53 protein-coding genes and 1 pseudogene (1 of these 54 running past the window's edge) are annotated in these 55,634 nt (G+C 70.3%); 18 read left to right on the forward strand and 36 right to left on the reverse strand.

The features are described 5' to 3' along the window. Window positions 1-112: 112 nt before the first annotated feature. From ACGF2Y_RS28600 to ACGF2Y_RS28610, 3 genes and pseudogenes are all read right to left on the reverse strand, one after another. The gene (locus tag ACGF2Y_RS28600; RefSeq protein WP_392953212.1) at window positions 113-778 is read right to left on the reverse strand and encodes a response regulator; all 666 of its coding nucleotides are present in this window, start codon (window positions 776-778) and stop codon (window positions 113-115) included. Continuing rightward, window positions 775-2,091 (reverse strand): sensor histidine kinase, encoded by a 1,317-nt coding sequence (locus ACGF2Y_RS28605; protein ID WP_392953215.1) that lies wholly within the window; start codon window positions 2,089-2,091, stop codon window positions 775-777. Before ACGF2Y_RS28605 ends, ACGF2Y_RS28600 begins: the two co-directional genes overlap by 4 nt. Before the next feature lie 128 nt (window positions 2,092-2,219). Then, window positions 2,220-2,324, reverse strand: a pseudogene (locus tag ACGF2Y_RS28610) (ABC transporter ATP-binding protein); the annotation flags it as partial. A 175-nt stretch (window positions 2,325-2,499) separates the two neighbouring features. Between ACGF2Y_RS28610 and ACGF2Y_RS28615 the strand changes: the two are divergent. Beyond that, window positions 2,500-3,060 (forward strand): GNAT family N-acetyltransferase, encoded by a 561-nt coding sequence (locus ACGF2Y_RS28615; RefSeq protein WP_392953218.1) that lies wholly within the window; start codon window positions 2,500-2,502, stop codon window positions 3,058-3,060. A gap of 100 nt (window positions 3,061-3,160) precedes the next feature. Beyond that, window positions 3,161-3,895, forward strand: coding sequence for a MerR family transcriptional regulator (locus ACGF2Y_RS28620; RefSeq protein ID WP_392953220.1), 735 nt, complete (start codon window positions 3,161-3,163; stop codon window positions 3,893-3,895). A gap of 158 nt (window positions 3,896-4,053) precedes the next feature. Here ACGF2Y_RS28620 and ACGF2Y_RS28625 read toward each other — a convergent pair whose 3' ends face one another. From ACGF2Y_RS28625 to ACGF2Y_RS28655, 7 genes are all read right to left on the reverse strand, one after another. After that, entirely contained in the window at window positions 4,054-5,682 is a 1,629-nt protein-coding gene (locus tag ACGF2Y_RS28625; protein ID WP_392953223.1) for a type IV secretory system conjugative DNA transfer family protein, read from the reverse strand. Between the two features lies 1 nt (window position 5,683). Further along, window positions 5,684-7,102 (reverse strand): ATP-binding protein, encoded by a 1,419-nt coding sequence (locus ACGF2Y_RS28630; protein ID WP_392953226.1) that lies wholly within the window; start codon window positions 7,100-7,102, stop codon window positions 5,684-5,686. 95 nt (window positions 7,103-7,197) lie between these two features. After that, window positions 7,198-8,748, reverse strand: a complete 1,551-nt coding sequence (locus ACGF2Y_RS28635; RefSeq protein WP_392953229.1) for an SCO6880 family protein — start codon at window positions 8,746-8,748, stop codon at window positions 7,198-7,200. Continuing rightward, window positions 8,745-10,118, reverse strand: coding sequence for a hypothetical protein (locus ACGF2Y_RS28640; RefSeq protein ID WP_392953231.1), 1,374 nt, complete (start codon window positions 10,116-10,118; stop codon window positions 8,745-8,747). The genes ACGF2Y_RS28635 and ACGF2Y_RS28640 overlap by 4 nt, the downstream gene beginning before the upstream one ends. Next, a complete protein-coding gene (locus ACGF2Y_RS28645; RefSeq protein ID WP_392953233.1) occupies window positions 10,108-10,974 on the reverse strand; it encodes a hypothetical protein in 867 nt (288 codons plus the stop codon). Before ACGF2Y_RS28645 ends, ACGF2Y_RS28640 begins: the two co-directional genes overlap by 11 nt. Window positions 10,975-11,169: 195 nt before the next feature. Next, complete coding sequence (locus ACGF2Y_RS28650; RefSeq protein ID WP_003968086.1) at window positions 11,170-11,478, reverse strand: hypothetical protein; 309 nt, start codon at window positions 11,476-11,478, stop codon at window positions 11,170-11,172. A 198-nt stretch (window positions 11,479-11,676) separates the two neighbouring features. Next, on the reverse strand, window positions 11,677-12,318 hold the full coding sequence (locus ACGF2Y_RS28655) for a hypothetical protein (RefSeq protein WP_392953235.1): 642 nt from the start codon (window positions 12,316-12,318) through the stop codon (window positions 11,677-11,679). A gap of 341 nt (window positions 12,319-12,659) precedes the next feature. On the opposite strand from ACGF2Y_RS28655, the gene ACGF2Y_RS28660 reads away from it, so the two are divergent. The 5 genes from ACGF2Y_RS28660 to ACGF2Y_RS28680 all read left to right on the forward strand — a co-directional run bounded on the left by ACGF2Y_RS28660 (window position 12,660) and on the right by ACGF2Y_RS28680 (window position 17,956). Then, window positions 12,660-13,085: a hypothetical protein gene (locus ACGF2Y_RS28660; protein ID WP_392953237.1), complete on the forward strand. Its 426-nt coding sequence runs from the start codon at window positions 12,660-12,662 to the stop codon at window positions 13,083-13,085. After that, complete coding sequence (locus ACGF2Y_RS28665; RefSeq protein WP_392953239.1) at window positions 13,082-14,914, forward strand: alpha/beta hydrolase; 1,833 nt, start codon at window positions 13,082-13,084, stop codon at window positions 14,912-14,914. The genes ACGF2Y_RS28660 and ACGF2Y_RS28665 overlap by 4 nt, the downstream gene beginning before the upstream one ends. A gap of 80 nt (window positions 14,915-14,994) precedes the next feature. Then, on the forward strand, window positions 14,995-15,471 hold the full coding sequence (locus ACGF2Y_RS28670; RefSeq protein WP_392953431.1) for a hypothetical protein: 477 nt from the start codon (window positions 14,995-14,997) through the stop codon (window positions 15,469-15,471). Window positions 15,472-15,816: 345 nt separating this feature from the next. Next, window positions 15,817-16,812, forward strand: coding sequence for an NlpC/P60 family protein (locus tag ACGF2Y_RS28675; protein WP_392953432.1), 996 nt, complete (start codon window positions 15,817-15,819; stop codon window positions 16,810-16,812). A 412-nt stretch (window positions 16,813-17,224) separates the two neighbouring features. Beyond that, entirely contained in the window at window positions 17,225-17,956 is a 732-nt protein-coding gene (locus tag ACGF2Y_RS28680) for a phosphatase PAP2 family protein (protein ID WP_392953241.1), read from the forward strand. A gap of 129 nt (window positions 17,957-18,085) precedes the next feature. Here the strand turns inward: ACGF2Y_RS28680 and ACGF2Y_RS28685 are convergent, their stop codons facing one another. Next, window positions 18,086-18,304, reverse strand: coding sequence for a hypothetical protein (locus ACGF2Y_RS28685; RefSeq protein WP_392953242.1), 219 nt, complete (start codon window positions 18,302-18,304; stop codon window positions 18,086-18,088). A gap of 343 nt (window positions 18,305-18,647) precedes the next feature. On the opposite strand from ACGF2Y_RS28685, the gene ACGF2Y_RS28690 reads away from it, so the two are divergent. Further along, a complete protein-coding gene (locus ACGF2Y_RS28690) occupies window positions 18,648-19,523 on the forward strand; it encodes a hypothetical protein (RefSeq protein ID WP_392953244.1) in 876 nt (291 codons plus the stop codon). Between the two features lie 333 nt (window positions 19,524-19,856). After that, window positions 19,857-20,087 carry a hypothetical protein gene (locus ACGF2Y_RS28695; RefSeq protein WP_392953247.1) on the forward strand — a complete coding sequence of 77 codons (231 nt, stop codon included), beginning with the start codon at window positions 19,857-19,859 and terminating at the stop codon, window positions 20,085-20,087. Between the two features lie 42 nt (window positions 20,088-20,129). Here ACGF2Y_RS28695 and ACGF2Y_RS28700 read toward each other — a convergent pair whose 3' ends face one another. Beyond that, window positions 20,130-20,513 carry a metal-sensitive transcriptional regulator gene (locus ACGF2Y_RS28700; protein WP_392953249.1) on the reverse strand — a complete coding sequence of 128 codons (384 nt, stop codon included), beginning with the start codon at window positions 20,511-20,513 and terminating at the stop codon, window positions 20,130-20,132. A 221-nt stretch (window positions 20,514-20,734) separates the two neighbouring features. Here ACGF2Y_RS28700 and ACGF2Y_RS28705 point away from each other — a divergent pair, with 221 nt between their 5' ends. Together ACGF2Y_RS28705 and ACGF2Y_RS28710 are read left to right on the forward strand one after the other, a co-directional pair. Next, entirely contained in the window at window positions 20,735-21,355 is a 621-nt protein-coding gene (locus ACGF2Y_RS28705; RefSeq protein ID WP_007449359.1) for a DUF47 domain-containing protein, read from the forward strand. Between the two features lie 5 nt (window positions 21,356-21,360). Beyond that, window positions 21,361-22,359: an inorganic phosphate transporter gene (locus tag ACGF2Y_RS28710; RefSeq protein ID WP_103535032.1), complete on the forward strand. Its 999-nt coding sequence runs from the start codon at window positions 21,361-21,363 to the stop codon at window positions 22,357-22,359. Between the two features lie 283 nt (window positions 22,360-22,642). On the opposite strand, the gene pstB is transcribed toward ACGF2Y_RS28710, so the two are convergent. The 11 genes from pstB to mshD form a co-directional block, all read right to left on the reverse strand. Continuing rightward, on the reverse strand, window positions 22,643-23,419 hold the full coding sequence (pstB, locus tag ACGF2Y_RS28715) for a phosphate ABC transporter ATP-binding protein PstB (protein ID WP_103512613.1): 777 nt from the start codon (window positions 23,417-23,419) through the stop codon (window positions 22,643-22,645). A gap of 25 nt (window positions 23,420-23,444) precedes the next feature. Continuing rightward, entirely contained in the window at window positions 23,445-24,518 is a 1,074-nt protein-coding gene (gene pstA / locus ACGF2Y_RS28720) for a phosphate ABC transporter permease PstA (protein WP_392953253.1), read from the reverse strand. Beyond that, window positions 24,515-25,507 (reverse strand): phosphate ABC transporter permease subunit PstC, encoded by a 993-nt coding sequence (gene pstC / locus ACGF2Y_RS28725; RefSeq protein ID WP_392953255.1) that lies wholly within the window; start codon window positions 25,505-25,507, stop codon window positions 24,515-24,517. The genes pstA and pstC overlap by 4 nt, the downstream gene beginning before the upstream one ends. Window positions 25,508-25,600: 93 nt before the next feature. Further along, complete coding sequence (gene pstS / locus ACGF2Y_RS28730; RefSeq protein WP_392953258.1) at window positions 25,601-26,743, reverse strand: phosphate ABC transporter substrate-binding protein PstS; 1,143 nt, start codon at window positions 26,741-26,743, stop codon at window positions 25,601-25,603. A 386-nt stretch (window positions 26,744-27,129) separates the two neighbouring features. Then, window positions 27,130-27,543, reverse strand: a complete 414-nt coding sequence (locus tag ACGF2Y_RS28735) for an NUDIX hydrolase (RefSeq protein WP_392953260.1) — start codon at window positions 27,541-27,543, stop codon at window positions 27,130-27,132. A 173-nt stretch (window positions 27,544-27,716) separates the two neighbouring features. Then, the gene (locus ACGF2Y_RS28740) at window positions 27,717-29,048 is read right to left on the reverse strand and encodes a CHAD domain-containing protein (RefSeq protein ID WP_392953262.1); all 1,332 of its coding nucleotides are present in this window, start codon (window positions 29,046-29,048) and stop codon (window positions 27,717-27,719) included. After that, entirely contained in the window at window positions 29,035-31,284 is a 2,250-nt protein-coding gene (locus ACGF2Y_RS28745; RefSeq protein ID WP_392953265.1) for an RNA degradosome polyphosphate kinase, read from the reverse strand. The genes ACGF2Y_RS28740 and ACGF2Y_RS28745 overlap by 14 nt, the downstream gene beginning before the upstream one ends. 562 nt (window positions 31,285-31,846) lie before the next feature. Next, the gene (locus ACGF2Y_RS28750; protein WP_392953268.1) at window positions 31,847-32,869 is read right to left on the reverse strand and encodes a hypothetical protein; all 1,023 of its coding nucleotides are present in this window, start codon (window positions 32,867-32,869) and stop codon (window positions 31,847-31,849) included. Further along, on the reverse strand, window positions 32,866-33,783 hold the full coding sequence (locus tag ACGF2Y_RS28755; protein ID WP_392953271.1) for an ABC transporter ATP-binding protein: 918 nt from the start codon (window positions 33,781-33,783) through the stop codon (window positions 32,866-32,868). Before ACGF2Y_RS28755 ends, ACGF2Y_RS28750 begins: the two co-directional genes overlap by 4 nt. Next, window positions 33,780-34,196: a GntR family transcriptional regulator gene (locus ACGF2Y_RS28760; protein WP_392953273.1), complete on the reverse strand. Its 417-nt coding sequence runs from the start codon at window positions 34,194-34,196 to the stop codon at window positions 33,780-33,782. Before ACGF2Y_RS28760 ends, ACGF2Y_RS28755 begins: the two co-directional genes overlap by 4 nt. 94 nt (window positions 34,197-34,290) lie before the next feature. After that, window positions 34,291-35,214 (reverse strand): mycothiol synthase, encoded by a 924-nt coding sequence (gene mshD / locus ACGF2Y_RS28765; RefSeq protein WP_392953275.1) that lies wholly within the window; start codon window positions 35,212-35,214, stop codon window positions 34,291-34,293. Window positions 35,215-35,712: 498 nt separating this feature from the next. Between mshD and ACGF2Y_RS28770 the strand changes: the two genes are divergently transcribed. Continuing rightward, window positions 35,713-37,554, forward strand: a complete 1,842-nt coding sequence (locus ACGF2Y_RS28770; RefSeq protein ID WP_392953277.1) for a bifunctional metallophosphatase/5'-nucleotidase — start codon at window positions 35,713-35,715, stop codon at window positions 37,552-37,554. A 230-nt stretch (window positions 37,555-37,784) separates the two neighbouring features. Next, window positions 37,785-38,468 carry a hypothetical protein gene (locus tag ACGF2Y_RS28775; protein ID WP_392953280.1) on the forward strand — a complete coding sequence of 228 codons (684 nt, stop codon included), beginning with the start codon at window positions 37,785-37,787 and terminating at the stop codon, window positions 38,466-38,468. 119 nt (window positions 38,469-38,587) lie between these two features. Here ACGF2Y_RS28775 and ACGF2Y_RS28780 read toward each other — a convergent pair whose 3' ends face one another. From ACGF2Y_RS28780 to ACGF2Y_RS28820, 9 genes are all read right to left on the reverse strand, one after another. After that, window positions 38,588-39,667: a hypothetical protein gene (locus ACGF2Y_RS28780; RefSeq protein WP_392953281.1), complete on the reverse strand. Its 1,080-nt coding sequence runs from the start codon at window positions 39,665-39,667 to the stop codon at window positions 38,588-38,590. Between the two features lie 477 nt (window positions 39,668-40,144). Continuing rightward, window positions 40,145-40,897 carry a hypothetical protein gene (locus ACGF2Y_RS28785; RefSeq protein ID WP_392953284.1) on the reverse strand — a complete coding sequence of 251 codons (753 nt, stop codon included), beginning with the start codon at window positions 40,895-40,897 and terminating at the stop codon, window positions 40,145-40,147. 285 nt (window positions 40,898-41,182) lie between these two features. Further along, window positions 41,183-41,779, reverse strand: coding sequence for a hypothetical protein (locus ACGF2Y_RS28790; RefSeq protein WP_392953287.1), 597 nt, complete (start codon window positions 41,777-41,779; stop codon window positions 41,183-41,185). 108 nt (window positions 41,780-41,887) lie between these two features. After that, entirely contained in the window at window positions 41,888-42,415 is a 528-nt protein-coding gene (locus ACGF2Y_RS28795) for a hypothetical protein (RefSeq protein ID WP_392953289.1), read from the reverse strand. A gap of 250 nt (window positions 42,416-42,665) precedes the next feature. Beyond that, window positions 42,666-43,262 carry a hypothetical protein gene (locus tag ACGF2Y_RS28800; protein WP_392953292.1) on the reverse strand — a complete coding sequence of 199 codons (597 nt, stop codon included), beginning with the start codon at window positions 43,260-43,262 and terminating at the stop codon, window positions 42,666-42,668. Next, a complete protein-coding gene (locus ACGF2Y_RS28805; RefSeq protein ID WP_392953294.1) occupies window positions 43,255-43,773 on the reverse strand; it encodes a SigE family RNA polymerase sigma factor in 519 nt (172 codons plus the stop codon). Before ACGF2Y_RS28805 ends, ACGF2Y_RS28800 begins: the two co-directional genes overlap by 8 nt. A gap of 213 nt (window positions 43,774-43,986) precedes the next feature. Beyond that, complete coding sequence (locus ACGF2Y_RS28810; RefSeq protein ID WP_392953297.1) at window positions 43,987-45,114, reverse strand: hypothetical protein; 1,128 nt, start codon at window positions 45,112-45,114, stop codon at window positions 43,987-43,989. A 287-nt stretch (window positions 45,115-45,401) separates the two neighbouring features. Beyond that, window positions 45,402-46,163, reverse strand: coding sequence for an isochorismatase family protein (locus tag ACGF2Y_RS28815; RefSeq protein ID WP_392953299.1), 762 nt, complete (start codon window positions 46,161-46,163; stop codon window positions 45,402-45,404). Further along, entirely contained in the window at window positions 46,160-46,747 is a 588-nt protein-coding gene (locus ACGF2Y_RS28820; RefSeq protein WP_392953302.1) for an isochorismatase family protein, read from the reverse strand. The genes ACGF2Y_RS28815 and ACGF2Y_RS28820 overlap by 4 nt, the downstream gene beginning before the upstream one ends. A gap of 290 nt (window positions 46,748-47,037) precedes the next feature. On the opposite strand from ACGF2Y_RS28820, the gene ACGF2Y_RS28825 reads away from it, so the two are divergent. After that, window positions 47,038-48,033 carry a GlxA family transcriptional regulator gene (locus tag ACGF2Y_RS28825; protein ID WP_392953305.1) on the forward strand — a complete coding sequence of 332 codons (996 nt, stop codon included), beginning with the start codon at window positions 47,038-47,040 and terminating at the stop codon, window positions 48,031-48,033. 92 nt (window positions 48,034-48,125) lie between these two features. On the opposite strand, the gene ACGF2Y_RS28830 is transcribed toward ACGF2Y_RS28825, so the two are convergent. Beyond that, window positions 48,126-49,454 (reverse strand): LAETG motif-containing sortase-dependent surface protein, encoded by a 1,329-nt coding sequence (locus ACGF2Y_RS28830; RefSeq protein WP_392953308.1) that lies wholly within the window; start codon window positions 49,452-49,454, stop codon window positions 48,126-48,128. A gap of 361 nt (window positions 49,455-49,815) precedes the next feature. Here ACGF2Y_RS28830 and ACGF2Y_RS28835 point away from each other — a divergent pair, with 361 nt between their 5' ends. Continuing rightward, window positions 49,816-50,019, forward strand: a complete 204-nt coding sequence (locus tag ACGF2Y_RS28835) for a hypothetical protein (protein WP_392953311.1) — start codon at window positions 49,816-49,818, stop codon at window positions 50,017-50,019. 11 nt (window positions 50,020-50,030) lie between these two features. Here the strand turns inward: ACGF2Y_RS28835 and ACGF2Y_RS28840 are convergent, their stop codons facing one another. Then, window positions 50,031-50,483: an ATP-binding protein gene (locus tag ACGF2Y_RS28840; protein WP_392953314.1), complete on the reverse strand. Its 453-nt coding sequence runs from the start codon at window positions 50,481-50,483 to the stop codon at window positions 50,031-50,033. Between the two features lie 250 nt (window positions 50,484-50,733). Here ACGF2Y_RS28840 and ACGF2Y_RS28845 point away from each other — a divergent pair, with 250 nt between their 5' ends. The 3 genes from ACGF2Y_RS28845 to ACGF2Y_RS28855 all read left to right on the forward strand — a co-directional run bounded on the left by ACGF2Y_RS28845 (window position 50,734) and on the right by ACGF2Y_RS28855 (window position 52,521). Next, window positions 50,734-51,585 carry a DUF5753 domain-containing protein gene (locus tag ACGF2Y_RS28845; protein WP_392953317.1) on the forward strand — a complete coding sequence of 284 codons (852 nt, stop codon included), beginning with the start codon at window positions 50,734-50,736 and terminating at the stop codon, window positions 51,583-51,585. Window positions 51,586-51,598: 13 nt separating this feature from the next. Next, on the forward strand, window positions 51,599-51,793 hold the full coding sequence (locus ACGF2Y_RS28850) for a DUF397 domain-containing protein (RefSeq protein ID WP_018959870.1): 195 nt from the start codon (window positions 51,599-51,601) through the stop codon (window positions 51,791-51,793). Between the two features lie 287 nt (window positions 51,794-52,080). Further along, a complete protein-coding gene (locus ACGF2Y_RS28855) occupies window positions 52,081-52,521 on the forward strand; it encodes a hypothetical protein (protein WP_392953321.1) in 441 nt (146 codons plus the stop codon). A gap of 217 nt (window positions 52,522-52,738) precedes the next feature. Here the strand turns inward: ACGF2Y_RS28855 and ACGF2Y_RS28860 are convergent, their stop codons facing one another. Then, window positions 52,739-54,613 carry a choice-of-anchor A family protein gene (locus ACGF2Y_RS28860; RefSeq protein ID WP_392953323.1) on the reverse strand — a complete coding sequence of 625 codons (1,875 nt, stop codon included), beginning with the start codon at window positions 54,611-54,613 and terminating at the stop codon, window positions 52,739-52,741. Between the two features lie 407 nt (window positions 54,614-55,020). After that, window positions 55,021-55,634, reverse strand: the 3' portion of a protein-coding gene (locus tag ACGF2Y_RS28865) for a hypothetical protein (protein WP_392953435.1). Its footprint extends 82 nt past the window's final position; 614 of the gene's 696 nt are visible here — the last part of the coding sequence; its start codon lies off the right edge, out of view; it ends in the stop codon at window positions 55,021-55,023.

Below are 55,634 nucleotides of genomic sequence, written 5' to 3' on the forward strand. Positions count from 1 at the left end.
GGGACCCTGTGGGAGAGTAGGACGCCGCCGAACAATTTTTCCGGGAAAGCCCCGCACCTTTTGGTGCGGGGCTTTTCTGCGTTCCCGGGCCCTTTCCTGTACGGTCCGGGACCTACACCGGGGTGACCAGACGGGTGTCGTAGGCGAGGATGACCGCCTGGACGCGGTCTCGCGCGCCTGTTTTGGCGAGGATGCGGGTCACGTGCGTCTTCACCGTGGATTCGGCGAGGTGAAGGCGGGCGGCGATCTCCGTGTTGGACCAGCCCTGGCCGATCACGGTGAGGATCTCCCGTTCCCGTTCCGTCAGCGCGGTGATGCGCGGGTCCGACGCGGCCGGCGCGCCGGGTATGACCGGGAGGTGGTGGACGTAGGCGTCGAGAAGACGGCGCGTCAGGGCCGGGGCGACCACCGCGTCGCCTGCGGCCACCGCGCGGATGCCGGCGAGGAGTTCCTCGGGCAGGGCGTCCTTGACCAGGAAGCCGCTGGCTCCGGCGCGCAGGCCGTCGTAGGCGTACTGGTCGAGGTCGAACGTCGTGACGATCAGGACGCGGGTACGGGCGCCCGAGGCGATGATGCGCCGGGTCGCCTCGATGCCGTCCAGGCCCGGCATACGGATGTCCATCAGGACGACGTCCGGGTGGTGGCGGGCGACCAGATGGACGGCTTCGGTGCCGTTGCCCGCCTCGCCGAGGACCGTCATGTCGTCCTGGCTCTCCAGCAGCATGCGGAAGCCGAAGCGCTGCATCGGCTGGTCGTCCGCGATGAGTACGGTCGTCACGGGCGCGTGTCCTCCAGGGGAAGGCGGAGCCGTATCTGCCACCCGCCGTGGTTCGGCAGCGGGCCCGCTTCGAGGGTGCCGTCGTACAGCGTGGCGCGTTCCCGCATGCCCATGATGCCCTGGGCGGGCAGCGGTGTTTCCTCCGCGCGGGCGCTCGGGCCGGCTCCGGTGCCCGTATCGGTGATGCGGGCGTCCAGGTGTGTGCGTGTATAGGTGAGGGTGACCGTCGCGGAGAGAGGTGCGCGGTCCGCCCGGGGTGCGGTGGCGTGCTTGAGGGTGTTGGTCAGGGCCTCCTGGACCACCCGGTACACGGTGAGCTGGAGGCCCGGGGTGAGCGCCGGTGGCGGGGGTTCGCCGTGGAGTTCGAGGCGGACGGGGAGCCCTGCCCGGCGTACGCGTTCGATGAGGGGGGCCAGTTCGTCGAGCGTGGGCTGGGGCGCGCGCTCGGCGTCGGGGTGGTCGTCGCGCAGGACTCCCAGGAGCCGGCGGAGTTCGGACAGTGCCTGCCTGCTGGTGGTGCCGATGGCTTCGAGCGCCTGGCCCGCGCGTTCCGGGTCCTTCCGGGCCGCGTAAGCGCCGCCGTCCGCGAGGCCCGTGATGACGGACAGGTTGTGGCCGATGATGTCGTGCATCTCCCGTGCGATGCGGGTGCGTTCGGCGGCCGCGGCGAGCCGGGCCTGCTGGTCGCGTTCGTGTTCCAGCCGGTGGGCGCGCTCCACCAGGGCCTCGGTGTACTCGCGACGCGTGCGTACCGCGATCCCCAGGAGCACCACGGAGAGCAGGCCCCAGACGTACGAGACCACTTCCTGGCCCCAGCTGGAGGGGATGCGGACGCCGCCGGCCAGGACCGGGGTGACGAACAGCAGAGCCGCGGCCCCGACCGTACGGAAGGACGAGCGCAGAACGATCTGGAAGACCGGGATCAGCTGGAGGAGGGCGGCCTGCACCACGGCCCCCGTCCAGATGTTGACGATCGCCGCCGGTGTCATCAGCAGGAGTACGGCCAGGGGGTGGGTGCGGCGCCACAGCAGCGGCAAGGTGAACCAGAGGCTCATCAGAAGTACCAGCGGCTCGGGCGCTGTCACATCGCGTGCGACGGTCCGCCAGCCGCCGGAGGTGTAGTCGAGCACCGCCGCGACGGCCCAGAACGCGGTCAGCGCCGCGTCCCAGACCCGTGGCCGACGTCGGTCGAAGGCGCGCAGACGGTCCAGGGCGGCGCGGATGAGCTGGGTGAGGGGGGCCGCTGTGCCACCGGTGCCGGCGGGCGGGGCCGGGCTCGGGGTCGTGCCGGTGCCCCGGGGGTGGTTCGTCACCTGGTCGCTCTCCTCGTGGGTCGGACGTCGCGGCGGTTGGGCGCCGGCACTGCGATGGCCAGTGGTGGCCAGTGTTGGCCGGTGTTGGCCGGTGGTGTGTCCGCCCGCAGGGACGGGGCGAGCAGGGCGGGGCCGGGGAAGCCGGTGACGGTGCCGGGGCGGACGGTGAGGCCGAGGTCCTGGGCGACGGTTCTGTCGCCGTACCGTCCGGTGAGCCCCTGTGCCGTGATCATGTCGTCGACGCTACGGAGCCGGCCGGGGGCGGTCGTCCGACCGGGGGCTGGACCTCGGCGCGGGCGTAGTACCGGGGTACGACGGGGTGCGGGCGCGGTGCGGTAGGTCCGTCGGTGGTGGCCGCGGTGGGGTTAGTCGGTTGAACGTGGGGCGGGCGGGGGCGAGGATCGGGGCATGGACTACGTGATGCGTGCTGTGCGGGCCGACGAATGGCCGCAGGTCAGGCAGCTGCGGCTGGATGCCCTGAAGGATCCGGCGGCTCCTGTCGCGTTCCTGGAGTCGTACGAGGAGGCGGTGGTGAAGCCGGACGCCTTCTGGCAGGAGCGTGCTGCTGCCGCCGCCGAGGACGGGGGCGGGCGGGTCCGTCAGTTCGTCGCGGAGTCGCCCGAGGGGGTGTGGGCGGGGACGGTCACCGTGCTCGTCGAGAGCCCGGAGGACGATGTGTGCTTCGGGGAGGCTGTCGAGCTGTACCAGGCACACCTGGTGGGTGTGTTCGTCCGTCCCGAGGCGCGGGGGACCGGGGTCACGGACGCGCTGTTCCGGGAGGCCGTCGCGTGGGCCTGGTCGCTGTCCTCGCCCCGGATGGAGCGGGTCCGCCTCTATGTGCACGAGAAGAACCCGCGGGCCGCCGCGTTCTACCGGCGCTTCGGGTTCGTCCCCTCCGGTGAGCGGATTCCGGCCCCGGGCGGCCGGGGCGAGCTGGAGCTGGAGTACGTCCTCGGGCGGGAGGGGTAGGGGGCGGCCCTGGGGGCTTTCGCAGGGGGCGGCTCTGGGCGTTTTGGCCGGGGACGGCTCTGGGCTTTCGCCTGGATGAGTGAGTCCAAGAGTGGGGGACATGGACGTTACGACCCTCTACTCGATCGGGGAGCTTTCCCGGCGGACCGGCTTGTCTGTGAGGACCATCCGGTTCTCCTCCGATTCGGGGGTGGTAGCGCCGACCACCCGTAGTCCCGCCGGGTATCGGCTCTACGACCTCGACGCGCTGCTTCGTCTGGAACTCCTCCGCACACTGCGCGAGCTGGGCATGGACCTGGCCACGATTCAACGGGTTCTGGACCGCGAGCTCTCGGTGGCGGAAGTCGCCACGGCGCACGCCGACGCCATGGACGTCCAGATCCGGACGCTGCAACTGCGTCGGAGCGTTCTGCGAGTCGTCGCCGGAAGCGGGTCCAGTCCCGAGGAGACCACATTCATGCACAGGCTCACGCAGTTGTCCGGCGAGGAACGCCGACGTCTGATCGACGATTTCGTGGAGGGCACCTTCGGCACAGTGGATGCCGACCCGGCCACGGTGGCCATGGTTCGCGCTGCCACTCCCGACCTCCCCGATGACCCGGCCAGGGGCGCGCCCGTCATCGACGACCTCGTGCACCGCTTCGCCGAGGTGCTCGCGCGCACCCCTGACACGGAATTCCGGGACTGGATGGCCCAGCAGTTCGAAGAGGCGCACGATCCCCGGGTAGACCGGTGGCGGCTGGTTTGGATCGTCAACGGCTGGCAGGTAGTGCCGAATCTGATCCCGGTGTGCTCCTGGCTCATCCAGGCCCTGCGCCATGGCCGTGACGTGTAGTCACCGCAGCGGGCATGCCCTGGATCCCTGAATGAGTCCAGGGGATCCAGGTATCCAGGGCGTGCACGGTATCGCCTGCGGACATGCCTGGACAGCCCATCGAGCGATCACTCACGGCCTACGGTCGCGGACCGTAACCGACGGCCCCGGGACGGCTCTTATCGGACGCCCGGGGCCGGGGCGTGCAGGTGTTCCTGCCAGCGGGCCCGGCCCTGTTCCCGGGAGCGGAGCAGCACCAGGGCGGGCATGCCACGGTTCTGGCCGGTCGCCAGGAGCTCCGGGAGCTGGGGCAGGGGCGCCACGGCCGCGACGTCGTCGAGGACGAGTGTCATTGGTGGGTCGAGCCGACCGTCGGATGACCGTGCGGCCATGCGGCGGCCGTGCTCGACCACGTCTGCGGCGAGCGCGGTGAGGAGGGGCATCGCGCCGGGGTGGGAGCGGGGATCCTCGATGGGTTCGCCCACCAGATAGAGCGTTCCCCCTTCGTCCGCAAAAGATTCCAGCGCGAGGGAATCCGCTCGGTTCGCCGTGCAGGCCTCGCGGATGTGCACCGTGGAGAGCGCGGCGAACGCCCGTACCGTCAGCTCCTGGGCCACTTCGCGCCGTTCCGGATAGGCGGTGAGCGCGGACTCCAGCAGCCCGGCGCGTCCGGACGCGGCCTTGGGGTGCGTACGGAGGAGGCGTACCGGTTCGTGGGCGCCGGCCCCGGAGGCCCAGCGCAGGACCTGGCGGAAGGGGCGGCCGTCCACCGCGGCGGCGTGCAGCCAGCACTGGAGGAGCGTCTGTGCCGTGTCGGCGACCGCCGCGTCGATCCGGGCCTGTGGGCGTACGGGGGCGAGCAGGGCGGCGGCGCGGGCGGCCGCGACGTCGGGGAGCTCGCAGCCCGCGGTGGGCGACCAGTGGAGGCGGGCCGGGGTGTCGCAGAGGTGGCCCGGGTCGTAGACGAGGACCGGGCCGAGCTTGCCGCGGGCGTCTTTCGTCTCGGCCCAGACGGTGGGGTCCGAGGTGACGACGAGGGCGGGGCCTTCGGCGTCACGGATGGCCTGGACGACGGTGGGGCGGCGGGCGGGGGCGGGGGCGTAGACGAGGAGGGGGGTGCGGGGGGAGGGGAGGAGGGCCGAGGGGAGGACCGCTGAGGGGGCGGTCTCGGGGGTGAGGAGCACGTCTGGCCCGGGTGTGCTTTCGGTTGCGCTCTCGGCCGTGGTGGCGCTTGCGGGGTTGCTTGCGGTGGGGTGCTCGGGTGCCGTCGCTGATGTCGCCGATGTCGCTGATGTTGCGGCTGGGGGTGGTGCCGGTGATTCTGCCGGTGCTTGTGTCGCGGGCCCTGGTGTCGGTTCTTCTGCGGGGAGCTGCTGCTTCTCATGCGCTCCGAAGGACCGTTCCTCGCGGCGTCGTTCCCGTACGGCACGACCGCGGGCCACGACCCCGAGCGTGAACACCGTGAGGACCGCCAGCACCATCAGCTCGCCGATGAACAGGCCCCAGAACAGCCCGTACCCGGAGAGCTGGGCCGGGGGCGTCCCGGGCCAGGCGGCGGGGAGATCCTGGGGGGCCGTGGCCAGTTCGCGCAGGGCGAGCGGGGACCGGGTGAACGTCACGCCGTCCGGCCATGCCCCGTGGGCGAGGAGCCCGGCCAGGCCGGTGGCCGTCCAGGCGACCAGGGTGGCCGCGAGGAGGAGGCCCAGAAGACCGATCAGCAGGCCGTCCGGGACACCGCCGCCGCCCTGGGGCCGGTCGTGTCCGTCGTGATGGGCCGGGCCCCGGCCGTGTGCTGTCTGGCGTGCCATGTCATGCCACCGTTGACTCTGACGACTCGTTCATCCGTTGCTGGTGCTCGATCCGGGCCGCCCGTTGCTCCGCCTCCAGTTCGGCGGCGCGGATGTCCTCGGGGAGGAGGTGGTCCGTCGAGCCCTCGGTCATGGCGCGGTCGGTGAAGACCAGGGGGCGTTCGGCTTCGGTGATCAGGTGTTTGACGACCTGGACGTTGCCGTTGACGTCCCAGACGGCGATACCGGGGGTGAGGGTCGGGATGATCTCGACGGCCCAGCGGGGCAGGCCGATGACCCGGCCGGTCGCTCTGGCCTCGTCCGACTTCTGGGCGTAGATCGTGCGGGTGGAGGCCATTTTGAGGATGGCCGCCGCTTCCTTCGCCGCTGCTCCGTCGACCACGTCGCTGAGATGGTGGACGACGGCGACGAAGGAGAGCCCGAGCCGGCGTCCGAACTTCAGGAGGCGCTGGAAGAGCTGGGCGACGAAGGGGGAGTTGATGATGTGCCACGCCTCCTCGACCAGGAAGATGCGCTTCTTGCGGTCGGGCCTGATCCAGGTGTGCTCCAGCCAGACGCCGACGATCGCCATCAGGATCGGCATCGCGATCGAGTTGCGGTCGATGTGCGAGAGGTCGAAGACGATGAGGGGCGCGTCGAGGTCGATGCCGGCGGTCGTGGGCCCGTCGAACATGCCGCGCAGGTCGCCGTCGACGAGCCGGTCCAGGACGAGGGCGACGTCCAGGCCCCAGGCCCGTACATCGTCTATGTCGACGTTCATCGCCTCGGCGGACTCGGGCTCGGGGTGGCGCAGTTGTTCCACGATGTCCATCAGGACCGGCTGACGGTCGGTGATGGTCGCGGTGACGTAGGCGTGGGCGACCTTCAGTGCGAAGCCGGACCGTTCGTCGAGGCCGTGGCCCATCGCGACTTCGATGATCGTACGGAGCAGGGCGAGCTGGCCGGTGGTGGTGATGGAGGGGTCGAGGGGGTTGAGCCGGATGCCGCCGTTGAGCGCTGCGGTGGGGTCCAGACGGATGGGGGTTATGCCCAGCTCCTGGGCGATGAGGTTCCATTCGCCGACGCCGTCCTCGCCCTGGGCGTCCAGGACGACGACCTGGCGGTCGCGGAAGCGGAGCTGGCGCAGGACGTAGGTCTTCTCCAGCGCGGACTTGCCGTTTCCGGACTCGCCGAGGACGAGCCAGTGGGGGGCCGGGAGCTGTTGCCCGTACAGCTGGAAGGGGTCGTAGATGTAGCCCTTGCCGCTGTAGACCTCGCGGCCGATGATCACGCCGGAGTCGCCGAGGCCGGGGGCGGCGGTGGGGAGGTAGACGGCCTGGGCCTGGCCCGTCGACGTACGGACGGGGAGGCGGGTCGTCTCCACCTTGCCGAAGAGGAAGGAGGTGAAGGCATCCGACAATGCGGACAGGGGGTCTCGCATGGTGGGGGTGCCCTCTCTTGTTGCGGTTCTTCCTGCGGGGGTGGAGGTGGGTCTGGAGCTGGAGCTGCGGTTGATGCGTCCGGGGCGATGGGCCGTCAGCGGCGGATGCCGGTGGCGAAGGGGAGGGTGTTCACGAAGGCCCGGTGGTGCTCGCGGTCGCACCACTCCAGCTTGAGGTAGGACTTGCCGGCCGAGGCGCGGATCGTGCGTTTGTCGCGGGCGAGGGCCTCGGGTGAACGGGACGACACCGTGATGTACCCCACCAGGTTCACTCCGGCCGCGCCGCTGGCGAGATCTTCACCCCGCTGGTCGAGCCGGCCGTGGGCGGCGATGTCGCGGGGGTCGACGGTGCGGTTCATCTTGGCCTGGCGGCTGGCCTCGGCGTCGTCGTTGGTCTTCTCGGTCAGCATGCGCTCGATGGCGATCTCGGTGGGTTCGAGGTCCATGCAGACGGCGACCGTACGGATGACGTCGGGGGTGTGGACGAGGAGCGGGGCGAGGAAGTTGACGCCGACGGGGGTCATCGGCCATTCCTTGACCCAGGCCGTGGAGTGGCACCAGGGGGCACGGGTGGTGGACTCGCGGGTCTTGGCCTGGAGGAACGTCGGCTCGACCGCGTCCAGTTCGGCGGGCCAGGCGTTGCGCTTGGTCATGGCCTGGATGTGGTCGATGGGGTGGTCGGGGTCGTACATGGAGTGCACGAGGGAGGCCAGCCGGCTCTGGCCGAGCGGCTGGCGTACCCGGATGTCGGCCTCGGCGAGGCGGGCGCAGATGTCGGTGAGCTCGCGGGCCATGACGACGGCGAGGCCGGCGTCGCGGTCGAGCTTGCGGCCGCCGTGGGGGCGGGCGGCGCGGGCCATGGCGTTGGCCTCGGCGGCCAGTTCGCGGCTGTAGTGCATGCAGGCGACGAGGTAGGCGCGGTGCTGCTCGCTGGAGGTGGAGACCATGGACTGGAGCTGGTCGTAGGACTCCTGGAGCCAGCCCGGGGACGCCTTGTCGCCGCGCTGGGCGACGTCCTTGGCGTGGGCGTCGGGGTCGGCGGGGAGGGTGCGGGCGAGCATCTGGATGCGGGTGACGAAGCCGTCGCCGTTGGCCACGTGCTTGAGGAGGGTGCCGAAGCGGTCGACGAGGGCTTCCTGGTCCTCGCTGTCGCGGAGGCCGACGCCGGGGCCTTCGATCTCGATGGCGGCGGTGACGGTGCGCCGGTCGGCGTGGAGGAGTACGGCGATCTCGTCGGGGCCGAAGGGGGCGGCGAGCCAGCTGATCCGGCCGATGCCGGGGGGCGGGCCGATCTCGACCTCACGGCCGTCGGCGCTGACGCCCGCTTCCATGGCGCTGGAGCGGTAGGCGGTGCCGCGGCGCAGGGAGCGTTTGAAGCTGCGGTTGATCTCGAACCACTTGTAGAAGGTCCGCCCCCTGTACGGGACGTACACGATGGCGAGCGCCAGCATGGGGAAGCCCACGAGGCAGACGATGCGCAGGGAGAGGACCGGGACGAGGAGTCCGCTCATCATGCCGAGGAACGCGCCGGCGATGATCAGGGCGATCTCGCCGGTCTCGCGGTTCTTGCCGACGATCGCGTTCGGCCGGGCGCGGCCGATGAGATACGTGCGGCGGGGCGTCATCGTGTGGGACTGGGTCGTCAACGCCCGCCACCTCCTGTGCTCGAGTTGCCTGTGGTGCCGAAGCCGCCTCCGCCCCGGGAGGAGCGGCTGCTGTGGGGGGTGCCGGAGGTGGGTGCGGACCCGCTGCGGGGCGAGGGTGCGGCGGAGGGGGCAGACCCGCCGCCGGCCCCGGTGGTGCGGGAGCTGTGGGCGGCGACGCCTCCGCTGGCCGGGTTGGCGGGGCGGGCGCCTCCGCCTCCGCCGCTGTTCTGGTCGTTGCGGCCGCTGTGGGTCTTGATGCCCTGGGAGACGAGGGCGGCCGGGGAGCTGATCAGGGCGGCGGCCTGGGCGCCGTCGGTGGCCTGCTTGCGGTTGGTGCGGGCGCCCTGGATCTCGTCGCCGAAGCCGGGGACGAAGCGGTAGATCATGGCGGAGGCGAAGATGGCCAGCAGGATGATGGAGAGGCCGGAGACGACTGCGGAGAAGGCGTCGGGGCCGTCGCCCGCGGAGAGCGCTCCGGCAAGGCCGAGGACGATGACGATGACCGGCTTGACCATGATCACCGCGATCATGATGCCGGCCCAGCGGCGGACGTGGCCCCACATGTTCTTGTCGACGAGGCCGGCGTAGACGACGATGCCGAGGAGCGCGCCGACGTAGAGCAGGGCGGCGCGGATGACGAGCTCCAGCCACAGGATGCCGGCGGCGAGGATGGAGACGAGCGAGACGACGATCAGCATGATCGGTCCGCCGCCGATGTCCTCGCCCTTCTTGAGGGCTTCGGCGAACGAGCCGAAGAAGACGTCGGTCTGGCCGCCGGTGGCGGAGGAGATGACCTCGGTGACGCCGTCGGTGGCGGAGACGATCGTGTAGAGGATCAGCGGGGTGAAGGCCGAGGCGAGGACGGTGAGCCAGAGGAAGCCGACGGCCTCGGAGATCGCGGTGGTGAGGGGGACGCCGCGGATGGCGCGCTTGGCCACGGCGAGGAGCCAGAGGACGAGGGTGAGGACGGTGGAGGCCGCGAAGATGACGGCGTACTGCTGGAGGAACTTGGGGTTGGTGAAGTCGACGTTGGCCGTGGACTCGACGGCCTCGCTGAGCTTGCCGACGATCCAGGAGGCGGCGTCGGCGCAGCCTCGGGCGAGGGAGGAGAGGGGGTCGACGGGGTTGTCGATGTCGGTCGGAGCGAGTGAACCGCTGCGGGCGTTCTCGCCGTCCTCGCAGTAGTCCCGGGCGAGTCCGACGATGAGGTCGCAGGGGTTGTCGCTCTCGCTGGGGGACGGTGTCGGTGTCGGTGTCGGGGTCGGCGTGGGGGCTGCGGAGGCATGCGGTGCCATGACGACCAGCGCGGCAGGGATGAGACCGGCGGCGCCGACCAGCGGGGAGAGGCGGAATCGGCGGCTATCGGGCATAGGTGAAGCCTCCGTACGCATCAACCGCTGCGGCCATCTCGTCGGCCGTGGAGGCACGGTTGTCACCGTTGACCGGTGTCGGTCCCTCCGTCTGGCTCGACGATGAGATCTTCCAGTCGCCGCCGACCCACTTGAGCTCCTGCGAGATGGTGAACCAGGTTTCGGTGACGGGCTTGGTGGAGCCCTGCCCGGACAGCCCGACGAGACCCGTGCACCAGACTTCCACCGTGGCGGCATCGGTCTCCATCTTGACGGCCTTCGTACCGACCGGGACGGTCCGTGAGACGAAAGTCAGCCCGGTGGGCGTGCTGCCGTCGTCGTTGAGGCCGACGTTCTTGTAGAACGTCGGCGAATAGGCTGTGTCCAGGCTGTCCTGGAGGCCAGGGGCCACTGCAGGATCATGCGTCGCCTCAATGATGCTGCGGCGGGACTCCGCGACGAACATCTCCGCAGACCCCAGCGCCACCGCATAGTTCGCCGCCGCGCTCTGCGCCCCCTGCTCGTCGTGGGCGAAGCCGGAGGCGATCGTGCCGTTCTTGCCCTGGACGGGCTTGGTGCCGGTGGCCGCGGTGGCGCTTCCTGCAGTTCCCGGGCTCTTGGCGCCCGGGGCGGCGGCGTCGTCGCTGCCACTGCCCCGGTTGGCGAAGGCGATGGCAGCGATGAGAAGGACCACGACGCCGGTGATCGTCACGAGCGAGCGGGAGTTGCGGGCAGGGCGGCGCGCGTGGGGATGGCCCGCGTCGCCGTCGGGGAGACGGGTGCGGGTCTGACGGGTGCCGCCGAGGGTGCTGTACGGGTCGTCCGGGTGGCTCCCCTGGTCCTTGCCGCGGTAGTCGTGCTCGTCACCGGGACTCATGCCGCGTACGCTCCCTCGGTCGTGTGCGGATCCGCGCAGGGCGACGGTAGCTGTGCTGGTTGCCGCTTGAGCGCGGTGTGGTGACTCGACATCAGGAAACGCAACCTCAGCCGGTGGGCGCGACGGGCGGATGGTGGGGAGCGGGCTGGGACGGCCGGGACGGGGACGGCCCGGACGTGTGTGGCCGACGGTGGGTCAGACGGCCATTCCGTACACGATGGTGAACAGGGTTCCCAGGGAGCCGATGATGAAGACCCCTGTCAGTCCTGCCACGATCAGGCCCTTGCCCTGCTCCGCGCTGAACGTGTCGCGCAGTGCCGTCGCTCCGATGCGCTGCTTCGCCGCGCCCCAGATCGCGATGCCGAGGCAGAGCAGGATGGCGATGGCCATCACCACCTCGATCATGATGCGCGCCTCGTTGCCCAGCGTCCCGAACGGCCCCCAGTCCGGAGCGATTCCGCCGATGATGGTGGTGATGTCGCCCTTCTCTGCTGCCAGGATCATGTAAGTCACCGCCCCTGTTGGGTAGTTCGCTGCCTGTGCCGTCCGGCACGGGTCGCCTTCTATCTTCGCTGATGAAACCGCGCTCGCACGACGCCTTACCGGGTCTCTTTACCCGGATCTCGCACGTTTGACCGGGGCGGTCGCCCTGACCTGCGGCTCGTCCCGGCTCCTCACGCATATGCCTGGTTACTCTGTGTATCACGGTGTGTGACCAGGAGCAACGACGGTGGCCATGGGTTCTGATGCGGTTGCAGCGTTCGCGGGGCATGCCGTGTTCGTATGCGCCGTTCGAGAGCCGCCGGTGCGCCGGTAGTAGGAGACGGTCACGGCCCCGAGGAGCGGTCCCCAGAGGACGAGCGGCTGATAGATGACGCCGACCAGGAGGCGGCCGGCGGGGGTCATGTCCGTGTGGGGGTAGGTCCACCACAGCGGCATGGCGGCCCAGATCACCGTCAGCGCGAGGGCCCCGGCTGCGGCCGGCACGACGGCGGCCAGGGGGCGAACGGGGCGGCCGCCGACGACGGGTATCCAGCGGGGAATCGTTTCGCCCCAGGGCCGTACCAGGCCGAGGGACAGCAGGGCGAGCAGCTCGCAGGAGACGCTCAGCATCAGCATCCACAGCTTGGCGCCCGGGGTGTCGAACGGTACGAAGCCTGCTGCGGTGTACCCGGACGGGAACCCGCACACCATCGCCAGCCGCCACAGTCCGGTCGGCAGCACGATCAACGTGATCAGCTGCGCGGCCCGGACCGCCCACCGGGGTGCGGGCCGAGAGGGAGAGGGGTGTGCGGGGGCGGCGTCGGTGGGGCGTTCCTGCCGGGTTCGCATCATGCGTTCCATCGTGGTCCGAGGGGCGTGGCGTGGCGTCAGCTTCCGATCCGGAGTGCGCTGTTCTGCGGTACGAGGTCGGGGGTGGGGGGCTCCGCCGTGCGGCGGAGAGCGTCTCGACCCTGGGCTGCGTGTGCGTTGAGTGAGCGACTGCGGGGTGTCTGTCCCTGCGCGTGCGCCCGTCCCCCTTCGTTCGGGTGAACCGCGCGGCTCCACGGGAACGACGCCCTCGCTTCGCCCGGCCGGGAACCACGGGACCGGGTGCGTACGGAGCCGGGGTCCGGGGTGTTGACGGGCGGCATGTCGTACACCGCGGATTTGGCACAGTGCCGCTCCACGATCAAGAGAACGGGGTGAGTGGTGTGGGCGGAGCAACCGTGGTCGGGCAGCCGAGCGACGGCTCGGAGCGGCTGGGGGCACCGGCCGGATCGGCGGGGGCGGCCGGGGCGGCGGGGGGCGAGGACCTTCGGCACAGCGGCGGTCCGTGGCTGCGGGCCGCCGGTGGAGCCGACCAGCTGGTCACCCATCTCGGCCCGGTGAAGGGTGAGCTGGAGAGGGCGCACCAGGGCTTGACCGCCGGGGCCGGAGCGCTGTCCGCGCCGGCCGAACTGAGCGCGGTGCGGGTCTCGTGGGAGCGCCGGATCGAGCAGGCGCGCGGTGAGTGCGGGAGCCTCGCCGGGAAGCTGCGGGCAGTCGTCCAAAGCCAGGTGCAGGTCAACGAGGCGGTGAAGAGCGGCTTCGACGGGGTGAAGACGTCGAGCGGTGGTGGCGCACGGTGAGCGGTGGAAGCGGTGGAAGTGGCCGGAGCGGCGGGGCGGGTCCCGCCCTGACCTGGTCCGCGTTACGTGAGGTGAAGTGCGCGGAGCTGGAGGAGGCCGCGGACGGCTGGGGCCGGGTGAGCAACCGCGCCGACGCGGCCCGGGACCGTATCGAGGGCCAGTTCCTGCCCGGTCTGCGCGATACGCAGAAAGGCGAGGCGGTGGGTGCGGCCGTGGGGCGGCTGCGCCGGCTGGGGACGAACTTCCAGTACATCTATACCGAGTGCGGGCTGCTGCGGACCACGCTGAACAGCCTGGCTCATGAGATCAGGGCCCAGCAGCGGGTGTTGCAGGGAGCGCTGGACGATGCGGCGGCGCTGAAGTTCACGGTGCACGCGGATGGCTCGGTGACGTATCCGGCGGCGGGCGAGGGCCTGGCCGACGGGAAGCCGTTGGCGGGCGGGACGGCGTCCGGGGTTCCGAACCCGGGCATGGTCACCCCTTCGGGGCTCGTCGCACCCAACCCGAACGCCGGCAAGGCCCAGGACATCGCGGACCGCGTGGCGCAGGCCGTACGGACGGCGGCCGATGCGGACTGGCGGTACGCCAGGATCCTGCGGTCGCTGAAGGCTCAGGAAGGCCTGGGCGTTCCGGCGGCGACGTGGACGGACGCCGCGGCCGATGCGGCGGCGGTGCGGCAGGCGGCGCGCAGCTACCTGGAGAACGCGATCCCGCACGACGCGAGCCCGGCTGAGCGCAAGGAGTGGTGGGCCGGGCTGACGGACGAGCAGCGCGAGGAGTACCTCGCGGTGTACCCGGACCGGATCGGCAACCTGGACGGGATCCCGGCCCTGGTACGGGACGCGGCGAACCGGGACAACCTCCAGCTGCTGATCGGGAAGCTGGAGGGGCGGGACGACGACGAATCGGCGACCAGGCTTGCGGCGCTGCGGGAGATCGACCGGCAGTTGCGGGCGGTGCCGAAGACGGGGGAGCCGCCCATGTACCTCCTCGGGATCGGCGATCAGGGCAATGGCCGGGCGATCGTCTCGTACGGTAATCCGGATACGGCGCGGAATGTGGCGGCTTATGTACCGGGGCTGAACACGTCGTTGGATGAGGAATTTGCTGTTGGTGATTTGAAGCGGGCGCGTGACACGGCTGCGGCAGTCAGGGAAATCGACCAGTCGAGCGCAGCGATCACATGGCTGGGATACGATGCGCCGCAAAGCCCGGATGGTCTGAGTAGCCTGGCCGTTGCAGGAACTGCACGGGCGGAGACCGGCGGTCGCGCGTTCAACGGCTTCATGGCCGGATTGATGGCCTCGAACGATCACGATGATCCTCACCTGACGGCTATTGGACACTCTTATGGGTCCCGAACCGTCGGAGCGGCAGCCCAACAGGGCGATGGCATCCCCGGCGTGACAGACATTGTCCTGGTTGGCAGCCCGGGCCTTGGCGTGGACCGGGCAGAGGACCTGGGGGTGGGGAGCGACCACGTTTACGTGGGCGCAGCCGAGAACGACGTGGTCACCAAGCTCCCGTCGAAGGAGCGTGCGGTGATCTCGGGGATCGGGCACGCGCTCGGGCCAGCAGGTTCGCTGGTAGTGGATATGGTGAACAGGGGCGACGACGGCCTGTGGTTCGGAAGAGACCCTGCGAGTGAAGAGTTCGGCGGGCGACGCTTTGGTGTGGGCGCGGGGCCGCCGCTGATCGGCCCAGGCGGCCTTTCCTCCGATGCGCATTCACAATACTTCGATCCGGAGCTGGACTCCTCCTCCGCTGGCAGTATCGCGCTGGTTGCCGCAGGGCGGGGACATATGGTCAAACAGGAGCAAGCGCGGTGACGCTGTTTATGCGAACTCTAATTTCACTGGCCATCGTCGGCCTGGCGTCGGCCGGGTGTGCCTCTCGGAAAGGTGAGGATATGGATATGCAAGCTGCTGCGGTGCGATCTGACGAGATTCTTGACGCGGTACTTCAGAATATTCGCCCAGAGCTGCGATGGACTCACGGATTCACATCGGTAGGAATGTGCGATGTGACGCGAAGGCGTGTCGTCATGACCGATATCTCTGTCGGGCGAAGGGGTAACTTCCTTGGGGTCGTCGACCGGTTCTGGCGTAAGAGTGGATACCGCATGACCGTGGTGAATAATAATGTGGAGTTTCCTGCCATCTATGCCCGTACCGGCGACGGGTTCAGTGTGAGTCTGCGTATCGGTGGCAAAGGCCAGGCGTTCTTCCAAGTGGATACCCCCTGTGTGCGGGAGTCCGAAGTGGCGGACTCCACCAGCAAGGCGACAGCACCCCTGTACGAAGGCATGGAGCTCATCCCCCGCCCCAACATCCACTCCGACTTCTGGTCGGCAGGTGCCACTGCGGCGGCGGCAAGCGGGTCGTGAAGGGGGGTGGGGAACCGGCATACGAAGAAGCGTCGTTCCTGCTGGCGTCGGTGGAGGTGCTGCTGCCGTAGCGGGTTCGGGCGGGCGGTTGACGCCCCAGCCCCAGCCCCTGCCCCAGCCCCTGCCCCGGCCCCTGCCCCAGCCCCTTGTCCGTTCCGGCTTCTGGCCGGGTGAAGGGGACCGAGGGCGGCTGAGGTCGCGTCAGTCCTGTGAGTGGTGAGCCGTTGACGCCCCCGTGTGCTTCGGGTGCGCCGGTGGTGTGCCGCGGATGACTCGTACACACCGTCGAAAACACCTCTGAAGCGCGCCCCGATGGGGGATGGTTGAGGCGTGCGGAAATTCTGGGTGTTCGGTGGCATCGGCGTCGGCATGGTCATGTGCTTCCTGGCGCTGCTCGTCGTCGGTACGTACTCGGCCGCCGCCGGGCTCGGCGGGGCGGGGGGCGGCGGTGCCGTCGCGCTGGCCAAGGGGGCGGTCCCGGCGCGGTTCCAGCCGTTGGTGCAGAAGTGGGGCGACCTCTGCCCCGCCATCAACCCGGCTCTGCTGGCCGCGCAGTTGTACCAGGAGAGCGGCTGGAACCCGAAGGCGCAGAGCCATGCCGCCGCGCAGGGCATCGCTCAGTTCATCCCCGGTACGTGGGCCACCCACGGGATCGACGGCAACGGCGACGGCAAGCGGGACGTGTGGGATCCCGCCGACGCGATCCCCTCGGCCGCCTCGTACGACTGTGAGCTCGCCGGGTACGTGAAGAAGGTGCCGGGCGACCCGACGAGCAACATGCTCGCCGCGTACAACGCCGGCGCCTACGCGGTGATCAAGTACGGCGGCGTCCCCCCGTACAAGGAGACGCAGAACTACGTCAAGGTCATCCGCTCGCTGGAGAAGAGCTTCGCCCGGCCCGTCGGCCGCGTCGCGCCCTCCCGGCAGGCCGCCGGGGCCATCTACTTCGCACAGAAGAAGCTCGGCACGCCGTATCTGTGGGGCGGCAACGGGACGCCGGAGCAGCAGGGCCGCTTCGACTGTTCGGGGCTGACCCAGGCGGCGTACCGGACCGTCGGCATCGAGCTGCCGCGGGTCGCCAATGATCAGTACAACGCGGGTCCGCACCCCTCACGGGACGAGTTGCTCCCGGGGGATCTGGTGTTCTTCTCCGACGACCTGACCAACTCGCGCGCGATTCGGCACGTCGGGCTGTACGTGGGGGGCGGCTACATGATCAACGCGCCGTTCACCGGGGCGGTCATTCGGTTCGACAAGATCGATACGCCGGACTACTTCGGTGCGACACGGGTCACCAAGGACGGCGCCGCCGCCCTTCCGACGGATCTTCCCCCAGGGTGACGGATGTCTCTCGTGGGTACCCGCCCGGGGTTCATGGACAGGCTTCCGGAGCGGTGGCCGGTGCTGACGGACAGTCGGCTGTGGCCGGAACTCTCTGTGAAGCCTGGGCCCTGAGCTGCGACGACTAGTCACTCTTCGATAACGTCATGGTGATCATTCGGTGGAGAGCGGAACGCACACGACGGCCGGGCCGTTCCCTGGATGAGTACGGGTACGGGTACGGCATGCGCACTGACCCATGCGTCGCTGTGAGGCTGCGCTGCAGAGAGCAGAGATGCTGGCATGCAGTGCGGCGATGCGACGCGGTGCAGTGCGGTAACGGATCGCACCGATACACGGGGGTTCGACCACGGCGGCGGGCAAGGACGCGCGTCGCAGCAGATGAAGCAGACAAGGCAAGGGGCCGCAGCAGATGGCTGGACTCGAACTCGACGGGTCGAACCCGGACGTCAGTCTGCTCTACGACATCAACGGGCTCGCGAAAGCCGCTCCGACCTGGTTCGACCGGATCATGGAGTTCGTCGGCGAGTACGGGATCATGTTCGGCCTGGTTCTGGTGGGTCTGTGGTGCTGGTGGAGCATGCGAAAGCGGGGGACGGCCGAGGACGCGGTGACGGCTGCCGCCGCCATCGTCTGGGCACCGCTCTCCGCCGCCATCGCGATCCTCATCAACATCCCGATCCGCGGCTTCGTCGAACGGCCGCGTCCGTTCAACGATCACGAAGGCCTTGAGGTCCTGATCCACGGCAAGACGGACTTCTCGTTCGTCAGCGACCATTCCACCCTGGCGATGGGCATCGCCGTCGGTATCTTCGTGGCGAACCGGAAGTTCGGCTTCGTCGCGATCGGCCTCGCGCTCTTCGCCGGTATCAGCCGGATCTACATGGGTGTCCACTATCCGACCGACGTGATCGGCGGGTTCGCCCTCGGCACGGCCGTCACCCTGCTGCTGGCCCCGCTCGCCATGGCGCTGCTGACTCCGCTGATGGCAGCGGTCGCCCGCTCGCCGCGTGTCGGCTGGTTCGTCCGGTCGAAGAGCGCGGCCGTCGCGTACGGGGACGAGCAGGGTGGGGCGAGGGGCATCCCCGAGCCGCGGCCCGGCTCCGGACGCGGCGACCCGGGGGAGAAGGATCTCGCCGCCTGACGGCCCTGTCCTCACCTCCCCTTTCTTTCCTCTTTTTACTTTCCCTCTTCGTTCCTCCGGCTGATCGACCGCTTTTCCCGTTCCCCCAGGTGCTCCGAGCGCCTGGGGGTTCGTGCTGAACAGGTCCGGTCAGGGGGTGGCGAGGTGTTCGGCGGCGTCGTTACGGGCCCGGTCCCGGGATCTGCGCGCCGGTCCCCGCCAGCCACAGGTGCAGTGGGCCAGGCAGAACGAGCCGCGTTCGGTCGTCGTGGCGCTGTGCCCGGCCGGCGGGCCGGGAGGGAGAGCTGACGCGGAGGCGGTCGTGAGCCCCGGTGCGGTGCGGGCCGGGGCGGGGGAATCCTCATGCACGCGACCACGGTACTGGCCGCGGGCGACGAACGGGGGCCCGTGCTTCGGGCATCCGCCCGCGGGGGACGCGTCCCGGGGTCGGACCGAGCCCCCGGCCTGCCCCCGCCCCGGTCGTGCCCCGCCTGTGCCCGCCCGCGCTGCCCCGCTGCTGCCCAGGTCATGCCCCGGTCATGCCCCGGTCATGTTCCGTCGGTGGCGCACCCGGACTGAGCCGAAGTCGACGCCATGCCCGCATTCCGGGGGGTGGGACGCGCCGGGGCCCGCGTGACGGGGGGCCCCGGCGGTCGTTATGCGGAGCGGGTGAGGGCTCGGCCGGGCAGTAGTCGTTGGGGGTTGGCAGGCGATGGTGGTGCAGCAGTACAGAGGCGGAGGCGGGGCCCGTGCTGCCCGCGCCCTCGCCGTGACCGGGGTGATCGCGGTCACCGCCGGGTGTTTCGGCGGGGACGCGGGAAGCGGCGCGAGCGACGGCTCCGGGCAGCGCTCCGTGGCCGCCGATCGTCCGCTCGACGTGCTCGGGCAGGCGGCGGACGTCCTCGTCGAGGCGGGCGGTGCGGAGACCCGTACGTCGATGGAGACGGCGGCCGGCGGGACGCGGGTGACGATCCGGGGGCAGGGTGCGTACGACTTCCGCACACAGATGGGGCAGCTCCGGGTGGTGCTGCCCAAGGATGCCGCGGGCAAGGACGCCGGGGGCGCGGACAGCCACCGGCCGATCACCGAGCTGCTGGCCCCCGGGGCGCTGTACATGAAGAACCGCGGCGCCGGGGTGCCCGACGACAAGTGGGTCAGGATCGACACGACCACGCTGAAGGACGGCAACCTCGTCACCGGCGGGGTCACCGATCCGATGGCCGCCGCCGAACTGCTGCGCGGGGCCGACGATGTGACGTACGTGGGGAAGTCCGACCTGGCCGGGGTGACGGTGCATCACTACCGGGGGGTCGCCGACCTGGGCCGGGCGGCCCGCGCTGCCTCGCCGCAGTCGCGCGGGGCGCTCGGCGCGGCGGCGAAAGGGTTCAGCAAGGACGCCGTCCCGTTCGACGCCTACCTGGACGAGGACGGCCGGCTGCGGAAGGTCCGCCACCGTTTCACCTTCCCCTCCGGGGGCTCGGAGGTGTCGGTGGTCTCGACGCTGCTGCTGTACGGGTTCGGGCTGCCGGTCACGGTGACGCTGCCGGACGAGGACGCCATCTACACCGGCGAGATCCGGCAGGGCTGACGATGGCGGGCGGCGGCGGGGACGGGCGGCGGGCCGGGGGCCGGCAGTCCGGCGGGCCGGGGCGTGGTGGCCGGGTTCGGTGGGCGTGGTGGCCGGGGGCGGGCACGGGGTCGTGCCGGGTGGCCGGTCGTGGCCCCCGTGGAAGGGCGGTGGCCGGGGCGGGCCGGGCGGTGGGGCCGGTTGGGAGGGGGCTCAAATGGTCCGTCCGTGCCATGCGCGGTGCGTATCGCGCTCCCTAGGCTGGGAAGCCGGTATGCCGGGCGCCGCACGGCAGGCGGCGGTTCGACGGCAGACCCCAGCGGGCCGGTGACGGCCGGGAGACGGCAGAGAGAGGTGACGCAGGTGGTGACGCTCAGCGCTCCGAACGCTCAGGACTGTGTGGCCCTCGCCGAGATCGAGCTGTGCGGCGAGCTGATGATCGCCGCGTCGGCGGCGGCGGGCGAGGAGCGCCTCAGCCCCGACCGTATCGACGAAGTGCTCGACGTCCGGGGTGACGAAGTGCTCGATGTCCGGGGTGCGGAGTCCTGGGCGAGGGTCCCCCGGCAGGCCGCTCGCCGGGGGTGACGCCCGCGGCGCCCGTACCGCCGCCGCTCACGGGGCCGTGGCTCAGGTGCGGAGCAGGCGGGCGATGGCCTTCGTGGCCTCCTCGACCTTCGCGTCGATCTCCCCGCCGCCCTTGACGGCCGCATCGGCGACGCAGTGGCGCAGGTGCTCCTCCAGCAGCTGGAGGGCGAAGGACTGGAGGGCCTTGGTGGACGCCGATACCTGGGTGAGTATGTCGATGCAGTAGACGTCCTCGTCGACCATGCGCTGGAGGCCGCGGATCTGGCCCTCGATCCGGCGCAGCCGTTTGACGTGTTCGTCCTTCTGGTGGTGGTAGCCGTGGATGCCGCGGTCGTGGTCGGTGACGATGTCCACCGGGGCGGCAGCTTCTGTGTCCGGGGCCGCCGCGCCCGCCGATTCCGTGCCTGTGGTCCCGGTCGTGGTCATCTGCGTCCTCCCGCTGTTGTTCTCAAGTGTCCCGCTGAGTGCGTACTTTGCCGTGCTTATACCCCTGCCGGGTATATCGTAACGAATCCCGCCGAAACATGACCGGGGGTCCGTGCTGATCGCCTTGTCCGATGGGCGACACTGAAGAACGCCGGTTAGCCGTGGCCGGATGATGCGCCTAGCATCAGCCTGACCGAATCCAGAGCATCCGAGGACCCCACGTGCGCTTTCGTCTGACCCCCAGGGAGACGAGCTTCTACGACATGTTTTCCGCGTCCGCGGACAACATTGTCACGGGCTCGAAACTCCTCATGGAACTGCTCGGGGCGGATTCTGCCTCCCGAGTCGAGATCGCGGAGCGCATGCGGGCAGCGGAGCACGCGGGGGACGACGCCACCCACGCGATCTTCCACCAGCTGAACTCCTCCTTCATCACTCCGTTCGACCGCGAGGACATCTACAAGCTGGCGTCCTCGCTCGACGACATCATGGACTTCATGGAGGAGGCCGTCGACCTGGTCGTCCTCTACCAGGTCCAGGAGCTCCCCAAGGGCGTCGAGCAGCAGATCGAGGTGCTGGCCAGGGCGGCGGAACTGACCGCCGAGGCCATGCCGGGGCTGCGGACCATGGACAACCTCACCGAGTACTGGATCGAGGTCAACCGTCTGGAGAACCAGGCCGACCAGATCCACCGCAAGCTGCTCGCCCAGCTCTTCAACGGCAAGTACGACGCCATGGAGGTGCTGAAGCTCAAGCAGATCGTGGATGTGCTGGAAGAGGCGGCTGACGCGTTCGAGCACGTCGCCAACACCGTGGAGACCATCGCGGTCAAGGAGTCCTGAACCTCGTGGACACCTTTGCGCTGATCGTGACCATTGGTGTCGCGCTCGGCTTCACGTATACGAACGGCTTCCACGACTCCGCGAACGCCATCGCCACCTCGGTCTCCACCCGGGCGCTGACCCCGCGTGCGGCTCTGGCGATGGCGGCGGTCATGAACCTCGCCGGCGCCTTCCTGGGCCAGGGGGTCGCCAAGACCGTCAGCGAAGGCCTGATCGCCACGCCCGTGGGGCAGAAGGGAATGGGGATCCTGTTCGCGGCGCTGGTCGGCGCGATCATCTGGAACCTCATCACCTGGTACTACGGGCTTCCCTCCTCGTCCTCGCACGCCCTGTTCGGCGGCATGGTCGGGGCGGCGCTGGCCGGCGGGACGGACGTCATCTGGTCCGGCGTGCTGGAGAAGGTCGTCATCCCGATGTTCATCTCCCCGTTCGTCGGCCTGATCGTCGGCTATCTGGTGATGGTCGGCATCATGTGGATGTTCCGGAACGCCAACCCGCACAAGGCGAAGCGCGGATTCCGGATCGCGCAGACGGTATCGGCGGCGGGCATGGCGCTCGGCCACGGCCTCCAGGACGCGCAGAAGACCATGGGCATCGTCGTGATGGCCCTGGTCATCGCGGACATCGAGGGCCCCAACGACGAGATCCCCGTCTGGGTCAAGATCGCCTGTGCGGTGATGCTCTCGCTGGGGACGTACGCGGGTGGCTGGCGCATCATGCGGACCCTCGGCCGCAAGATCATCGAGCTGGACCCGCCGCAGGGCTTCGCGGCGGAGACGACCGGCGCCTCGATCATGTTCGGCTCGGCGTTCCTGTTCCACGCCCCGATCTCGACGACGCATGTCATCACCTCCGCGATCATGGGCGTCGGCGCCACCAAGCGGGTGAACGCGGTGCGCTGGGGCGTCGCGAAGAACATCATCCTGGGCTGGTTCATCACCATGCCGGCCGCGGCCCTGGTCGCCGCGCTGAGCTACGGCGCGGTGCTGCTGCTCTTCGGCTGAGCCGATCACGTACGAGGTCAGCGCAGAGACTTCGGCTGAGCCGACGACGTACGACGTCAACGCTGACTCTTCCGCCGGGCCGACCACGTACGACGTCAACGCAGAGACCTCGGCTGAGCCGATCACGTACGAGGTCAGCGCAGAGACTTCGGCCGGGCCGACCACGTACGGCGTCAGCGCGCAAAGGGGTCCGCCCCCGCTCTCCGAGGAGAGCGGGGGCGGACCCTTTCGCCTTGTGGTGGCACCGCCATGCAGCACCGCAAGGCCGTATTCGGGGGGCGGATCAGCCGAAGCGGCCGGAGATGTAGTCCTCCGTGGCCTGGACCGACGGGTTGGCGAAGATGCGCTCCGTCTCGTCTATCTCGACGAGCTTGCCGGGCTGGCCCACGGCCGCCAGGTTGAAGAACGCCGTACGGTCCGAGACGCGCGCCGCCTGCTGCATGTTGTGCGTCACGATGACGATCGTGAAGCGCTCCTTCAGCTCGCCGATCAGGTCCTCGATGGCGAGGGTCGAGATCGGGTCGAGTGCCGAGCACGGCTCGTCCATCAGCAGGACCTGCGGCTCGACCGCGATGGCGCGGGCGATGCACAGTCGCTGCTGCTGGCCGCCGGAGAGGCCGGAGCCGGGCTTGTTGAGGCGGTCCTTGACCTCGTTCCAGAGGTTGGCGCCCTTGAGGGACTTCTCCACGACGTCCGCGAGCTCGCTCTTCCGGTACGTGCCGTTCAGGCGCAGGCCCGCCGCGACGTTGTCGAAGATCGACATGGTGGGGAAGGGGTTCGGGCGCTGGAAGACCATGCCGACGGTGCGGCGCACGGCGACCGGGTCGACGTCCCTGGCGTAGAGGTTCTCGTCGTCCAGCAGCACCTTGCCCTCGACGCGACCGCCGGGGGTCACCTCGTGCATGCGGTTCAGGGTGCGCAGGAAGGTGGACTTTCCGCAGCCGGACGGGCCGATGAAGGCCGTCACGGAGCGGGGCTCGACGGTCATCGAGATGTCGTCGATCGCACGGTGGGTGCCGTAGAAGGCGGTCAGCCCGCTGACATCGATGCGCTTGGCCATGGGGATCACTTCACTTTCGGTGGCCTCAGCGGCCGGTCTTCGGGGCCTTCCAGCGGGCGATGCCGCGGGCCACCAGGTTGAGGATCATGACGAAGGCGATCAGGACCAGGGCGCCTGCCCAGGCGCGGTCGACCGAGGCCGTCGTGCCGACGGAGTACTGCTCGTACACGTACAGCGGCAGTGACGACTGCGCTCCCTCGAAGGGATTCGGATTGATCAGCTTCGTGCCGAAGACGAGCAGCAGGACGGGGGCGGTCTCGCCGGTGATGCGGGCCACTGCCAGCATCACACCCGTCGTGATGCCGCCGATCGACGTCGGCAGGACCACCTTCAGGATGGTGCGCCACTGGGGGACGCCCAGGGCGAGGGACGCTTCGCGGAGCTCGTTCGGGACGAGCTTGAGCATCTCCTCGGTGGAGCGGACGATCACCGGCATCATCAGGATCGCGAGGGCCAGGGAGCCCGCGAAGCCGGACGGGCCGAAGCCGAGCATGAGGTTCCAGGTGGCGAGGACGAAGAGTCCGGCCACGATGGACGGGATGCCCGTCATGACGTCGACGAAGAAGGTGACGGCTCGGGCCAGCCTTCCCCGTCCGTACTCGACCAGGTAGACGGCGGTCAGCAGGCCGATCGGGGTGGCGATGAACGCCGCGATGGCCACCTGCTCGATGGTGCCGAGCAGGGCGTGGTAGACGCCGCCGCCCTCCTCGACGTCGAGGAGACCGCTCATCGAGTGCGTGAGGAAGTAGCCGTCGAGAACGGTGGTGCCCTTGGTGACGGTGATCCACGCGAGGGAGAGCAGCGGCACGATGGCCAGGGCGAAGCAGACCCAGACCAGGCTCGTGGCGATACGGTCCTTGCCCTGGCGGCTGCCCTCCACCTTCGCGGTGATGAGGTAGGTGGCGGCCACGAAGAGCAGGGCGGAGATCATGCCCCACTGGATCCGGCTCTCCAGCCCGGCCACGAACCCGATCAGGCAGCCGGCGGCCACCGAGCCGACGGCGATGGCCGCCGGGGCCCAGCGGGGCAGCCTGGCGTGGGAGAGCGTGGCGTGCGGCGGGGCGGCGACGGGGCGCTTTTCCTGGACGGTGTGGCTCATGCGTTGGCCCCCGAGTACTCCTTGCGGCGGGCGATGATCGCGCGGGCCGCGCCGTTGACCAGCAGGGTGATGACGAAGAGGACCAGGCCGGAGGCGATCAGGGCGTCACGGCCGAATTCGTCCGCCTCGTTGAACTTCGCGGCGATGTTCTGGGCGAACGTGCCGCCGCCCGGATCCAGCAGGTGTCCGGAGAGCAGGAAGTTCGGGGACAGGACGACGGCGACGGCCATCGTCTCGCCGAGCGCACGGCCCAGTCCCAGCATCGAGGCGCTGATGATGCCGGAGCGGCCGAAGGGGAGGACCGCCATCCGGATGACTTCCCAGCGGGTGGCACCGAGGGCCAGAGCGGCTTCCTCGTGCATCTTCGGCGACTGGAGGAAGACCTCACGGGTGACGTTGGTGATGATCGGCAGGATCATGATCGCCAGCAGGATGCCGACGGTGAAGAGGTTGCGGGCGGCGCCCTCGCTGGTCCGCTCGAAGATGTAGGTCCAGCCGAGGTACTCGTCCAGCCACTTGTTCAGACCGTCGAGGTAGGGGACGAGGAAGACCACGCCCCAGAGGCCGTAGATGATGCTGGGGACCGCGGCGAGCAGGTCCACCACATACGCTATCGGGCCGGCCAGCCGGCGCGGCGCGAAGTGCGAGATGAACAGCGCGATGCCGATGGCGACCGGCACGGCCAGCACCATCGCGATGACCGAGCTGACGATGGTGCCGAAGGCGAGGACCGCGATACCGAAGACGGGCGGGTCTCCGGCCGGGTTCCACTCGAAGGTCGTGAGGAAGTTCGCCTCGTCCTTGGAGATCGCGAGGACGGTGCGGTAGCTGAGGAAGGCCGCGATGGCGGCCATGATCACCAGGAGGGTGATGCCGGACCCCTTGGACAGACCGAGGAAGATCCGGTCGCCGGGGCGGGCCTTGCCGCGGGGAGCGCCGGTCGGCGGCTCCGGTGGCGGCGCTTGCGTGGGTGCGGTTGCTGTTTCCATCTGATTCTCCGGTCTGCGGAGCCGTACGGCTCCTGGCGGCGGTGCACCGGAAGGCGCGGCCGGCCCCCGGTCAGGGGGCCGGCCGCGGCCGGGTCAGGACAGGGTGGGGACGATCTCGCGGACCTTGGCCGCGATCTCGGCGGGCATCGGCGCGTAGTGCGCGTCGGTCAGGACCTTCTGGCCCGCGTCGCTGATCGCGTAGTTCAGGAACGCCTTGACGGAGGGCAGGGTCTCGGCCTTGTTGCCCTTGTCGCAGGCGATCTCGTACGTCACCAGGATGATCGGGTAGGCGCCCTCGGCCTTGGTCGCGTAGTCGAGCTCCAGGGCCACGTCGTTGCCGGTGCCCTTGACCTTGGCGGCGGCGATGGCCTTGGAGGCGTTCTCCGAGGTGGCCTCGACCGGGGCGCCGGAACCGGTGTCGATCTTGACGGTGGTCATGTCGCTGGCCGCGGCGTAGGAGAGTTCGAAGTAGCCGATGGCGCCGTTGATGTCCTTGACGCCGGAGGCGACGCCGGCCGAGCCGCTGGCCGCCTGGCCGCCCTTGGCCTCCCAGGACTTCGAGGAGGCGTCGTACTTCCAGTCGTCGGGGGCGGCGACGCTGAGGTACTTGTTCAGGTTCTGGGTCGTGCCGGACTCGTCGGAGCGGTGGAAGGCCTGGATCGGGGTGTCCGGCAGCTTCGCGTCCGGGTTGAGGTCGGCGATCGCCTTGTCGTTCCACTTGGTGATCTTCGTGTCGAAGATCTTGGCGAGGGTCGGGGCGTCGAGGACGAGCTCGTCCACACCGTCGAGCTTGAACCCGATGGCCACCGGACCGCCGACCATCGGCAGGTTGATGCCCTTGCCGCCGTCCGTGCAGATCTTCTGGGAGGCTGCGACCTCTTCGGGCTTCAGGGCGGAGTCGGAGCCCGCGAAGGCGACCTGGCCCTGGGTGAACTTGGTGATGCCGCCGCCCGAGCCGATGGGCTGGTAGTTGATCTCCACGCCGGCACAGGCGGCCTGGAACTCCTTGACCCAGATGTCCATGGCGTTCTTCTGCGCGCTGGAGCCGGCGGCCAGGACCTGACCCTTGGCGTCGTCGCACTTGACGTCCGAGGCGGCGGTCGTCTTCTTCCCGGTGTCGGCCGTTCCGCCGCTGGTGTTGTCATCCGAACCGCACGCCGTGAGGACCAGGGCGCCGGAGACGGCGAGGGCACCGAGCGCGGTTGCACGAAGCCGGTTCTTGCGCTGAAGCTTCACTTTCGGGTGTTCCTTCCAGGAGCCGCCGTGGTCAGTTCGTTCTACGACGGCGTGCGATGGGGAGGCGTGCTGTGGCTTGTCGCCGCGCACCTTGTACGTCCGAAATTAGGCAGAACAGGTGAAGCCGCCTACGGGAGAGAGTGAACGGAAGGTGAACCGTGTCGGGCAGGCGGGTGCGATCCGGCCCGGGGCGGCGGTCAGGACGCGGAGATCCGGGCGCTGATCAGGATGTGGATCGGGATATGGATCAGGGGGCGGACCGGGGCGCGGACCGGTCCGCTGATCAGGACGTGGACCAGGCGTGGATCAGGGCCTGGATCAGGACGTGATCAGGGCTTGGACCAGGCGTGGACCAGGACGTGACCAGGGCCCGGACCAGGCCTGGATCAGGGCGCGGCGAGGGTGTCCAGCAGGGCGGTCAGCTGCTGGAGGTCGCGGGGCTGGGTGAGCCGGACGCGGGCGGCGTCGGGGGTGAGCCACAGGATGCGGTCCACCTCGTCGTTGGCGGTGAAGGAGCCGCCCGTCGCCTCGGCCGCCCAGTAGGCGACCTCCTTGGGCCGGCCGTCCACCGGGTAGCGGGCGGTCGGCAGCCGGTCCCCCGGGGCGCAGTGGTGGCCGGTTTCCTCCAGTACTTCCCGTACGGCGGCGGCCCGCGGGTCCTCGCCGCGCTTCAGCTTGCCCTTGGGGAAGGACCAGTCGTCGTAGCGGGGCCGGTGGACCAGGCAGACCTCCACCCCGGTCCCGTCCGGGGTGCGGCGCCAGAGCACGCAGCCCGCGGCCAGGACGGTGCCGGCCCTCACGTGCTGTCTCCGGGACTCGCGAGGCGCGGGCCGCCGGCTTGAGGGCTCTGGATTCACGGGCTCCCGGCCTGCCGGCTCCCGGCTCACGGGTTCCCGACGCACAGGCTCCCGACGCACAGGCTCCCGGCTCACGGGTTCCCTGCTCACAGGCTCTCGGCTCACGGGTTTCCGGCTCATGGGGCGCTCAGGGCGGTGGCGTACGGCCAGGTCTCCCGGAATACCGCCCGCGCCGCCTCCACCTCGTGGCGCTGGTCCGCGTGGAGCACGCCCAGCGCGTACGCCGTGGCCGGCGCGATCCGGGGGGTGCGGGCCGCCGCTGCCGCCGCCCCGGCCGCCTCCACGGCGTCCCGGTGCAGGTCGAGGGCGTGCCCCGGCGCGGCGATGGCCGGGTCGGCGGCGCCGAGGACGACCTCGTGGGCGTACCGGTGCAGCCGCAGCAGCAGGCGGGCCTGGTGCCACGCCGCGTCCTGCGCCTCGTTGTACGGCTCGGTGTCGCCGGGCGGGAGGGCGGCCACCGCGGCGAGGAGGCGTTGCTCGGCGCGTTCGGCGGGCTCCAGGAGGGCCTCGGCGGTCCGGTCCGCCGAGCCGGGGGCCAGCGGGACGTCGGAGGCCAGCAGCGCGACGGCGTCGGCGACCGCGTGGAAGCGGGAGGAGCCGAGCGCCTGGAGGGCCGCGGAGTGGGACCGGGTCCGGGCGAGGGTGAGGCGGCGTTCCAGCAGCGCCCCGGCCCGCGCGGCCCCGACCCCGAGGGCGGCGCGGCCCTGGGCGTCGGAGGCGGCGCTCTCCCCGGCGGCCCTGGCGCCCCGGGCGGCGGGGAGGGTCGGTCCTGAGAGCTGGTGCAGGGTCTCCACGAGCCGGGTGAGGCGGTTGGCGTAGGCGTGTTCGCGGGCGAGGACGCCGGAGAGCCAGGCCAGTTCGGCGCGGAGCTGATCGGCCCAGAGCGGGTCGAGCGCGGCCCGGAAGGTGTGCAGGGAGCCGCTGATCCGGCGGGCCGCACGGCGCAGCGCGCGGGCGGCCGCCGCGGCGTCGTGGCCGCCGGATTCCGCGGGGGCGCTGTGCTCGTGGTGCAGGCGCAGGCTGCGCAGGAAGTCCGCGGCCTGCCCCCGGAGGTAGGGCGCGAGGACCGCCTCCGTGCTCAGGTCCCCGGCGGGATGGGATCCGGCGGGATGGTCCCCGGAGGGATGGGATCCGGCGGGGTGGGATCCGGTGAGGGCGTCCCGGAGGCGGGCCGCGCCCGTGGGATGGGCGAGGCGCTGCGTCCCGGCGGCGTCGGGGAGGCGCTGCGCCCCCGTGCTGTCGGGAACGCGTCCCGCCCCCGTGGCGCCCCCGTGGCGCCCCGCCCCCGTGCTGTCGGGAAGGCGCTGCGTTCCCGCCCCCGCCCCCGTGGGATGGGGGAGGCGTTCCGTCCCCGCCCCCGTGGCCCCGGTGGGCGGGGTGTCCGGAGTGGTGCCGGGGGCCGCGTCCGGGGCCGGCCGGGTCGTCGTCTGCTGGTCAGGGCGTCGCACGCCTGCGCCTCCGGGCGTCGATGAGCATTTCCTGGACGTGCCGCAGCGGCTGGCCGTCCGCGTCCGTGGCGTGCCGGGTCCAGTTGCCGTCGGGGCCCAGGTGCCAGGAGGAGGTGGTGTCGGCCATACCGGTCTCCAGGAGTCGGCTGAGTGCGGCGCGGTGGGCGGGGTCGGTGACCCGGACAAGGGCTTCGATCCGGCGGTCGAGGTTGCGGTGCATCATGTCGGCGCTGCCGAACCACACCTCGGGCTCGCCGCCGTTGCCGAAGGAGAAGACCCGGGAGTGTTCGAGGAAGCGGCCGAGCACGGAACGGACCCGGATGTTCTCGGAGAGCCCGGCGACTCCGGGGCGTATCGCGCAGATCCCGCGTACCCAGATGTCGACGGGCACGCCCGCCTGCGCCGCCCGGTAACAGGCGTCGATGATCGCTTCGTCGACCATCGAGTTGACCTTGAACCGTACGTAGGCGGGGCGGCCCGCGCGGTGGTGGGCGATCTCCTTGTTGATCCGGGCGATCAGCCCGTCGCGCAGGGACTTCGGGGCGACCAGGAGGCGGCGGTAGGTCTCGCGGCGGGAGTAGCCGGAGAGCCGGTTGAACAGGTCGGAGAGGTCCGCCCCGACCTGCGGGTCCGCCGTGAGCAGGCCGAGGTCCTCGTACAGCCGTGCCGTCTTGGGGTGGTAGTTGCCGGTGCCGACGTGGGAGTAGCGGCGCAGTGTGTCGCCCTCCTGGCGGACGACCAGCGAGAGCTTGCAGTGGGTCTTCAGCCCGACGAGTCCGTACACGACATGGCAGCCGGACTCCTCCAGCTTGCGGGCCCACTTGATGTTGGCCTGCTCGTCGAAGCGGGCCTTGATCTCGACGAGGACGAGGACCTGCTTGCCGGACTCGGCGGCGTCGATGAGGGCGTCCACTATCGGGGAGTCGCCGGAGGTGCGGTACAGGGTCTGCTTGATGGCCAGCACGTCCGGGTCGCCCGCCGCCTGTTCCAGGAACGCCTGGACGGAGGTGGAGAACGAGTCGTACGGGTGGTGGAGCAGGACGTCGCGTTCGCGCAGGGCGGCGAAGATGTCGGGCGCGGAGGCGGACTCCACCTCGGCCAGGTCCCGGTGGGTGCCCGCGATGAACTTGGGGAACTTCAGCTCCGGCCGGTCCAGCGAGGCGATGGCGAACAGCCCGGTCAGGTCGAGCGGTCCGGGCAGCGGGTAGACCTCCGCGTCGGACATCTTCAGCTCGCGCACCAGCAGATCGAGGACGTACGGGTCGATGGACTCCTCGACCTCCAGGCGGACCGGCGGACCGAACCGGCGGCGCATCAGCTCCTTCTCCAGGGCCTGGAGGAGGTTCTCCGTGTCGTCCTCCTCGACCTCCAGGTCCTCGTTCCTGGTGACCCGGAACATGTGGTGCGCCAGCACCTCCATGCCCGGGAACAGCTCCTCCAGGTGGGCCGCGATGACGTCCTCTATGGGCACGTACCGCTGGGGCGAGGCCTCCAGGAAGCGGGTCAGCAGCGGCGGGACCTTGACCCGGGCGAAGTGGCGGTGGCCGCTGACCGGGTTGCGGACGACGACGGCGAGGTTGAGCGAGAGCCCGGAGATGTACGGGAAGGGGTGCGCCGGGTCGACGGCCAGCGGGGTCAGGACGGGGAAGACGCGCTGCCGGAAGAAGGTGAACAGGCGGGCCTGCTCCTTCTCGGTCAGGTCCGGCCAGCGGATCAGCTGGATGCCCTCGTCGGACAGGTCCGGGGCGATGTCCTGCTGGTAGCAGGCGGCGTGCCGGGCCATGAGCTCGCGCGAGCGGGTCCAGATGAGGTCCAGGACCTCGCGGGGCTGGAGGCCGGAGGCGGAGCGGGTGGCGACGCCGGTGGCGATGCGGCGCTTGAGGCCGGCCACCCGGACCATGAAGAACTCGTCCAGGTTCGAGGCGAAGATGGCGAGGAAGTTAGCCCGTTCGAGGATGGGGGTGGCCGGGTCCTCGGCCAGTTCCAGGACCCGTTCGTTGAACGCGAGCCAGCTGCGTTCGCGGTCCAGGAAGCGGCCCTGGGGCAGCTCGTCGCCGTCCCGGTCGGGCTCGTAGGCGTCCGCGTCGGCGTCGAGGTCGGGATCCAGATCGGCCGCGGTGGAGAAGCCGGCCCCGTTGGACGCGGGGGTGGCGCGCGGCCGGTGCGTGGCGAGCGAGCCGACGGACGGCTGGGCTGCGGGCTGGAGCGGGACCTCGGAGCTGGGCTGCTGGCTCATGGGTCCATTGTTCCGCGTGGAGGGCTCCGCGGGCGCGTCGGAGCCGGGAAAGATCGCGGAAGGCCCGGCAAACCCCGGGTCACGGCCGGGGGAGCCGGCGGGGGAACCGGTGGACGCGTCCCCCCGCGCTCTCCCGTTGCGGCGGGGGGCGGGCACAGCTGGCTGCATCCCGTGAGCGTCGCAAGGGTGTCTGAATGGCCGGTAACGGCGACATGACATACAGGAAGCCGTGTGTCTGCGGATCGGGCGCGCGGTGACTGTACGTGACCGGCGCGGTGGGGCCGTCCCCGGGGTGGGTGTACGTGACCGGCGCGGTGGGGCCGCTCCGGGGGGCCTGTACGTGTCCGGCGCGGTGGGGCCGCTCCGGGGGGCCTGCACGTGTCCGGTGTGCTGGGGCCGCTCCCGGGGTGGCTCTGTACGTGTCCGGTGTGCTGGGGCCGCTCCCGGGGTGGCTCTGTACGTGTCCGGTGCGGTGGGGCCGTCCCGGGTGGCTCTGTACGTGTCCGGCGTCCGGGCCCACCCCCGCGGGGCCCGGACGCCGGCTTCCGCCGGACGTGTGCGGTCAGCCGTGGAGGCGGCGCAGGGTCCGGAAGGCGAGGAACACGGCGAGGGCGGCGAGGGCCAGCAGGATGCCGGTCTCGACGAGCTGGAGGGGCCAGTAGTGGGAGGCGGGGTGGTATTCGGCGAACTGCCGGTGGGCCCCCAGCTCGGCCAGGCAGTTCCGGGTGCGGTCGGAGGCCAGGCAGGTCTCGGCGGGGAGGCGTTCGCCCGCGTCCGTGAGGTAGCCGATGCCGATCGTCCAGCCGTTGTGGAGGGACTCCCGGTGTGAGAACACGCCGGATACCTCGCTCCGGGTGGCCCAGAGGCTGTCGCGGACGCTGTACAGCGCGACCGCCACCGCCCCGTACGTGAGCACGGTCAGCGCCATCGCGGGAACGGTGCGCCGCAGCCGGAGGCCGATGAGAGTGCCGAGGGCCAGGGCGAGCAGGACGTTGGCGACCGGGACCGTGCCGGACGCCGTGAAGCTGAACCACTCGTACCACGCGGCCGGGTACTCCGCTCCGGCCCGGGGCCGGGCCCACGCGAGGACGGCGGTCAGCACAAGGGTCCCCGAGGCGACCAGCACGGCCGGCGTGGCGAGGCGGGCGGTCAGCCACTGGACGGGCGACACGGACTGGGTCCAGGACAGCCGGAAGGTGCCGTTCTCCCACTCACGGGCGATCAGCGGGCCCGCCACGAAGGCTCCGACGACGGCGGGCAGGACGATCAGTACCAGGCTCGCGTAGTCGGGTATCCGGCTGAGTTCCAGCATGCTGTCGGCGTAATTGCGGGCCGGCTGGAAGCAGGAGCGTACGGAACCGTCCCTCGTGCAGCCACTGTTCGCGAAGTCCGCCACGAGGTAGTCGGCCCGCAGAGCCGCGGCGACCAGGACGACGACCGCGGCGGCGAGGAACGCCCCCGCGCCCCACAGGCTCCGCCGGTGCAGGCGCAGCAGCACCCGGACCGGCCCGCGCAGGCTGCCGGGGGCGGCGGTGGCAGGGGCGTCGGGGACGGCGGCGGCCTTCGGAGGCGTCAAGGTGCTCATGCGGACGCCACCGCCTCACGGGCCCCGCCGGGGACGGCACTCGCGCTCGGCGTGAGCAGCGGCGGGGCGTCCGGGGAGCGGAGGTGGGCGAGCAGCAGCTCCTCCAGGGACGGTTGTGTGACGGCCCAGGCGGCGGTGTCCACGGGGCCCTCCTTCCGTACGAGCGCGGTGAGCTGACGTCCCGTCGTGCGGGATTCGACGACGGTGTGCGGGGCCAGGTCGCGGGCCCGGCCGGTGAGCAGGGCGTGTGCGCCGACGATGTCGTCGCTCTCGCCGCCGAGCCGGACGCGCCCGCCGTCCACGAACAGCAGGAAGTCGCAGGCGCCCTCCAGCTCGGTGAGGATGTGCGAGGACATCACGATGGTGGTGCCGTGCTCGGCGTTCTCCGCCATCAGGACGCCCATCAGCTCGTGCCGGGCGAGGGGGTCGAGATCGGCCATCGGCTCGTCCAGCAGCATCAGTTCGGGCCGCTTGCCGAGCGCGACGGCCAGCGCGAGCCGGGTGCGCTGCCCGCCGGAGAGGGTGCGGACGCGGGCCTTGCGCGGCAGCGGTCCGGCGATCCGGCCGGCGGTGGCGGGATCCCAGCGCCCGGGGTTCAGCTCGGCTCCGGCCCACAGCGTGTCGGCGACGGTGAGCTGCGGGTACAGGGGCTTGTCCTGGGGGACGAACGCGATGCGGTCGCGTACGCCGGCGGGTTCGCCTGAGCCGAGGACGGCGAGGGTTCCGGTGCTGGGCCCGGCCAGTCCGGCCGCCAGGTTCAGCAGGGTCGACTTGCCCGCGCCGTTGGGCCCGACGAGGGCGCAGACGCGGCCGGCGGGCAGCCGGAACGAGCAGTCGTGCAGGGCGCGGTGGCCGCCGCCCCCGCGCCCGTAGGTCATTCCGAGGCCGTGTGCCTCGATCGCGGCGCCGGTCATCGTTCCTGGTCCCCCTTGTACGTGCTGTCCAGTACGGCGGTGAAGAGCGCGGCGGCGTCGTCCTTCTCCAGCCCGGCCGCCCGTGCCCGACGGGCCCAGTCGGCCAGTTCGGTGCGCAGCGGCGCGTCGGCGGCGGTCGCGTCGGCCGCGCCGCCCAGCGTCCTGCGGACGAAGGTGCCGAGCCCTCGGCGGGCCTCGACGAGGCCTTCGCGCTCCAGCTCCCGGTACGCCTTGAGGACGGTGTTCGGGTTGATCGCGGTGGCCTCGACGACCTCGCGGGCGGTCGGCAGCCGGTCGCCCGGTTCGAGTACGCCCAGGCGCAGGGCCTGCTTCGTCTGCTGGACGATCTGGAGGTAGGTGGCGACGCCGCTGCGCCGGTCGATGCGGAACTCGACCGCTGCGGATGCGCTCATGGACACCACCCTTTCACTAATTGAGTAGTGAAAGGGTGGTGCAAAGAAGGGGCGGCGTCAAGTGACGCCGCCCCACGCAGGTCTGACGGAGGGCTCAGGACTCCGTGCGGTACATCAGATCCACCTCATGGGTGGTGAAGCCCATCCGCTCGTACACCGTCACGGCCGCCGTGTTGTCCGCGTCCACGTAGAGCATCGCGGTGGGCAGTGCCTGGGCGGCCAGGTGACGCAGGCCGATCGAGGTCAGCGCCTTGCCGAGGCCGCCGCCCTGGGCCTCGGGCAGGACGCCGACCACGTACACCTCACCGAGCTGCTCCTCGGCGTGCACCTTCGTCCAGTGGAAGCCGACGATCTTCCCGTCCCGCTCGGCCAGGAAGAAGCCCTTCGGGTCGAACCAGGGCTCCGCCTTGCGGTCGTCCAGGTCCTGCTGGGTCAGTGACCCCTGCTCGGGGTGGTGAGCGAAAGCGGCGCGGTTGACGGAGAGCCAGGCGGCGTCGTCGCGGCCCGGCTCGAAGGTCCGTACGGTGACGCCCCCGGGCAGCACCGGCTCCGCGAGGTCGAGCGGGATCAGGCTCCGCCGGAGCTGGCGCAGTTCGCGGAAGAGGGAGAGGCCGAGGACCTGGGCCAGGTGGCGGGCCGCGGAGCTGCCGCCGTGCGCCCAGACCCGCAGCCGCTTGCCGGTCGCGGCGAGGAGGGCCGCGCCGAGCGCCCGGCCGTGCCCGCCGCCGCGCCGGTCGGGGTGGACGACCAGCTCGGCGGCCGGGGCCTCGACCGGGTCGGTGTCCTCCAGCTGCGCGTATCCGGCGAGCGTGCCGTCGACGGTGAGGAGGAAATGCCGTACGCCGTCGCGGTGTCCGCCCCGGATCCGGAGTCTGCCCTGCTCGGAGACCGCCTGCCGGCCGTCGGACCGGGCGGCGTCGGCGAGCAGGGCGAGGACGCCGTCGGCCTGGCCGGAGTCGAGTGCGTCGAGGGTCTGGACCTCACGTCCGGGAGCGGGGAGGGGTGCGTCAGTCGTCATGCCTCCGAGCGTACGGCGAGGGGTGCGCCCGGCGGTGGCGTGGTGGCGCGGCGGCGCTGTGGTGTGCCGGGACCGGGCAGGGGTGAGGGGTGGGGGGCGGGGCGAGGAGTGAGGGGCGAGGGGGTGCGGGTGGTGCAGGTAGTCGGGCAGCGCGGGTTGGGCAGGCAGCGCAGGCCGGTCCGGCAGCGCAGGCCGGTGTGGCGGCGCGGGTCGGTCCGGCTGCATCCCTGCTGCGCGAACTCCCGCCGCAGTTCCGTCGCGTACGGGCACGGGCTTCCCGCGCCGATGCAAGCCGTGACGCTTCTGCCCGGATATGTGAGCCATCCGCGTGACACGAGCGCTTGTGGGACGTTTCCGGCGAGCCATTTGGCCGGATGGCAACCAGTCCGTAACCCCGAACACCTGTTGCGCTACGCGCGTTGACTCTAGGCTGCGGCACGCAGGATTCCAGACGTGACACCAGCGACATGACTGGCACCACTGAACACAAGGGGACCGATGTCAGCGACTCCGCAGAAGAACCGTGCGACACGGCGGGTGATCGCCGCCGCGGCCGGTCTGGCCACCGTGGGCGCGCTCATCGCCGCGATGCCGGCCGGCGCCCATGACCGGGGCAACGGCCACGGGCATGGACACGGGAACGGCCACGGCCACGGGTACGGCAACAAGTCCCGTACGGTCGACGTGCAGTTGCTGTCGTTCAACGATCTGCACGGCAACCTGGAGCCCCCGTCCGGTTCCGCCGGCACGGTCAAGAAGACGCACGCGGACGGCACGGTCGAGGCGATCCCGGCCGGTGGCGTCGAGTACCTGGCGACCTCGCTGCGCAACGCGCGCAAGGGCAACCGGTACTCCGTCACGGCGGCCGGCGGCGACATGGTCGGCGCGAGCCCGCTGCTGTCGGGTCTCTTCCACGACGAGCCGACGATCGAGGCGCTCAACAAGCTCGACCTCGACGTCACGGCGGTCGGCAACCACGAGTTCGACGAGGGCGCGACCGAGCTGGCCCGCCTCCAGAACGGTGGCTGCCACCCGGTCGACGGCTGCTACGAGGAGGGCAGGAAGTTCGAGGGAGCGGACTTCCCCTACCTCGCGGCCAACGTGACCGAGGACAGGACCGGCAAGCCGCTGCTGAAGCCGTACACGGTCTGGAAGAAGAAGGGCGTCAAGATCGGTTTCATCGGGGTGACCCTGGAGGGCACCGCGGACATCGTCACCGCGAACGGCGTCAAGGGCCTCACGTTCCACGACGAGGTCGAGACGATCAACAAGTACGCCAGGGAACTGGACCGCAAGGGCGTCAAGTCCATCGTCGCGCTGATCCATGAGGGCGGGGCCCCGGCCTCCACCTCGTACAACTACGACTGCGACAGCCCCGGCGCGGGCGACGGCATCTCCGGCCCGATCGTCGACATAGCCAAGGGCATCACGCCGAAGGTGGACGCCCTGGTCACGGGCCACACCCACCAGGCGTACGTGTGCACCGTCCCGGACCCGTCGGGCAAGCCGCGCATGGTCACCTCGGCCTCGTCGTTCGGCAAGCTGTACACGGACACCACGCTCACCTACGACCGCCGCACCAAGGACATCGTCCGTACGTCGGTGAAGTCCGCGAACCACGTCGTGACCCGGGACCAGCCCAAGGCCACCGACATGACGCGCCTGATCGACCGCTGGAACAGGCTGGCCGCTCCGGTCGCGAGCAGGCCGCAGGGCTGGATCAGCACCGACATCAACGGCCGCGGCTCCACGGCCCCCGAGAAGCCGCTCGGCAACGTCATCGCCGACGCCCAGCTCGAAGGCCTCGCCCCTGCCGACAAGGGCGGCGCCGAAGTCGCGTTCATGAACCCGGGCGGCATCCGCGCGGACCTGGTCCACAAGGCGTCCGGCAGTGAGGGCGACGGGGTCGTCACCTACGGCGAGGCGTTCACCGTGCAGCCGTTCACCAACATGATGAACGTCGTCGACCTGACCGGCGCCCAGCTGGTCACCGCCCTCCAGCAGCAGGTCAGCGGCCGCAACGAGGACAGCCCGAAGATCCTCCAGGTCTCCCAGGGCTTCACCTACACCCTCGACCTGACGAAGAGCGGCGCGGACCGCGTGGTCGCCGACACCATCGAGCTGAACGGCGAGGCGATCGACCCGTCGCGCACCTACCGTGTCGCGATGAACGAGTTCCTCGCGGGCGGCGGCGACGGCTTCGCGGTCTTCGGCGAGGGCACGAACAAGCTGGTCGGCGCGTCCGACCTGGACCTGTTCAACGCCTACCTGGCGGCCCACTCGACGGCCGCCGCCCCGCTGGCCCCGCCGGCGACGGACCGGATCACGGTCATCCAGTAGCAGTCGTAGTCGCAGGAGCAGTCGCTTCGCGTGTCACTGCGTGTACGGGGGGAGGGGCGGCGGGCCGGCGGGCCTGCCGCCCCTCCCTCATTTCCCCATGGGCTTCCCGAAAGCTCCCCGAAGCCCTATCGACTCGAAGCCCCATCCATTCCCGAAGTCCTGTCGGCTCCTGAAGTAGGGAGCCGGATGCCGGACACACCGTCTTCCCAGCCCCTTGAGGAGCACGTCGGGTGAGCAACGTACTGACGATGAACGGCGTCCGGCGAAGGGGCAAGGACGACGCCTCGACGGCGATCGAGAACTCGGTCGCCTGCTCCGACGGATCGGGACCGGCCCGCGTGCTCGCGTACGTCGAGCGCGAACTGCCGCCGGGGGGCGGCATACCCGCCTACCTCGCGGCCCGCAGGAGCGGCGCCCGCGCCTTCGTCCTGTGGGCCGACGAGCATCGCCGGGAGCGGGTGGCCACCGTGGTGACCCGGTCGGCCACCGGCGGTGTCGCGACCTTCGATGTGCTCGGCGCGCACGGCGAGCACATCGGCACGGTCGTGCGTGAGAAGGCGCTCCGGGGCAGGGGGCTGCGCACCCGCTGGACCGTGACGCGGCCCGGCGGCCCGGCAGCGGTGGGCTTCAAGGGCCGGATCGTGTGGTGGTGGGTGTGGTGGCTCTGCCTGCCCCTGATGGTGGTGGTCCTGGTGCTCTCCGTCTTCGACGGTGTCGCCGGCAACGAGGGCGGTGTCGCGCGGGCCCCCCGGCGCATCAGGTGGCGCGCGGGCGGCCGGATGCCGCTGGAGTTCAGGTCCGGCGGCGACAAGCTGCATCTGCACGCACCGGAACTGGACTGGCGGCTCGGGGCGGCCCTGGTCGCTCTGGTGCGCAGCTTCAGCGCAGTCAGGTGGGACGCCGCGAAGAAGTGACCGGCCGCCTAGCCCCGGCGCGGTCATGAGGCGGCGGGTGCGGCAGCAGCAGCGGCAGGCAGGGACCGCACCTTCGTAGAGGGCCGCCAGGTGTGCGGGCCGGGGCTGGTGTCGACGCTTCATGCTGCGGTGCGGATGTTGTCGGTTGGGTGTTGGGGGTGGGTGCGGGTTTCGCGGCAGGTGCGGCAGTGGCCGGGAGTGGGGGAGCGGAAGGCGCGGTCGCAGTCGTCGCAGGTTTGGAAGGGAGTGACGGTGATGCGGGGGCGGGTGGGGGCGGTGAGGTCGTCGGTGTTGGGGAGTGGTGGGGGCAGGAGTGCGGTGAGTCGGTGTTTGAGGAGTTTGGCGGGGTGTCTGAGGGGGTGGGGTGGGTCGGTGGTGAGGGTGTGGCGGATGGTGTCGGGGTGGGCGGCGCGTTCGAGCCAGGCGGCGACTGCGGGGGTGAGTTGGTGGATGTCGTTTTCGGAGAGGGTGAATTGTGGTGTGTGGCGGCGTAGGTCGCTGAGGAGTGCGGTGGCTGCGCGGTTGAGTTCCGGGGTGGGTTGGCTGGGTTGGGGGAGCGGTCGGGGCGGGGGTTTGGGTGCGGTCGGGGGCGGTACGAGCGGTAGCGGTACGGGGGGTGGGGCTGGTGGCAGCGGGGGCGGTGCGGGCAGGGGTGCGGGCGTTTCCGGTGCGGGCGGCCTCGGCGGTCCGGGCGGCTCGGGCGTCGGGTCCGGTGCGGGCGGCTCGGGCGCCTGTGCCTGGGCTTGTGCCTGAGTCTGTGCCTGGCCTTGTGCCTGGGCCTGGTTGGGTGTTGGGGGTTGTTGGGTGGCCGCCGTGCGGCGGGGGTGCAGCAGGGCGGTGGGCTGGTTGCAGAAGACCGTGCGGGTGGTGATCCGGCCGTTGGGCAGCCGGTCGCGGATGCGTTGCAGGTAGCCGAAGGCTTCCAGTTCGCGCAGGGCGGTGGCGATGCGCTTCTCGCCTTCCCGGCAGCGGGCGGCGAGGGCTTTGATGCCGATCCCGGTTCCTGTGGGCAGGGACTGGATGCGTACGGCGATGCCGACGGCGGTGCAGCTGAGGTCGGGGTGCTGGGCGAGGTGGTTGCCGACGACGGTGAAGCGGGTGGTGTGCGGGATCTCGATGTGGATCACGCCTCGGGCCGGGAGGGGCCCGGGAATCTCTGCGAGGGCGCGGGTGAGCGCAGTATTCTGCTGGGTATCCATCGGGAAGCTGTCTCTTCCTTGGTGGTCAGGCCCTCGGTTGGGATTGCAGTCCCGGTCGGGGGCCGACGTATGTCCGGTGTGGTCTGGCGTGAGCATATGCCGGGCAACCGGGCCAAAAGCGAGCTGAGTTGGCAAACCTCACCCATGTGGGTGACGGCGCACGCGAGCGCCCCCGGGGTGCGTCAGGTGGCTGCCGGGGGTGGGGTTGGGTGGGGTTATTTCTCTTGTTTCTTTAGTAGTTGATGTCGCGCTTCACCGGGTCGCGGTCGGGAACGACCCGGTCGGCGGTGTACTGGGTCGTACCGGGTCGCACCGGCTCACGACCCGGCGGGACACGTGGCCCGCACGTGAGGCGCGGGACCGCCGGAGCCCGGCCGGCCCCGGAGGCGGGGGGGGGCACGGGCGGTGCGGGCTCCGTGCGGTTCCATCGCGTACGCCTCCGGGACACCGACCCCCCTTGCGGAGGTCCGAGGCAGGTCAGGGCCGGTACAGCGACGTCAGGCCGGTCACCTGGCCCGCGCCGTCGAATACCAGGTCGTACCCGACGCCGTCGGAGAGTGCGGGGTCGAGCCGGTTGATCAGGGTGACCAGCTCGGCGGGGGAGTACCCGAGCAGCTCGGCGCGGCTGGTGCCGGCCACCTGGTCGCGGACCGGGATCGCCAGCAGTACCCGGCCGTTCTCGGCCATGGGCACCGTCGTGAAGGAACCCGTGCCCGGGGTGATCTCCCAGGTGTCGAACCGGGTGTTGATCTTCTTCTGGGCGGGCCGCACGGACAGGTAGGTGCGCCCGTCGCTGCTCCAGGCCCTGCTGATGTTCACGAACTGCTCGGTGCCGGCGAAGGGGGCCTTGGCGGCCGTCTCCGAGGTGTCCTTGGAGCCTGCCGGGGTGTCCTTGGAATCTGCCGGGGGCCTCGGAGCGGAAGACGGGGAGGCGGCCTTGGCGGACTCCCTGTCGGCGTCCGTCCGGAAGCCCGTCCTGTCGGCCTGCGAGGGAGATGCGGTCTGCTGCTTGCCGCTCGTGGCGGGAGGAGCGGCCTTGTCGCCGTCCTCGGACCGGGCGCCGTCCGTTGCGTCCGTCGTGTCGTCGGCCGTGGTGGAGGCAACCGGCTTGGCGGCCGTGGAGGGGGCAGTGTGGTCTGCGGAATTCTGGCCGCAACCGGTCAGAGCGAGCGTGCTGAGAGCGATAGCGGCGAGCCAGCCCTTGGCGGAGTGACGGCGGGAAGCGTTCATTGTCAACTGCTCCTATTGATCAGCGTGTTTGGGTTACACACTCTCTACGCCCCACACCGCCCCCCGGGTTGCACCCGGATCAGATTATTTTTCTCTTCGAGTTTCACGAGCGCGCTGCCCCCGAAACGAGGAAGATCCCGACAGTCGGGAAGACTGACGGGATCTCGACAACCAGTTCCGCTAGTTCCGCCAGTTCCGCGCGAGCGTGCTGGAGGGTTGTCGTCGATGCTCTGTGTTGAAGCATCTTCTGCCAGGTCAGGCGCTCACTTGACGGTCAGTCAGTGATCAGTCAGTGGTCAGCCAGTGGGCTTCCCGCAGCGACTGAACCCGGCCCTCACTGTCGTAATCGAGGGCGAACACCCACTGTGGACCCGCGCGCAGCCGGTCCACCAATTCACCCACCCGCATGTCCCTCGCCTCACCGCCTGCCACATGCTCGACTTCGACCGGAGTTTCCGGTTTCAGGGTCATTTTGTGGACCACTCCAGTGGGAATGGCGGCACCATTTCCGGCGCGAACCTGCGCCACGGTGACCTGGACCATGTTTTCCTTCAACGACACCGCGTGGTAAACGAAACCGAGTTCGCTGGCGTATTCCTCCCCGGGTGCGGGTGTCGGGGTCACGAACAGGGAGACGCTCGCTGCTGCCGTCGGCTTCGCGGCGGACGGTACCGCCTCCGGTCCGAGCCGGGTCGCCGACAGGACCCCCACGGCCAGGGCCGCCGCCATCACCACGCCGCCCGAGGCCCGAGCCGCCCGCTTACGCCGCCGACGCCGGTCCCCGCGCGTCCGGACCTGCTCCGCGACCAGCGGCGCGGCGTACCGCTGCCCCGACGCGGCGAGGTCGGCGAGCCGGCTCTCCAGGCCGCTCTCATCGGCCATGCCCCACCTCCGCTGCGGTCCTCGGCAGATCCCGGCGTACGCGGGGTACGCGCCGTACGCCGCATACCCCGGGCACCCGGCTCACCCCGCGTGCCCGGCTCGCCCGGCTCACGGCTTGTACAGCGACTGCAACTTGGTGACCTGGCCCTCTCCGTCGAAGCTCAGGTCGAACCCGGTGTCCTCGCGGATCCGGGACTCCAGCTGCGTCAGCAGGGTGACGAACTCGGCCTGCGTGGTCGACACGGGTTCACCGCGCCCGGCCTCCGGGGCGTCGTCGCCGCGGAGCGGCACGGTCAGCAGCACCCGGGCGTCCTTCGCCATGGTCACCGTGACGAATTCACCCGTGCCGGGGACGATCTGCCAGGTGTCGAACTGGGTGTTCACCTTCTTCTCGGCGGACCGCATCGACACCTTGGTCAGTCCGTCCTCGGTCCAGGCCTTGTCGATCGTCACGAACTGCTTGGTACCGGCGAAAGGGCTTGCGGCCGATTCGGCGGCCGGTGCGGAGGCCGTCGCTCCCACGGGGGCGGGATCCGCGGGGCCCTCGGTCGCCCCGCCGCAGCCGGTCAGGACAAGGGCGCCGAAGGCGACGACGGTGAGCAGGCGCAACGGGGCCTGGCGGCGTGAGGTGTGCATGGTCAACGTTCTCCTGGAAACCGGTGCGGGCGGGGTACACGGTCTCTACGCCCCACACCGCCCGCCGGGTTGCATCCGGCCGGAAGAAATCTTCAACCAGGGCTGAAACAGTCGCTGATACCGGTGCCGACCGGCGCTGGTACCTGCGCTGACACAAGTGCCGATACCGGCGCTGATGCAGGTGCCGATACCGGCGCTGGTACCTGCGCTGATGCAGGCGCCGAACGCCGCCGGCCGGGCCGGGACGACGTCACTCCACGGACAGCCAGTGCGCTTCCCGCAGCGACTGAACCCGGCCCTCACCGTCGTAATCGAGGGCGAACACCCACTGCGGTCCGGCCCGCAGCCGGCCCACGACATCCTCCAGCCGCAGGTCCTCCGGCTTCCCCCCGGAGAGGTGCTCCACCTCGACCGGGGTCACCGCGGGCAGGGTCAGACTGTGCACGACGCCGGTGGGGACGCCCGTCCCCTTCTCGTCACGGAGCTGCTGGACGGTGACCCGGACCCTGCCGCCGTCGAGCGCCACCGCGTCGTAGACGTAGCCGAGTTCGCTGGCGTACTCCTCCCCCGGCGCCGGCGTCGGGGCCACGAAGAGTGGAGCGGTCGCGGACGGGTTCGGATCTGCGGCGGTCTCCGCCGGATCCGGCCCGGGGCGGAGCAACGACAGACCCCCCACGATCACAGCGGCGGCCAGCAGCACACCGCCCGAGGCCCGAGCCGCCTGCTTGCGCCGCCGGCGCCGGTCCCCGCGCGCCCGGATCTGCTCGGCGGCCAGCGGCACGGCAGCCTGCCGGCCCCCGGTGGCAAGGTCGGCGAGCCGCTCGTCCAAGCTGGTCTCTTCAGCCACGCTCCACCTCCGAAACCCGGCCCGCGCGCGGATCCAGCTCAGTATCGGCCAGAATCTTCGCCAGCGCAGCCCGCCCCCGGCTCAGCTGCGCCTTGACCGTACCGACCGGAGAGCCGGTCTCCTCGGCGACCTGCTTCACTTCGAGGTCGCACAGGTGGTGGAGCACGATGACCCGCCGCTGCGCCGCGGGTATCTGCTTCAACGCCGCGACCAGCAGCACGTGGTGATCGTCCGGCGGCGGAACGTTGGGGGGCGGCCCCTGCCGCTTAGCGAAGGTGAGAGAGGTACGCACCCGCCGCCACCGGCTGACCGCCAGCCGGTAGGCCACCGTACGCACCCACGCCTCGGGCGCCCCGTCCTTGTCCAGCGCGGTCCGGCGCTCCCAGGCCCGCACGAAGGCCTCCTGGACGACGTCCTGCGCCTCGGCACGGTCGCCGATCATGGCGTACAGCTGGCCGATGAGCCGCCCCACGCTCCCGGCGTAAAAGGCGTCGAACGCCTGCTCGTCCATCCCCACCTGGTCTTTGGAAGCCGCACACATGTTGAGTCGTGCGAACACTGCCACCCGGCACGCATACGACGCAAGGATCGGCGTGAAGGATGTGCAGATCAGACGTGGCGCGGCCCGCGTCCACCACCGTGGCGTCCTCGATACGCAGACGCCTCCTCCTCCCGGAGCGCACGGCTGTTCCAGGAGGAGGAGGCGACGCTCACGCGCCTCGCGTTACTTCTTGACCGGGCACACCGCGCTCGCCGTGTTGTACGTCGGCGATGACTTCGTCACCGTGCCGCCGGTGCCGAGCTGGATGAGGATCTCGTCGGAGAGCAGGTCCTCCTTGCCCTTGAGGGCGTCCGCGACCTTCGTGTCCTTGGGGAAGACCATCTCCGCCGCCACGTTGTCCTGCACGATCCGGGCGAGGTTGTCGAGGGCGGTGAACACCGGATCGGCCGGGTTCTCCAGGCCGGGCAGGTCGATCAGGTGAGTGGCGACCTTCGCCGCGTTCATGCAGTCCTTGATGATGATCGTGTTCTGGTTCAGGACGCTCGTCGTCCACTGCGAGATCACCACGCAGTACAGGTCGGCCCAGCCGGCCTCGCCGACCTTCGTGCGCCACGCCTTCATCTGCCTCTGCACGCCCTCGATCTGGGCCTGCGCCGCGTGCTCCATGTTGGTGCGGATGTCCGGGTAGACACTGCCGGAGAAGTCCTCGAAGGACTTCATGTCGAACGACTGCGCCGTCACCGAGGTGTCGATGAACCGGAGAGCGGCGTCCAGGATGTTGCCGCACGAGATCGTCAGCGCGGCCGGGAGCCCGGCGTCGGGGAGGTTCTGGCGAGCGGTGGTGAGGGTGGCGGCGTAGGCCTGGAGCGGGGGGATCCACGCGGTCGACGAGTCGTCGTCGAACGCCACCATCAGCAGGTCGTGCGGGTCGATCCGGTCGGCGTTCGGGAGGTTGGGGATGTGGTCCGCCAGGTACGAGGCGATCACCGAGAAGATCCCGAGCGGCACATGAGCGATGGACTTCGCCAGCTCGAACGTCTCCGCCACGGGGTTGGCGCTCTCCTGGCCGTTCTCCGTCACCAGGGTGAACCGGCCGCCCTTGGCGTCGTTCTGCACGACGATCACCGGGGAAAGGTGCTTGATCAGTTCTGCTTTGAGTACCGCGTAGTTGGTGCGCATCCCGGCGTTGACGGCGAGCAGCGAGTCCTTCGCCTGCTGCGGCGAGACCTTCACCGTGCCCGCCGCGCCGTCGACGGTTGCCGCCGTTGCCTGCGGGGTCGTCGCGTAGCCCAGGAATGCTGCGGTGCCGATGCCGGAAGCGCCGGTAATGAAACCTCTGCGGGTAGCCATCTTCGTCTTCTCCGTTGGGGATAGTGGTGCGATCTCTGGCGGAGTGGGGGGAGTTGGAGGGTTGGTACGGATGGGGGGAAAGTGCTCATGGGATCACTTCCGCTGTGGGGGCTGTGGGGGCTGTGGGGAGGCGTGGGGATGTGTGGGGATGTGTGGGGTACGGACGTGGCGCAGGGCGCTCCGGAGCGCCCTGCGGCCACCGGCGGAGGGGGAGGGAAGGGGGAGGGACTACGGGAAGGGCTGCGGGAGGGCCGCTGGCAGGGCTGTGGGAAGGGCCGCCGGTAGGGCTACTTCAGGGACTTCTGCGTCGGGACGACCACCCCGTACAGGTCCTGGACCGTGGCGAGCGCGGACGCGTGCAGCTGCTCGGCCGGGATGCCGTTCGGGTTGCCGTTCAGCGGCAGCGGGCGGGTCGCGGAGGCGTCGGCGACGACGGTCGGGTTGTTGCCGTTGATGAACGCGCCCTGCGTCGTGAACAGGGTGCACATGTTGGTCATGAACCCGGCGATGATGACGTTCTCGCGGCCGGCCTTCTTGACCTCGTCGGCGAGGTTCGTGTCGTGGAAGCCGTTCGGGACGCTCTTCTCGACGACCGGCTCGCCCTCGACCGGTTTCACGGCGGAAATGATCTGGCCCGCCTCCGACTTCAGGTCGTAGCCCTTGTCGACGATGTGGATGACCGGCGTTCCGGCCGCGCGGGCGCGCTTCAGCAGGGCGGCGGTGTTGTCCACGGCGGGCTTCCAGCCGTCGAGTTCCATCACGCCCTCGGTGTAGGTGTTCTGGTAGTCGACGAGGATGAGCGTCGCGTCGGCGAGCGTGGCCGGGGTCTCGTCGAGCTTGTTGAGCTCCCGCAGTGTCGTCGTGTCCTCGGCGACGTTCCCGGAGGCGTTCCCGGAGGCGTTCTGCGCGGCGGGCGCCGTGGGCGTCGCCGACGTGCCGGTGTTCGTCTCCTTGCCGGTCGCGGCCTCGGAACTTCCGCCGCAAGCGGTGGCGGTGGCGGCGAGGACGGTGGCGACGCCGAGCGCGGTGGCGGTACGGAGCAGCTTCATCGGGTGATCTCCTTCTGGGAGGCGACGACGACCCCGTACAGGTCGCCGATGGTGGCCAGCGCGCTGTAGTGCACCTGGCAGGCGTCGAGGTCGGTCCCGGCGACCGGCAGGGACCGGGTCGCGCAGGCGTCGGCGACGACGGTGGGCCGGCTGCCGCGCAGGAACGCGCCCTGCGCGGTGAACGCCACGCACATGTGCGTCATCCAGCCCGCGATGATCACGTCCTGGCCCTCGGGGACGTGATCGCCGAGGTCGGTGCCGTGGAAGGCGTTCGGGGCCTGCTTGACGACGACCGGCTCGCCGTCGACGGGGGCGACGGTCGGGTGGATCTGTCCGATCTCGGCCCGGATGTCGTACGGGGTTCCCTCGCCGCCGTCGTTGATGACGTGGACGACCGGTGTCCCGGCCTGGCGGGCACGGGCCAGCAGTTGCGCGGCGGCGTCCAACGAGGCCTGCCAGCCGTCGAGTTCCATCACGCCACGGGTGTAGGTGTTCTGGAAGTCGACCAGGATCAGCGTCGAGCCGGTGAGCGTGGCCGGGGTCGCGTCGAAGCCGTTGAGTTCGCGCAGGGTGGTTCGGGACATGGGTGTACCGCCTCGGGGGTCGTGCGTCGGGGAGAGGGCGAGCGAGTCGAGCTCGGGTGGCGAGCTGTCTTAGACGCTAGGGCTCGACGGCGATGTCCACAATGACGTCTAAGATGCAGATACCGACATGCGTGCGGGCTGTCGGTCAGCCGAACTGTCGGTCAGCCGAGCTGTCGGTCAGTCGAACTGCCGGTCAGCCGAGCTGTCGAACCGTCCGGCTGTCGAACTGCCGATCCGCGTGGCTGTCGAACTGTCGAACTGCCGGGCTGTCGGCGTCAGGAGGCCACCCCATGGACACCACCGGACGACTCGTCGTCATCGTCCTCTTCGAGGGCGTCGACCTGCTCGACGTCACCGGGCCGCCGGAGGTGTTCTCGCTCGCCCGGCGCGAGACCGACGACGCGGCGGGGTACGAAGTCGTCCTGGCCGCCGCGTCCTTGGACCCGGTCACCACCGGGGCCGGGGTCCGCATCCTCCCGGACCTCACCTTCGAGGAGGCGGCCGGGCGGAGCATCGACACCCTCATCGTCCCCGGCTCGGTGGAGGTCGACAGCGAACGCAGGGTGCACGCTCTCGTCGACCCCGAGCTGGTGGAGCGGGTGAAGGAACTCGCCGCGCGCACCCGGCGGGTCACCTCCGTCTGTGTCGGTGCGCATCTGCTGGCCGCCGCCGGACTGCTCGACGGCAGGCGCGCCACCACGCACTGGTCGACCGCGCAGCAACTGGCCGACGAGCACCCGGAGATCGAGGTCGACGCCGACCCGATCTTCATCCGCGAGGGCGACGTGTGGACCGGGGCAGGGATCAGCGCCTGCCTCGATCTGTCCCTCGCCCTGATCGCCGACGACCTCGGCGAGGCCGTCGCCCTGCGCGTCGCCCGCCAGCTCGTGATGTACCTGAAGCGGCAGAGCGGGCAGAGCCAGTTCAGCGTTCCGCTGGAGCAGATCTCGGCGACGCGGCGCATCGAGGACCTCCGCCACCACATCCTGCGCAACATCGGGCACCGGCTCACCGTCGTGGACCTCGCCGAGTACGCCCATGTCAGCGACCGTCACCTCACCCGGATCTTCAAGACCGAGCTGGGCATGACCCCGCACGCCTACATCGAGTCCGTCCGGGTCGAGAAGGCCCGTAACGAACTGGAGTCCTCCGACGCCACCCTCGAACGCATCGCGTCCGTCTGCGGGTTCGGCACGGTGGACACTCTGGTACGGGCGTTCCGGCGGCGGCTGAACACGACGCCGACGGAGTACCGGAGCAGGTTCCGGTCCTCCCGCACGGGCTGAAAGCCTCGGCTGAGGGGGGCCTGTGCGGCGCGAAGGGGTGGTGGGCCCGATCGGGCCCACCACCCCTTCAACACCTGCTTATTGACCTATCGTCAGGCGTCGGAACCGGCCTTCCGGCGACGTACGACGAACACCGCCGCCGCGCCGAGCAGCACGGCCGCACCGCCCGCGAGGGCGATCGAGGTGGTGGCGGAGGACGAGCCCGTGGCGGCGAGGCTGCCGTCCGTGCCGGTCTTCACCGGGGTGCCGGACGTCGAACCCTGTGGCTTGTGCCCGGTGTCGCCGGTGCTGGGCTTCGTGGTTTCGGCGGGCTTGGCGTCCTCCGGCTTGCCGGGCTTGCTGCCGGCGGCCTTGACGTCGAACTCGTACATGTCGAGGCCGGGCGCTCCGCCGCAGGAGCCGTCCTCGTTGTAGAAATCGGCCGCGATGAAGGCGACACCGTTGCCGGCCGGTGCGGCCTTGTCGACGGTGAGCCGGAGCTTGACGTCGGCGCGGGCGCCGGGCTTCAGCGCGCCGACGGCGTCGATGTAGTTGTGCTTGTTGATGTTCTGCCACTTCGGCGAGGCCTTGGTGGACCACTGGAGGCGGAAGAACTTGCCCGTGTCCTTGAGACCGGTCTTGTCGGTCGCGTGGACACCGGCGTACGCGATGATCTCGTCCATGTGCCGTTTGCTGCCGTTGGTCACACGGACGGAGAAGTCGGTGGTCGTGCCGGCGACGAGCGTGGACGGCAGGCCGGTGACATCGGCGGTGAGGTTGAGCTCGGGCTCGCAGTCCTGGCCCTCCTCTTCCGCCTCCTTCTTGGCCTTGGCCAGCGCCGCGTCGGCCGCGACCTTCGCGGCGAGCGCGTCGTCCAGGGCCTTGTCGGCCGCGCCGGCGGCGCGGGCGGCCGCGACCCGTGCGTCGTCCTGCGCCTTGACGGCCCCGGCCGCCTCGGTGTCGGCGGCGGTCTTGGTGGCGGCTGCGGTCGCCGCGGTCGCCTCGGCTTCGGAGAGTGCGGTCGCCGCGGCGGTCTTCTGCTCCTCCGTGGCCGTCTCGGGGAGTTCGGCGATGGCGGCCTTCGCGTCGGTCACGGCCTGGTCGGCGGTGGTCTTCGCGGCGGCGGCCTCCTTCGCGGCCTGCTCGGCGGCCTTGGCGGCGGCCACGAGGGGGTGGCTGTCCTTGGTCAGTTCATCGAGGGCCTTCCGCACCGTGACCTGGGCTTCGTCGCGGGCCTTGACGGCCTCGTCGTACGCCTTCTGAGCCTCGGCGGCGGCCTTCTCCAGCTCCTTGATGGTCGGCTTGCCCTGCTTGTTCTGTGTCTGTGTCTGCGACTGTGCGCCCGGCTGGGTGTCGGCGAACGCGGGGGTGACGGAGAGCAGCACAGCGGGAGCGGTCACGGCGGCGGCGACAGCGGTGGCGAGAGCGCGGCGAATCTTCACATGATCCCTTGGGTCGGGTCCGGAAAAGCCCGGAAAAACAAGGTGAATGCTGAGGGGCGGCTGCCACAGCGGAATGGATCACGCGGGCTGCTGCCTGTGCCGATCGTATGGGGATCCTGTGAGGGGGCCGGGTGATAATTCCGGGTCCGAGGCCGGGGCGGCCTCACGCGGAGCGGACAGACTTCGCCAAAGCGCGCAGTTGCCCCCGGAATCATTCTTTTCCTGTGACGAAGGCCATGCGCTGTGCTGCCCGCGCCGCCGACGGGGGAGGCGTTCGGGCCGTGCCCAATCCCCTTGCCGTGCGGCTCCGAATCACTGGTGGAGGGCCACCCGGTGCCCCCTCGCACGGCAGTTGAGACCCATGACCGTACGTTCCCTGCTCACGTCTGATCTTCCGCCCCGCTACGTAGCGCCGGACCTTCCCGGGGTGTGCGTCCCGGTGGTTCCGAAGTCGGCCGCCGCTTCCGCCGGCCGGGGGCGTTTCGTCCGCCCCGGGGACCGCCGCGAGCGTGATCCCGGCGGCGAGCACCGCGAGGAGGGCGGCGACGGCCACGAAGCCCCCTGACACGTCGTAGGTCACGCCGTCGGTTCCGGGCGCCCCAGGGTGAACCAGACGACCTTGCGCCCGGGGTGCCGTGGTCCGCCGCCACGCGTCCCCCACGCCAGCGCCAGGCTCTCGACGAGAGCGAGCCCGCGCCCGTGCTCCTCCTCCGGACCCGCCCGCAGTGCGCCGAGTGCACCGGTGAGCGGGCTGCCTTCATCCGTGACGGCGAAGGTGACCCGCTTCCGGTTGACGGCCGCCTGGACCCGGATCAGCGGGGTACCGGTGTGGCGGTGGGCGTTGGCCACCAGCTCGGTCACGCAGATCCGCGCGTCGTCGACCAGCCCGAGATGCCGGCTGACCTCCAGCAGCGAGGAGGCGAAGTCCCGCGCGAGGCGCGGGGCGTACGCGGTGTTCGGCAGGGTGAGTCGGTAGACCTCACCACCGATCGGGTTCAGCTGTACGGGAGTTGGGTTTACGGCGGTCATGTCGGTCTCCCCTTGCGGTCCGGTTCGGGTGAACGGCTGCGCTGCGCCCGGCCCGTGGCGATGGCCGCCCCGGCGTACGCGTCAACGCACGGCGAGGCGGCTGCACTTCGGAATCCTGAGGTGTAGCGCGGTGCTGTGATGAACCGTAGCGGCTAGTCTCACTTGTGCTACGCATTTGGAAAATTAAGTGACCGAATGGATTACCGTGGGCGCGCCAGCCAGACTGGGAGCCGACCAGAGGAGATCGTCGATGCCACCGAGGAAGGCGCCCACGGCGCGGCAGTGCCGCGTGGGTGCGGAGCTGCGCAAGATGCGGCAGCACGCGGGACTGGCCCTGGCCGAGGCCGCCGCCCTGCTCAGCACGGACCGCACGGCCATCAGCAATACGGAGTCCGGACGCTTCGGGGTGAGCGGCGAACGGGTGCGCGCCTGGGCCGGTGGCTATGCCTGTCCCGACGAGGCGTACGTGGATGCGCTCGCCGCGATGGCCGACGAGCGGGGGCGGGGCTGGTGGGAGGAGTACCGCAATGACCTGACCAGCGGAACGCTCGACCTGGCGGAGCTTGAGCACCACGCCGTAGGTATTCGAGCGGTGCTGATTATGTACATGCCGGGGCTGCTCCAGAGCGAGGACTACGCGCGTGCCGTCTTCGCGGAGGCGGTGCCGGAGCTGCCCCTGGCCCGCAGGCGGCGGCTGCTCTCCCATCGGCTCAAGCGCCGAGACGTTCTCGACCGGGAGGACCCGCCTACCTGTACGTTCCTCATCCATGAGGCGGCGCTACGGATGACGTACGGCGACTCGGGCGTTGCGCGCGGCCAGTTGGAGCACCTGCTGCGCGAATCGGAGCGCGACAACGTGACCATCCGGGTGGTCCCCTTCGCCGCCGGCGGTTTTCCGGAGACGGGAAGCTCGACGCATTATGTCTATGGTCCTGTTCCGCAGCTGGATACCGTGCAGACGGACACAGCAACCGGGCCCGCGTTCCTGGACGCCGAGACGCGTCTGAGGAACTATCGAGCGGCGATGGATCGGGTCGAGGAGCTGTCCCTCGATCCGCGGAAGTCGAGAGACTTCATTCGTGAGGTCGCGCAACAAGTGTGAAGGCGTGAGGTACGTGGATATTCAGTGGCGCAAGTCATCGAAGTCGTCGGGGGCCGAAGGCAACAACTGCCTGGAGCTCGCCGAGCACGGCGGCGAGATCCTGCTGCGTGAGAGTGACAACCCCGACGTGATCGTCCGTACGACGCGCACCAAGCTCCGGGCGTTCCTGGGTGGTGCGAAGGAGGGCGAGTTCGACGACTTGGCCTGAGCTTTCGTGATCCGGTAGAGAGCGGTCCCCATCGGCGCAGATGGGGGCCGCTTCCCTATTTGTATCACTTGTTTATTCAGCCGGAATCACTCGTTAGACGTCAAACACTTGATACGCACCTGCATCACGCGCTAGCTTCCAGATGTGCTGCTCCGTCAGGCTGCAGCCAACTCCCCTTCCGTCTGCGCCCGTTGGGGGAGCCGCGATCCAGCGCGCCCCCCGCCCGCCGCTCGTCACGCCGGCTGTGGGCGGGGGGCGTTCCTGGTGTCACGTCAGGAGGCCGTGCCGTGTGCGATCCAGATCCCGATCCGACGAACCCCGCAGGACTCGCCCCCCGCGCCTACTGGTGCGAGCGGTCCACCTACCCGTTGTTACGCAGCGGCGCCCCCGACGTCTTTGTGCGGTACTCCGTGCCCACGGCGGCCGAAGCGATCAGCCGGTTCCAGTCGGAAGCGCGGGCTCTCGCGGAGGCCATGGCCCCCGACGCGCGCGGTGAGGCGCTGGAGCGGATCGGCGGGGCGGGCCGCGTGCGGGCGATCGCGGCCCTGCACCGGGGGCGTACCTGTGGGTTCTCGCTCGGGCACGGGGAGCGGTGGACGGAGTGGACCGTACGCCCGTACCTCGCGTTCCCCGTGGCGGCCCGGCACCTGCTGCCCGTCCTGCCCCCGAGTGGCTGCCCGTGCGGCTCGCCGCGAGGAGGCCGGGGCCGGTGGTGCCGCAGAAGGTAACGGGCCGGATGCCGAGGGGGCTTGGCGCGGGCGTCGGGGGTGAGGGTGCCCAGATCCGGTTGCGGGTGATGGGCGATGTCGAGTTCGCCGCGAAGTCTGTCCGTGGCGCGGACGCTTCGCAGCGACCGGTGCCACCTGGAGGGGTGACACCGGTCGCGGGTACGTGCACATGTCCGGGTCGCCGGACTCGAAGCCGGGACTGCAGGACCTACGGCGGTCAGGCGGCCCTGGCGTGCCCCTTACGGCCGGGACACGAACCGTACGCGTCGTCTCCGTGTCCGTGTCCGTAGCCGTATCCGTAGCCCGTGTCCTTACAGGGCTTGTCGTCGCGGCTGTTGGCAAGCCGCGCGATCACGACCTCCTGGTCGGCGCTGACGACGTACGGTCCCGCGACCGGGTCGCCGGGCAGGACGTAGCCATCCGGTACGCCGGTCTCGCGCAGGTAGTACGTGCCGTGGTCCAGGTCGCCGAAGGAGCACAGGCCCGCGCCGTTCGTGGTGCAGGCGGTCCCGACACGGGTATCGGGGTCGCTGCCGCCTGTCTGGAGGTCTTCACGCCCGTTGGTCTCTTCCCACAGCTCGAACGTCGCGCCCGGCAGTGGCCGGCCGCTGTCGGCATCGGTCTTGAGCAGCTTGACGGTGCCGGTGCCCGGCGGAATCGGTGTACGGGTGTTGGTGGCGGTGACCGAGACGCCGGTGTCTGCGTTTTCCTCGGTCAGTTCGAGGGGTCCGAAGACGGCGGGGTCGGGCAGGTCGTATCCGTCCGGGGCCTGCGTCTCCTGCCAGTAGTACGTTCCTGTCTCCACCGTCCGGGAGCACGTACCGTCCGTGTCGGTGGTGCAGGACTCCCCGACCGTGGTGTCGGGGTCGGTGCCGCCGGTCTGGAGGCCGGGAGTCCCGTTGGTCTCCTCCCAGAGCTGGAACGTCGCGCCCGGCAGTGCCGCGTCGGTCTCGGAGTCCGTCTTCAGCACCTCCACCGCACCGGTGACGGGCTGCGGGGTCGTGCAGTCGGGCAGGTCGCCGTTGAAGGGGTAGGCGTGGAACTCCTGGCCGCCGCCGCCCGTGGCGGCGCTGGTGTGGGTGAGCGATCCGGTGGTGAAGAAACGTCCGTTGATGCCCGGCAGGGTGACCGTGGTGGCCGAGCTCTGCTCCCCGACGAGGAAGCTGCCCTGGAACTGGCCGGTTCCGGTGAGGTTCACCGTGGTGGCGTCGGGGATGTTCCACAGGAGACGCTCGCGGTAGGCGTTGAGCGGATCGGTGGCGTCGTCGATCCCGCCGCTGTAGGTGTTGAGCGTACGGTTCGCGCCCACGATGTTGACGAGAATCGTCGCGTCGTCGGGAATGTCGGCGAAGACGATGCCCTGCTGGGCACCCGAGGGCCCCGTCAGGTCGAAGTCGACGTTGAAGACTTGGAGCGCGGAGGTCCCGTCACCGGTGAACAGCGTCTGGGTGCCCTGGTTGACGGCCGTCCCCGTGGGCGTCCTCGGGGCGCCGTCGACGCGCGCGTAGCAGCGGCTCGCAGTGGTGAGCTCGTCCCTGAGGGCGGTATAGGGGGCGACGGCCGCGTCGTCCTGGGTGAGGGTGGCCTCGACCGTGCCGGTCAGCGAGCCGGCGTACCGTACGACGCCGTCCTCGGCCAGCAACCGCTGTCCCGTCGCCACGGTGATGTCGCCACCGGTGGTCAGCCAGTCCGCTCCGACGGGCGGCGCAACACGCGATCCGACGCCCGCCTCTCCGACGTTGTAGGCCTGACCCGCCTGGGCGTCCTTGTTCATGTCGAAGTCGTCCAGGACGACGACGCGCCCCTCGGCCTCCGCCGCAGAACCGCGGACGAGGAAGTCGTCACCCACGAACATGTTGATCGCGTTGTCCCGGCCCGCGATGGGGCCGTTGTTGATGCCAGGGAACGGGTCGGGGCAGTCTCCGGGAACACAGGGCCCGAGCCCGCCGGGCAAGGGCGCGGCCGATGCCGGAACGGCACCCGGGCCGAGCACGAGGAGGGGGACGGCCGCGAGGGCCGTCACGTAGGCGAGTCCGGCGGAGCCGATACGCCTACGAGGACGCCCATGGCGCCGCGGGGAAGGATGTCTCATGGCGTGAGTCTCGGCTCGGGACGCACGGCGTGCCCACACGTGACGCCCGGCGCTGGTCCGGCCGGGGAACAGGGTCACCGCCACGTGTGAGAGAGCGCCGCCGGATGGCGCAGCCGCCAGAACTCTATGTGGAAGTTCGTTCATGACCAGTTCTGACACGCACGCATAGCCGGTGGCGGACACTCGGGCGGAGCCTCGTTGAGGGGGGCCGCCGGGGAAAGATGGCGACGTCGCTCCCGGTCAGCCGTGCGGCACCTGTGGACGAAGCCCGATCGGCGGACCGGGGCGGGTCCGGGCTCTCCGTGTTCGCGGCGGCCGGCTGAGGCCGGGCGGGAGACCCGGCCCTCGTCCGGGTGCTGGAGAAGGCCGGGTCGTGGTGTGTCGGTGATGCGTTGGCGCTGCGGAGGTCAGCCGTCGATGCCGTACAGGTCGAACTCCTCCCAGGAGCCGGTGACATCGGTCGAGCGGGCGCGCAACGTGTACTGGAGCGAACCCGTGTAGCTGTTCTCCATCGCGACGAAGAGGCCGTTCAGGGTGGACCGGATCGCGTAGAGGTTCAGGTCCGTGTTCTGGTAGAGCTCGAACCGTTCCCAGCCGCCCGCCGTCGCCGAACGGGCCCTCAGCGCGTTCTTCGTGTGGCCGGTGAAGTTCTTCTCGACCGCCACGTAGAGGTTGTTCGCGAGGGATTTCATGGCGAACGTCCGGGTGGCCTCGTCCCACTCGAACGCGAAGCCCTCCCATGCGCCGGTGACATCGGTGGAACGGGCCCGCAGCACACCGGTGTCGGGCGCGGCGTAATTCATCTCGGTGGCGGTGAACTTGCCGTTGCGCATCGACTTGATGGCCACCTTTGAGGTCTCGTCCGCCAGGGCGGAGGCGCTTCTGCCGGAGGCGGACGGGGACTGCTGGCCGCCGGAGGCCCCGCTGAGGTGTTCCAGGTCGTCTCCGTCCACCTTCTCCCAGCCTGCGGGGACTCCGTCTGCCGTGGTCCCGGCTGCGGAGGCGCCGGCCGGCCGGTCGT

The organism is Streptomyces sp. NPDC048142, from assembly GCF_043202835.1.
Classification (GTDB): Bacteria; Actinomycetota; Actinomycetes; order Streptomycetales; family Streptomycetaceae; genus Streptomyces.

Excerpts from the sequence above, each read along its gene's own strand:
- ACGF2Y_RS28615 (WP_392953218.1), top strand. The coding sequence starts at position 2,500 with ATGGACTACGTGATGCGTGCTGTGCGGGCCGACGAATGGCCGCAGGTC.
- ACGF2Y_RS28620 (WP_392953220.1), top strand. The coding sequence starts at position 3,161 with ATGGACGTTACGACCCTCTACTCGATCGGGGAGCTTTCCCGGCGGACC.
- ACGF2Y_RS28625 (WP_392953223.1), bottom strand. The coding sequence starts at position 5,682 with ATGGCACGCCAGACAGCACACGGCCGGGGCCCGGCCCATCACGACGGA.
- ACGF2Y_RS28630 (WP_392953226.1), bottom strand. The coding sequence starts at position 7,102 with ATGCGAGACCCCCTGTCCGCATTGTCGGATGCCTTCACCTCCTTCCTC.
- ACGF2Y_RS28640 (WP_392953231.1), bottom strand. The coding sequence starts at position 10,118 with ATGCCCGATAGCCGCCGATTCCGCCTCTCCCCGCTGGTCGGCGCCGCC.
- ACGF2Y_RS28645 (WP_392953233.1), bottom strand. The coding sequence starts at position 10,974 with ATGAGTCCCGGTGACGAGCACGACTACCGCGGCAAGGACCAGGGGAGC.
- ACGF2Y_RS28650 (WP_003968086.1), bottom strand. The coding sequence starts at position 11,478 with ATGATCCTGGCAGCAGAGAAGGGCGACATCACCACCATCATCGGCGGA.
- ACGF2Y_RS28655 (WP_392953235.1), bottom strand. The coding sequence starts at position 12,318 with ATGGAACGCATGATGCGAACCCGGCAGGAACGCCCCACCGACGCCGCC.
- ACGF2Y_RS28670 (WP_392953431.1), top strand. The coding sequence starts at position 14,995 with ATGGATATGCAAGCTGCTGCGGTGCGATCTGACGAGATTCTTGACGCG.
- ACGF2Y_RS28680 (WP_392953241.1), top strand. The coding sequence starts at position 17,225 with ATGGCTGGACTCGAACTCGACGGGTCGAACCCGGACGTCAGTCTGCTC.
- ACGF2Y_RS28690 (WP_392953244.1), top strand. The coding sequence starts at position 18,648 with ATGGTGGTGCAGCAGTACAGAGGCGGAGGCGGGGCCCGTGCTGCCCGC.
- ACGF2Y_RS28700 (WP_392953249.1), bottom strand. The coding sequence starts at position 20,513 with ATGACCACGACCGGGACCACAGGCACGGAATCGGCGGGCGCGGCGGCC.
- pstB (WP_103512613.1), bottom strand. The coding sequence starts at position 23,419 with ATGGCCAAGCGCATCGATGTCAGCGGGCTGACCGCCTTCTACGGCACC.
- pstA (WP_392953253.1), bottom strand. The coding sequence starts at position 24,518 with ATGAGCCACACCGTCCAGGAAAAGCGCCCCGTCGCCGCCCCGCCGCAC.
- pstC (WP_392953255.1), bottom strand. The coding sequence starts at position 25,507 with ATGGAAACAGCAACCGCACCCACGCAAGCGCCGCCACCGGAGCCGCCG.
- ACGF2Y_RS28745 (WP_392953265.1), bottom strand. The coding sequence starts at position 31,284 with ATGAGCCAGCAGCCCAGCTCCGAGGTCCCGCTCCAGCCCGCAGCCCAG.
- ACGF2Y_RS28750 (WP_392953268.1), bottom strand. The coding sequence starts at position 32,869 with ATGAGCACCTTGACGCCTCCGAAGGCCGCCGCCGTCCCCGACGCCCCT.
- ACGF2Y_RS28755 (WP_392953271.1), bottom strand. The coding sequence starts at position 33,783 with ATGACCGGCGCCGCGATCGAGGCACACGGCCTCGGAATGACCTACGGG.
- ACGF2Y_RS28760 (WP_392953273.1), bottom strand. The coding sequence starts at position 34,196 with ATGAGCGCATCCGCAGCGGTCGAGTTCCGCATCGACCGGCGCAGCGGC.
- mshD (WP_392953275.1), bottom strand. The coding sequence starts at position 35,214 with ATGACGACTGACGCACCCCTCCCCGCTCCCGGACGTGAGGTCCAGACC.
- ACGF2Y_RS28770 (WP_392953277.1), top strand. The coding sequence starts at position 35,713 with ATGTCAGCGACTCCGCAGAAGAACCGTGCGACACGGCGGGTGATCGCC.
- ACGF2Y_RS28780 (WP_392953281.1), bottom strand. The coding sequence starts at position 39,667 with ATGGATACCCAGCAGAATACTGCGCTCACCCGCGCCCTCGCAGAGATT.
- ACGF2Y_RS28785 (WP_392953284.1), bottom strand. The coding sequence starts at position 40,897 with ATGAACGCTTCCCGCCGTCACTCCGCCAAGGGCTGGCTCGCCGCTATC.
- ACGF2Y_RS28790 (WP_392953287.1), bottom strand. The coding sequence starts at position 41,779 with ATGGCCGATGAGAGCGGCCTGGAGAGCCGGCTCGCCGACCTCGCCGCG.
- ACGF2Y_RS28795 (WP_392953289.1), bottom strand. The coding sequence starts at position 42,415 with ATGCACACCTCACGCCGCCAGGCCCCGTTGCGCCTGCTCACCGTCGTC.
- ACGF2Y_RS28805 (WP_392953294.1), bottom strand. The coding sequence starts at position 43,773 with ATGGACGAGCAGGCGTTCGACGCCTTTTACGCCGGGAGCGTGGGGCGG.
- ACGF2Y_RS28810 (WP_392953297.1), bottom strand. The coding sequence starts at position 45,114 with ATGGCTACCCGCAGAGGTTTCATTACCGGCGCTTCCGGCATCGGCACC.
- ACGF2Y_RS28815 (WP_392953299.1), bottom strand. The coding sequence starts at position 46,163 with ATGAAGCTGCTCCGTACCGCCACCGCGCTCGGCGTCGCCACCGTCCTC.
- ACGF2Y_RS28820 (WP_392953302.1), bottom strand. The coding sequence starts at position 46,747 with ATGTCCCGAACCACCCTGCGCGAACTCAACGGCTTCGACGCGACCCCG.
- ACGF2Y_RS28825 (WP_392953305.1), top strand. The coding sequence starts at position 47,038 with ATGGACACCACCGGACGACTCGTCGTCATCGTCCTCTTCGAGGGCGTC.
- ACGF2Y_RS28835 (WP_392953311.1), top strand. The coding sequence starts at position 49,816 with ATGACCGTACGTTCCCTGCTCACGTCTGATCTTCCGCCCCGCTACGTA.
- ACGF2Y_RS28840 (WP_392953314.1), bottom strand. The coding sequence starts at position 50,483 with ATGACCGCCGTAAACCCAACTCCCGTACAGCTGAACCCGATCGGTGGT.
- ACGF2Y_RS28845 (WP_392953317.1), top strand. The coding sequence starts at position 50,734 with ATGCCACCGAGGAAGGCGCCCACGGCGCGGCAGTGCCGCGTGGGTGCG.
- ACGF2Y_RS28860 (WP_392953323.1), bottom strand. The coding sequence starts at position 54,613 with ATGAGACATCCTTCCCCGCGGCGCCATGGGCGTCCTCGTAGGCGTATC.